The sequence below is a fragment of the Vibrio sp. 10N.261.46.A3 genome (genome assembly GCF_041472995.1).
GTDB classification, from domain to species: Bacteria; Pseudomonadota; Gammaproteobacteria; order Enterobacterales; family Vibrionaceae; genus Vibrio; species Vibrio coralliirubri.
The window spans coordinates 180,490-238,160 of the sequence record NZ_JBFRRH010000003.1; the positions used below are offsets into that span (position 1 = coordinate 180,490).

Annotated in this window: 48 protein-coding genes (1 of these 48 running past the window's edge); 11 read left to right on the forward strand and 37 right to left on the reverse strand. The window is 44.7% G+C overall.

What is annotated here, in order from left to right; genetic code table 11:
* Positions 1-82: 82 nt before the first annotated feature.
* The 6 genes from folA to rplU all read right to left on the reverse strand — a co-directional run bounded on the left by folA (position 83) and on the right by rplU (position 4,089).
* On the reverse strand, positions 83-562 hold the full coding sequence (gene folA / locus AB4484_RS01080; RefSeq protein WP_372076035.1) for a type 3 dihydrofolate reductase: 480 nt from the start codon (positions 560-562) through the stop codon (positions 83-85).
* A gap of 36 nt (positions 563-598) precedes the next feature.
* On the reverse strand, positions 599-1,072 hold the full coding sequence (locus AB4484_RS01085) for a threonine/serine exporter family protein (protein WP_017068807.1): 474 nt from the start codon (positions 1,070-1,072) through the stop codon (positions 599-601).
* Complete coding sequence (locus AB4484_RS01090; RefSeq protein WP_017061378.1) at positions 1,072-1,839, reverse strand: threonine/serine exporter ThrE family protein; 768 nt, start codon at positions 1,837-1,839, stop codon at positions 1,072-1,074. The genes AB4484_RS01085 and AB4484_RS01090 overlap by 1 nt, the downstream gene beginning before the upstream one ends.
* A gap of 165 nt (positions 1,840-2,004) precedes the next feature.
* Positions 2,005-3,177, reverse strand: a complete 1,173-nt coding sequence (gene cgtA, locus AB4484_RS01095) for an Obg family GTPase CgtA (RefSeq protein ID WP_017061377.1) — start codon at positions 3,175-3,177, stop codon at positions 2,005-2,007.
* Positions 3,178-3,500: 323 nt separating this feature from the next.
* Complete coding sequence (rpmA, locus tag AB4484_RS01100; protein ID WP_004735905.1) at positions 3,501-3,758, reverse strand: 50S ribosomal protein L27; 258 nt, start codon at positions 3,756-3,758, stop codon at positions 3,501-3,503.
* A 19-nt stretch (positions 3,759-3,777) separates the two neighbouring features.
* On the reverse strand, positions 3,778-4,089 hold the full coding sequence (rplU, locus tag AB4484_RS01105) for a 50S ribosomal protein L21 (protein ID WP_004740823.1): 312 nt from the start codon (positions 4,087-4,089) through the stop codon (positions 3,778-3,780).
* A 268-nt stretch (positions 4,090-4,357) separates the two neighbouring features.
* On the opposite strand from rplU, the gene ispB reads away from it, so the two are divergent.
* A complete protein-coding gene (ispB, locus tag AB4484_RS01110; RefSeq protein ID WP_017061376.1) occupies positions 4,358-5,329 on the forward strand; it encodes an octaprenyl diphosphate synthase in 972 nt (323 codons plus the stop codon).
* Positions 5,330-5,452: 123 nt separating this feature from the next.
* Here ispB and AB4484_RS01115 read toward each other — a convergent pair whose 3' ends face one another.
* Both AB4484_RS01115 and mdh read right to left on the reverse strand, forming a co-directional pair.
* Positions 5,453-5,644 carry a hypothetical protein gene (locus AB4484_RS01115; protein ID WP_017061375.1) on the reverse strand — a complete coding sequence of 64 codons (192 nt, stop codon included), beginning with the start codon at positions 5,642-5,644 and terminating at the stop codon, positions 5,453-5,455.
* Positions 5,645-5,768: 124 nt separating this feature from the next.
* Entirely contained in the window at positions 5,769-6,704 is a 936-nt protein-coding gene (gene mdh, locus AB4484_RS01120) for a malate dehydrogenase (RefSeq protein ID WP_372076037.1), read from the reverse strand.
* A 332-nt stretch (positions 6,705-7,036) separates the two neighbouring features.
* On the opposite strand from mdh, the gene argR reads away from it, so the two are divergent.
* From argR to AB4484_RS01140, 4 genes are all read left to right on the forward strand, one after another.
* Positions 7,037-7,507 (forward strand): transcriptional regulator ArgR, encoded by a 471-nt coding sequence (gene argR, locus AB4484_RS01125; RefSeq protein ID WP_004740827.1) that lies wholly within the window; start codon positions 7,037-7,039, stop codon positions 7,505-7,507.
* Between the two features lie 342 nt (positions 7,508-7,849).
* Positions 7,850-8,818, forward strand: coding sequence for a TAXI family TRAP transporter solute-binding subunit (locus AB4484_RS01130; RefSeq protein ID WP_017061374.1), 969 nt, complete (start codon positions 7,850-7,852; stop codon positions 8,816-8,818).
* A gap of 255 nt (positions 8,819-9,073) precedes the next feature.
* Complete coding sequence (locus AB4484_RS01135) at positions 9,074-11,653, forward strand: TRAP transporter permease (RefSeq protein WP_048609642.1); 2,580 nt, start codon at positions 9,074-9,076, stop codon at positions 11,651-11,653.
* 107 nt (positions 11,654-11,760) lie between these two features.
* Positions 11,761-12,198, forward strand: a complete 438-nt coding sequence (locus AB4484_RS01140; protein ID WP_048609641.1) for a universal stress protein — start codon at positions 11,761-11,763, stop codon at positions 12,196-12,198.
* A gap of 85 nt (positions 12,199-12,283) precedes the next feature.
* Here the strand turns inward: AB4484_RS01140 and AB4484_RS01145 are convergent, their stop codons facing one another.
* The gene (locus AB4484_RS01145) at positions 12,284-13,246 is read right to left on the reverse strand and encodes a D-2-hydroxyacid dehydrogenase (RefSeq protein ID WP_372076039.1); all 963 of its coding nucleotides are present in this window, start codon (positions 13,244-13,246) and stop codon (positions 12,284-12,286) included.
* 34 nt (positions 13,247-13,280) lie between these two features.
* Complete coding sequence (gene rluA, locus AB4484_RS01150; protein WP_052880145.1) at positions 13,281-14,015, reverse strand: bifunctional tRNA pseudouridine(32) synthase/23S rRNA pseudouridine(746) synthase RluA; 735 nt, start codon at positions 14,013-14,015, stop codon at positions 13,281-13,283.
* Between the two features lie 158 nt (positions 14,016-14,173).
* Here rluA and AB4484_RS01155 point away from each other — a divergent pair, with 158 nt between their 5' ends.
* A complete protein-coding gene (locus AB4484_RS01155; protein ID WP_372076041.1) occupies positions 14,174-15,451 on the forward strand; it encodes an NRAMP family divalent metal transporter in 1,278 nt (425 codons plus the stop codon).
* Between the two features lie 111 nt (positions 15,452-15,562).
* Here the strand turns inward: AB4484_RS01155 and rapA are convergent, their stop codons facing one another.
* On the reverse strand, positions 15,563-18,472 hold the full coding sequence (rapA, locus tag AB4484_RS01160; RefSeq protein ID WP_372076043.1) for an RNA polymerase-associated protein RapA: 2,910 nt from the start codon (positions 18,470-18,472) through the stop codon (positions 15,563-15,565).
* A 459-nt stretch (positions 18,473-18,931) separates the two neighbouring features.
* On the opposite strand from rapA, the gene AB4484_RS01165 reads away from it, so the two are divergent.
* Positions 18,932-20,311 carry a PhoH family protein gene (locus AB4484_RS01165; protein WP_372076045.1) on the forward strand — a complete coding sequence of 460 codons (1,380 nt, stop codon included), beginning with the start codon at positions 18,932-18,934 and terminating at the stop codon, positions 20,309-20,311.
* A gap of 108 nt (positions 20,312-20,419) precedes the next feature.
* Here AB4484_RS01165 and tldD read toward each other — a convergent pair whose 3' ends face one another.
* The 26 genes from tldD to AB4484_RS01295 all read right to left on the reverse strand — a co-directional run bounded on the left by tldD (position 20,420) and on the right by AB4484_RS01295 (position 51,485).
* Entirely contained in the window at positions 20,420-21,865 is a 1,446-nt protein-coding gene (gene tldD / locus AB4484_RS01170) for a metalloprotease TldD (protein WP_372076047.1), read from the reverse strand.
* 19 nt (positions 21,866-21,884) lie between these two features.
* Positions 21,885-22,697, reverse strand: coding sequence for a carbon-nitrogen hydrolase family protein (locus AB4484_RS01175; protein ID WP_372076049.1), 813 nt, complete (start codon positions 22,695-22,697; stop codon positions 21,885-21,887).
* Positions 22,698-22,792: 95 nt separating this feature from the next.
* The gene (locus AB4484_RS01180) at positions 22,793-26,668 is read right to left on the reverse strand and encodes a YhdP family protein (protein ID WP_372076051.1); all 3,876 of its coding nucleotides are present in this window, start codon (positions 26,666-26,668) and stop codon (positions 22,793-22,795) included.
* A 10-nt stretch (positions 26,669-26,678) separates the two neighbouring features.
* The gene (rng, locus tag AB4484_RS01185; protein ID WP_017061363.1) at positions 26,679-28,148 is read right to left on the reverse strand and encodes a ribonuclease G; all 1,470 of its coding nucleotides are present in this window, start codon (positions 28,146-28,148) and stop codon (positions 26,679-26,681) included.
* 20 nt (positions 28,149-28,168) lie between these two features.
* Positions 28,169-28,792, reverse strand: a complete 624-nt coding sequence (locus AB4484_RS01190; RefSeq protein ID WP_372076053.1) for a nucleoside triphosphate pyrophosphatase — start codon at positions 28,790-28,792, stop codon at positions 28,169-28,171.
* A 7-nt stretch (positions 28,793-28,799) separates the two neighbouring features.
* A complete protein-coding gene (gene mreD / locus AB4484_RS01195; protein ID WP_017061361.1) occupies positions 28,800-29,288 on the reverse strand; it encodes a rod shape-determining protein MreD in 489 nt (162 codons plus the stop codon).
* On the reverse strand, positions 29,278-30,165 hold the full coding sequence (gene mreC, locus AB4484_RS01200) for a rod shape-determining protein MreC (RefSeq protein ID WP_004735927.1): 888 nt from the start codon (positions 30,163-30,165) through the stop codon (positions 29,278-29,280). The genes mreD and mreC overlap by 11 nt, the downstream gene beginning before the upstream one ends.
* A gap of 94 nt (positions 30,166-30,259) precedes the next feature.
* Positions 30,260-31,303, reverse strand: a complete 1,044-nt coding sequence (locus tag AB4484_RS01205) for a rod shape-determining protein (protein WP_017062957.1) — start codon at positions 31,301-31,303, stop codon at positions 30,260-30,262.
* A gap of 150 nt (positions 31,304-31,453) precedes the next feature.
* Positions 31,454-35,617, reverse strand: coding sequence for a DUF6701 domain-containing protein (locus AB4484_RS01210; RefSeq protein ID WP_372076055.1), 4,164 nt, complete (start codon positions 35,615-35,617; stop codon positions 31,454-31,456).
* On the reverse strand, positions 35,614-36,048 hold the full coding sequence (locus AB4484_RS01215) for an MSHA biogenesis protein MshP (protein ID WP_372076057.1): 435 nt from the start codon (positions 36,046-36,048) through the stop codon (positions 35,614-35,616). Before AB4484_RS01215 ends, AB4484_RS01210 begins: the two co-directional genes overlap by 4 nt.
* Entirely contained in the window at positions 36,038-36,778 is a 741-nt protein-coding gene (locus tag AB4484_RS01220) for a prepilin-type N-terminal cleavage/methylation domain-containing protein (RefSeq protein ID WP_372076058.1), read from the reverse strand. The genes AB4484_RS01215 and AB4484_RS01220 overlap by 11 nt, the downstream gene beginning before the upstream one ends.
* Positions 36,778-37,347, reverse strand: coding sequence for a prepilin-type N-terminal cleavage/methylation domain-containing protein (locus AB4484_RS01225; RefSeq protein WP_372076060.1), 570 nt, complete (start codon positions 37,345-37,347; stop codon positions 36,778-36,780). The genes AB4484_RS01220 and AB4484_RS01225 overlap by 1 nt, the downstream gene beginning before the upstream one ends.
* On the reverse strand, positions 37,344-37,835 hold the full coding sequence (locus tag AB4484_RS01230) for a prepilin-type N-terminal cleavage/methylation domain-containing protein (RefSeq protein WP_372076062.1): 492 nt from the start codon (positions 37,833-37,835) through the stop codon (positions 37,344-37,346). The genes AB4484_RS01225 and AB4484_RS01230 overlap by 4 nt, the downstream gene beginning before the upstream one ends.
* A gap of 150 nt (positions 37,836-37,985) precedes the next feature.
* Positions 37,986-38,504 carry a type II secretion system protein gene (locus AB4484_RS01235; protein ID WP_050643113.1) on the reverse strand — a complete coding sequence of 173 codons (519 nt, stop codon included), beginning with the start codon at positions 38,502-38,504 and terminating at the stop codon, positions 37,986-37,988.
* A 35-nt stretch (positions 38,505-38,539) separates the two neighbouring features.
* Positions 38,540-39,115: a prepilin-type N-terminal cleavage/methylation domain-containing protein gene (locus AB4484_RS01240; RefSeq protein ID WP_372076064.1), complete on the reverse strand. Its 576-nt coding sequence runs from the start codon at positions 39,113-39,115 to the stop codon at positions 38,540-38,542.
* Between the two features lie 79 nt (positions 39,116-39,194).
* On the reverse strand, positions 39,195-39,650 hold the full coding sequence (locus AB4484_RS01245; protein ID WP_372076066.1) for an MSHA biogenesis protein MshF: 456 nt from the start codon (positions 39,648-39,650) through the stop codon (positions 39,195-39,197).
* Positions 39,651-39,653: 3 nt separating this feature from the next.
* Positions 39,654-40,877, reverse strand: coding sequence for a type II secretion system F family protein (locus tag AB4484_RS01250; RefSeq protein WP_048609623.1), 1,224 nt, complete (start codon positions 40,875-40,877; stop codon positions 39,654-39,656).
* 12 nt (positions 40,878-40,889) lie between these two features.
* Positions 40,890-42,614 (reverse strand): GspE/PulE family protein, encoded by a 1,725-nt coding sequence (locus AB4484_RS01255; protein WP_048614829.1) that lies wholly within the window; start codon positions 42,612-42,614, stop codon positions 40,890-40,892.
* Complete coding sequence (locus tag AB4484_RS01260) at positions 42,604-43,779, reverse strand: tetratricopeptide repeat protein (RefSeq protein WP_372076068.1); 1,176 nt, start codon at positions 43,777-43,779, stop codon at positions 42,604-42,606. Before AB4484_RS01260 ends, AB4484_RS01255 begins: the two co-directional genes overlap by 11 nt.
* A gap of 2 nt (positions 43,780-43,781) precedes the next feature.
* A complete protein-coding gene (locus AB4484_RS01265) occupies positions 43,782-44,621 on the reverse strand; it encodes an ExeA family protein (protein ID WP_193840802.1) in 840 nt (279 codons plus the stop codon).
* Between the two features lie 53 nt (positions 44,622-44,674).
* Positions 44,675-46,318, reverse strand: coding sequence for a pilus (MSHA type) biogenesis protein MshL (gene mshL / locus AB4484_RS01270; protein WP_372076069.1), 1,644 nt, complete (start codon positions 46,316-46,318; stop codon positions 44,675-44,677).
* 15 nt (positions 46,319-46,333) lie between these two features.
* Entirely contained in the window at positions 46,334-46,666 is a 333-nt protein-coding gene (locus tag AB4484_RS01275; protein ID WP_065676171.1) for an MSHA biogenesis protein MshK, read from the reverse strand.
* Positions 46,659-47,306 (reverse strand): type 4a pilus biogenesis protein PilO, encoded by a 648-nt coding sequence (gene pilO, locus AB4484_RS01280; RefSeq protein ID WP_372076072.1) that lies wholly within the window; start codon positions 47,304-47,306, stop codon positions 46,659-46,661. Before pilO ends, AB4484_RS01275 begins: the two co-directional genes overlap by 8 nt.
* Positions 47,306-48,748 (reverse strand): MSHA biogenesis protein MshI, encoded by a 1,443-nt coding sequence (locus AB4484_RS01285; RefSeq protein ID WP_372076074.1) that lies wholly within the window; start codon positions 48,746-48,748, stop codon positions 47,306-47,308. Before AB4484_RS01285 ends, pilO begins: the two co-directional genes overlap by 1 nt.
* Positions 48,749-48,750: 2 nt before the next feature.
* The gene (gene csrD, locus AB4484_RS01290; RefSeq protein WP_372076076.1) at positions 48,751-50,766 is read right to left on the reverse strand and encodes an RNase E specificity factor CsrD; all 2,016 of its coding nucleotides are present in this window, start codon (positions 50,764-50,766) and stop codon (positions 48,751-48,753) included.
* A gap of 161 nt (positions 50,767-50,927) precedes the next feature.
* The gene (locus AB4484_RS01295; protein ID WP_017061342.1) at positions 50,928-51,485 is read right to left on the reverse strand and encodes a single-stranded DNA-binding protein; all 558 of its coding nucleotides are present in this window, start codon (positions 51,483-51,485) and stop codon (positions 50,928-50,930) included.
* Positions 51,486-51,763: 278 nt separating this feature from the next.
* Between AB4484_RS01295 and AB4484_RS01300 the strand changes: the two genes are divergently transcribed.
* From AB4484_RS01300 to AB4484_RS01315, 4 genes are all read left to right on the forward strand, one after another.
* Positions 51,764-52,411, forward strand: coding sequence for a LuxR C-terminal-related transcriptional regulator (locus AB4484_RS01300; RefSeq protein ID WP_029405754.1), 648 nt, complete (start codon positions 51,764-51,766; stop codon positions 52,409-52,411).
* A gap of 157 nt (positions 52,412-52,568) precedes the next feature.
* A complete protein-coding gene (gene galU, locus AB4484_RS01305) occupies positions 52,569-53,441 on the forward strand; it encodes a UTP--glucose-1-phosphate uridylyltransferase GalU (RefSeq protein WP_017061340.1) in 873 nt (290 codons plus the stop codon).
* Between the two features lie 149 nt (positions 53,442-53,590).
* Complete coding sequence (gene uvrA / locus AB4484_RS01310; RefSeq protein ID WP_048609612.1) at positions 53,591-56,422, forward strand: excinuclease ABC subunit UvrA; 2,832 nt, start codon at positions 53,591-53,593, stop codon at positions 56,420-56,422.
* Positions 56,423-56,518: 96 nt separating this feature from the next.
* Positions 56,519-57,671: the 5' portion of a PglL family O-oligosaccharyltransferase gene (locus AB4484_RS01315; protein ID WP_372076078.1), read on the forward strand. Its footprint extends 611 nt past the window's final position; the window shows 1,153 of its 1,764 coding nt (coding positions 1-1,153); it begins with the start codon at positions 56,519-56,521; its stop codon lies off the right edge, out of view.

Genomic DNA, 57,671 nt, shown 5'->3' on the forward strand with positions numbered 1-57,671 from the left:
ACGAGATACGAGATACGAGAAGCTTGCGCTACTGGTGCAGTAACGCAAGCATTTTTCAGAGACTAGCTATTGATAGCCACAGTTAACGCTCGAGAATCACAAACTCCATGTTGTGTTTGTTTTTCTCGTCAGCTTGATAACTCTCGTTAAAGCTCTGCTTCCAACCTTCACCCCAGTCAGGAAATTGTGTATCTCCATCGACGGTGAAATCGATATAAGTCAGATACAACTTGTCTGCTTTAGGTAAACAGCTCTCATAAATAGAGCCGCCACCAATGATCATCACCTCTTCAACATCACTGAGCAGCTCTAGCGCCTGCTCAATAGAGGTTACCGTCGTTACACCTTCGATCTTTAAACTCTCATCACGGCTGATAACAATATTCGGCCGACCCGGTAAAGGGCGTCCAATAGAGTCGTAGGTCTTACGCCCCATCACGACCGGTTTCCCCATAGTCGAGCGTTTAAACCATGCAAAATCCGCAGGTAAATGCCAAGGCATCTGATTGTCTTTACCAATTACACGGTTGTTTGCCATTGCCGCTATCATGCTGATGATCATAAATCGAAAGTCCTGTCCCTAAAAAGAAAATTAACGCTAGACGATAGGTCTACGGCGATAGAATAACAGCCCTGGCACAGCTAAGCCAACCGCCAACCCTGCGATAATGAACATCGATTTTAAAAAGTTCTCCATCAACATTGCCAACAACTCTGGTGTGTAGCCTGCCCTGTTAATCTCGACCATTGCAATCATCGCCTTGAAGGCAAACACACCTGGAACCATAGGAATTAGCGCTGCAACCGTAAACACCTTCGGATGTGCTAACAGTTTATGCGACCAATGAACCCCTATCATGCCAACCACAGTCGCGGCGAAGAACGTCGCCCATTCGATTGGAATGCCAAAGTGCATCATCAGATAACGGCTACCATGACCGATAGAACCACCGAGTGCACAATAAACTAAAGCACGTTGCGGAACGTTAAATACCAATGCAAACCCAACCGCAGGAATAGCGGCGAAAAACATATCGTTGAGCAAACCTAAAAACAGTTCGAAAATACTCATTAGCTCGCCCACCCCCAAACATCCGATAGACTCATCGCCGCAACAATGCCCAAGCTCGTCGCCAAAGTTAATAAGCTGGCCATGGTAAAGCGCGCTAACCCCATATTGATATGGCCTTTAAGCATATCAGCGACGGAGTTAATCAGAGGGAAACCGGGTACTAACATCAATACAGATGAAGCCATCACGATCGTGGGTTGGCCGCCAATATTGTAAAGTACGGCTTGAGCTGAAATGGTAGTGGTAACGAATGCTGTGATAGCAAAGTTTAATAGCGGATTGAAATGGCGATGCCCAATTTCTTGTCTGACGATCATACCGCAAGCTGAAGCAATAAAAGTCATCATGAAGACTTGCCAGTCTCCGCCCGCAAGGTGACTAAAAGAGGCGCACGACAACCCTATCATCACAACCACTAACCAACGGTTGTAGCGCTCGGGGCTGATGTTTTGAATCTTTTTATACGCCAAATCATAATCAAGAATTCCCTTCTCCATCATGATGCAAATGCGTTGAATGTCGGTGATAACCTGCATGTTAATGCCACGATCAGCACAACTTCGAGTAGTGGTAATACAGTGATCATCCATTACGGTAGTTACAACAAGCGCATTGGCTGACAGTGCGACTTCAACCTCATTAACCCCACAAGCAATGCCGATACGGCGCATGATATCGCCGACCAAAGTGCTCTCGGCCCCGTGCGCCAATAACATTTGTCCTGATTGAGCGACGAGTCTTGAGATCGCTCTTTGCTTTGATGCCATGATTTCCTTCCCATAGGCGTTAAATTTCTAGAAATAAATTCTGCATTAAAATCCGACGGTACATAATGATTTAGATACAAAAAAACCGCAATTTTCATTGCGGTTTAATAAAACTATCAGTGTACTTGGAAGAAGCGACCGATGCGTTATGAGAAACTAAGAGGATTAGTCACGAACATAGATAACATGGCCGTCATCTTCTTCGTCATCCCAATCGTCCCAATCGTCGTCATCTTCAGTAACAACATTCTTACCGCTCATCGCATCTTTATGGTAGTCATCCCACATAAAGTCTACTTTTTCTTCTTCTTCAACTTCTACAACTTCACGAGGTAGGTTTTCCATAAACTCACCAAGTTTGAAGCAAAGATCTTTGGTGCCTATTTTATTCACAGCAGAGATCTTGAAGTACTCGCCTTCCCAGCCCAAAGCATCGATGATTTCTTGAATCTTTTCGTCTGCTTCATCTTCTGGCATTAGGTCAACTTTGTTGAACACTAACCAACGAGGTTTCTGTGAAACTTTTTCACTGTATTGCTCAAGCTCATCGATGATCGTTAGTGCATTCTGAATAGGATCAGATTGATCGATCGGCATAATGTCGATCATATGCAGCAGAACACGACAACGCTCAAGGTGCTTAAGGAAGCGGATACCAAGGCCTGCGCCATCAGCTGCGCCTTCGATTAGACCTGGGATATCGGCAACAACAAAGCTCTTTTCAGGAACAACACTTACCACACCCAAACTTGGGATCAAGGTAGTGAACGGGTAGTCAGCCACTTTTGGTTTCGCAGCAGATACTGAACGAATAAAAGTAGATTTACCTGCGTTTGGTAGGCCAAGCATACCAACGTCAGCTAATAGAAGAAGCTCTAAACGCAGTTCACGAACTTCGCCTTTAGTACCCATTGTCTTTTGACGAGGAGCGCGGTTAACAGACGATTTAAAACGCGTGTTACCAAGACCGTGCCAACCACCTTTACCAACCATTACTTTCTTGCCGTGTTCAGCAACTTCAGCAACGATTTCGTTGGTGTGGATATCAACTGCACGAGTACCTACAGGCACTTTCAGTGTAATGTCTTTACCACGTTTACCAGTACAGTTACCACCGCGACCGTTCTCACCACGCTCTGCGTTGTAAAAACGTTGGAAACGATAATCGATCAGCGTGTTTAAGTTCTCATCCGCTTGGATGTAAACATCACCGCCATCACCGCCGTCACCGCCGTCAGGACCGCCTTTAGCGACGAATTTTTCGCGCCAAAAGCTCACTGTACCATTACCGCCATCACCGGCTTCTATTTTTACTACCGCTTCATCAACGAATTTCATTTTTTAACTCCGCACTTACGTTGCGTTACCACTCATCAAGGAGTGATATAAATTCTAGCAGATCCGTGTTTAGATCGATCACCTAAGATCTAGGTCGACCTGCAACCAAGGAACAAATAAGGAGAGGTTCTTTGCTTCTTATTTTTTACAAAACAAACGGCTTCTTAAAAACCAAACTGTTTATCAAAAATAAAACGGCTTCTCAAAACCAAAACAAGAGCGTCTGCTTTTTTATTCTTGCTATAAATAAAAAACCCTGCCGAATCGGCAGGGCTTTTGAATTCAGCTTGAAAGCTAATAAAATAATCTAATTAAAGATTAAATTACTCAGCTTCGATGCTTACAAACTTACGGTTTTTAGGACCTTTAACAGCAAATTTCACTTTACCTTCAGTAAGAGCGAAAAGAGTGTGGTCTTTACCGATGCCAACGTTTGTGCCAGCGTGGAACTTAGTACCACGTTGACGAACGATGATGTTACCTGCAAGAACAGATTCACCACCAAAACGCTTAACACCAAGACGTTTGCTTTCTGAATCGCGGCCGTTATTAGTAGAACCGCCAGCTTTTTTATGTGCCATTGTTAAACTCTCCTAATACTTAAGCGTTAATGCCAGTGATTTTCACTTCAGTGAACCACTGACGGTGACCAGCTTGCTTACGCGAGTGCTTACGACGACGGAACTTAACGATTTTTACTTTATCGCCACGACCGTGTTGTACTACTTCTGCAGTAACCTTGCCACCTTCAACAAGAGGTGCACCAACAGCGATTTCTTCGCCGTTAGCAACAAGAAGAACTTTATCAAATTCAACAGTTGCACCAGTTTCAACGTCTAATTTCTCTAAACGAAGTGTTTGACCTTCGCTTACTCGGTGTTGTTTGCCACCAGATTGGAAAACAGCGTACATATTTTACTCCGCTTTTTCCGCACAGCCTATGGTTGTTAATTGTACAACTCGGGTGTGCGCTAAACTAATCAATAGGGCGCAGATTCTACGGGAATCATGGCGCTATGACAAGCCATATTTTTAAAAAATTGGCGAAAACCTGTTCGCCAAAGAAAAGTGCGGCAATCATGCCCTTTAGCGATGTATTAATCAACGTTTTTTAGTGTATTATTCAACAATTAAATACAACGTATAAGCCTTACAGGGTCTAACTTCAGCCGGATGAACAATGGATTTTAAAGCTATCCAAACGCTTACTGCCAATGATATGGCAAAAGTGAATGAAACAATTCAAGCCCAACTTAATTCTGACGTAAGTTTAATCAACCAGCTTGGTTTTTATATCGTTAGCGGTGGTGGCAAACGCCTACGCCCTTTGCTTGCTCTTTTATCTGCTCGCGCACTCGGTTACCAAGGTGAAGCTCATATCACCTCTGCAGCCTTTATCGAGTTTATTCACACCGCAACCCTGCTTCATGATGACGTTGTCGACGAATCGGACATGAGACGTGGTAAGGCGACAGCCAATGCCGCTTTTGGTAATGCCGCTAGCGTTTTGGTGGGTGACTTTATCTACACACGCTCATTCCAAATGATGACAACGCTAGGATCTTTAAAGATCCTTGAGTTAATGAGTGAAGCAGTAAACGTGATTGCCGAGGGTGAAGTTCAACAATTAATGAACTGCAATAACCCAGACACCACAGAAGAAAGCTACATGCAGGTGATCTACTCTAAGACCGCTCGCTTGTTCGAAGCTGCGACCCAAATCGGCGCAATTCTTACTGAGTCATCACCAGAGATCGAAACAGCAATGCAGAACTATGGTAAATACCTAGGCACCGCATTCCAGCTGATAGACGATGTGATGGATTACACTGCAGATGGTAAAGAGATGGGTAAAAACGTTGGTGACGATCTTGCCGAAGGCAAACCAACACTGCCTCTGCTTTACGCAATGCATAATGGCTCTCCTGAACAAGCAAGCATGATTCGTGAAGCTATTGAAAAAGCGAACGGCATGGAACGTCTTGACGACATTATGGCTGTAATGAAAGAGACAGGCTCTTTAGAGTACACAACAAATAAAGCCTACGAAGAGGCCGATAAAGCCATCGCTGAGCTTTCTGTACTTCCTGACTCTGAATATAAGCAAGCGCTAACCACGCTCGCACACTTAGCTGTTAAACGCAGCAAGTAAGCAGGTTAATAGACAACTCGCCTCTAGCTTCTAGTTTCTAGTTTCTAGTTTCTATATAAATAACAAAAAGAGCCTCAGGGCTCTTTTTTCGGTTTTGAACAAATATTTGTAAGAGCGCCAAATTCAATATCGGCTCGCTTCTAATGATAACGGCAGTTGAGCTTCAATTTCTTCAAGCTCTTCCATTGGCACTGCGTATTGCTCATGTCCGTTGTAAGTCTCTACTAACGCGTACTGCTCTTGCTCATCAATTACCAATACTTTTCCTAAGTGCCCCAAATATTCGACATTCATACCCTTCTGAACAGTAGCCATAACATTTACCTTTACATTAGTTGTAAAGCTAAATACGAGTAGCTTGAACTTCAGGATCAAAAAAGCCGATCATAATGACCGGCCTTTATTAATTAGCTTAAGGCTGAGTTAAATAGCGTCTCGCTTATTTAGCGAATTCAACACCAATCTCGATGTCGCCATTTAGCGTTTCAAGCATGCTATCTAAAGCGTTACGTTCGAAGTCGCTCAGCTCACCGTAGCTAAGGATCGCTTCAGCGCCCTCTTTGCCTAGTTTAACTGGCTGTGCGAAGAATGGAGCGTGCTCGCCTTCACCTTCAACGTATGCACATTCAATCACGTCCTCTTCACCTTGAAGCGCTTTCACTAGAGCAAGACCGAAACGACAAGCCGCTTGACCCATAGACAGTGTCGCACTGCCGCCGCCAGCTTTAGCTTCTACTACTTCTGTACCTGCATTTTGGATACGAGTCGTTAGTGCTGCGATTTCTTCGTCAGTGAACTCTACGCCTTCAACTTGAGAAAGTAGTGGAAGAATCGTTACGCCTGAGTGGCCACCGATAACAGGAACACGGATGTCGCCTGGATCTTTGTCTTTTAGTTCAGCAACGAACGTTTCAGAACGAATCACATCAAGAGTCGTAATACCGAATAGACGACGCTTGTCGTAAACGCCCGCTTTCTTCAGTACTTCAGCCGCGATTGGCACAGTTGTGTTTACTGGGTTAGTAATGATACCAACACAAGCAGTCGGACAAGTAACTGCGATTTTCTCTGCAAGAGACTTAACAATGCCAGCGTTCACATTGAAAAGATCCGCACGATCCATACCAGGCTTACGAGCAACACCCGCTGAAATAAGTACAACATCCGCACCTTCTAGTGCTGGGGTTGGATCTTCACCCGCGTAACCTTTGATCGAAACAGGCGTTGGGATATGGCTAAGATCGGCAGCAACACCCGGTGTTACCGGAGCGATGTCGTAAAGTGCAAGATCTGAACCAGCAGGTAGGCGGTTCTTAAGTAGTAGGGCTAGGGCTTGACCGATGCCACCAGCGGCACCAATAACAGCTACTTTCATTGTTATTCTCCTTGAGAGCTTTCTCTTATAGATTCTTTGTAGGGTAATTCTTGAGCTAAATCTAAGTTAAAAAACTATATTAATCACAAAGTGATTACAATCAATTAACGCTAGCTTTGCGACTTCGCGCAAGTCAATAAAACCGTGCTACACAGCAAGTTAGCATTATGGCGATAATCGACTGAAATAACAAAATAAGTCGTCGCAAATAACACATTATTCTATTAAATATTTACAGTGATATGACTAACAAATTACAGGGATGTTTTGGCTAAAATTGAATATGTATGCGAGAATATGCAAACATCTTTGTTAATGAATAAGAATGACATATGCGCAATACAGAAAAGCAAGACAACTTAGTTCGTGCATTTAAAGCCTTACTAAAAGAAGAACGTTTTGGCTCACAAGGCGAAATTGTGGATGCCCTAAAACACGAAGGTTTTGAAAGCATCAACCAATCTAAAGTCTCGCGTATGTTAACCAAGTTTGGTGCCGTTCGAACTCGTAACGCAAAAATGGAGATGGTTTACTGTCTTCCTGCTGAGCTAGGTGTTCCGACCGTTTCTAGCTCTCTAAGAGAATTAGTACTAGATATTGACCACAACAATGCATTGGTCGTGATACACACAGGCCCTGGTGCGGCGCAGCTGATTGCTCGTTTATTAGACTCACTAGGTAAGTCGGAAGGTATACTGGGCGTAGTCGCAGGTGATGACACTATCTTCATTACTCCAACGTTATCGGTTACCACTAAGCAACTGTTTGATTCAGTGTGCGAACTGTTTGAATACGCTGGATAATTGATCTCTGTTTCATAACTATCAGCCTTATTAATGGATCACGAGCATCTATTCGCTTCGTGATCCAAATCACATCCTAGAATATCCATACCTCCCTTCCAAAATCACACTAAACTATTGATTTTAAAAAACTCAGTAGCAAATCAAACACGAGATCAAGACATCATTTGTTAGATTTTTTAGCTATATCTTTTAACATTCGAGTAATTTTCTGCCAATTTTTGATATTATTCAGCCACTTTTTCATCACATGGATTGAAAAAGGTGCCGTTTCCAAATAGGAAACTCCAGAAGCAACTACACTTGTTTCAGGGTTAATAATGAATAAAGGAAGGGAAATTCATGGCATTTACCAAACTTATTAAAGTTGGTGCTATTGCAGCTGCTGTAATGGGCGCTGGCGCTGTTAACGCTCAAGAGTTCATCACGATTGGTACTGGTTCAGTTACGGGTGTTTACTACCCAACTGGTGGTGCGATTTGTAAGCTAGTGAACAAGGGCCGCAAAGACCACAACATTCGTTGTTCTGTAGAGTCTACTGGTGGTTCAATCTACAACGTTAACACCATCCGTGCTGGTGAACTAGATTTCGGTGTTGTTCAATCGGACTGGCAATACCACGGCTACAACGGTACAAGTAAGTTCAAAGATCAGGGCGAATACAAGAAACTTCGCGCTATGTTCTCTCTACATACAGAACCGTTCAACATCATCGCTCGTACTGATGCTGGCATCAACAATGTGTCTGACCTAGCAGGTAAGCGTGTAAACATTGGTAACCCAGGTTCTGGTGACCGTGCAACGATGGGTGTTGTAATGGACGCTATGGGCTGGACTAACGACAGCTTCAAGCTTGCTTCTGAACTTAAAGGTTCTGAGCGTTCACAAGCACTTTGTGATAACAAGATTGATGCATTCATCTACATGGTTGGTCACCCGAACGGATCAATCAAAGAAGCGACAACGTCTTGTGATGCAAAACTGGTTTCAGCAACAGGTCCACAGATCGACAAAATCGTAGCTGAAAACCCATATTACGCTTACAGCACAGTTCCTGCTGGTATGTACCGTGGTACTGACGCTGACGTAAACAGCTTCGGTGTTGCAGCAACTATGGTAACAACTTCAGACGTTTCTGAAGAAGTTGCATACAACGTTGCTAAGGCAGTATTTGAAAACTTTGACACTTTCAAACGCCTACACCCAGCATTTGCTAACCTGAAAAAAGAAGACATGGTTAAAGCGGGTATCTCTATCCCTCTTCACCCAGGCGCAGCAAAATACTACAAAGAAGTGGGCCTTCTAAAGTAACTCTACTTTAAGCCTACTACACCAATAAGGAGGCTAGCCCTCCTTATTGGCTTTTCACGTTTTATAAAAATAATTTAAGTGAAAAGAACAGCCCTTTAAGTTTCTCCAATTTGGAGGACTTACCTTCGTATCAAGCCTAAGACAAAGACGAACAAAAAACGCATTTCCCTATCCATTCACTACACTAGATAGGAAATAAATAACGTTTGGTTGTTCGTAAGAAAAGGCAGACCATCAATAATAAGGATAAAGTACATGACGCAGACAACATCACCGTCTCCAGATGTGCAAGAAATGGTGGCACAATCAGATACTGGTGCGCGTAGCCCTCGTGGTATCCAAGGCCGTATTTTATGGTTTGTGCCTCTATGTTGGTCACTGTTCCAACTTTGGTATGCATCTCCGCTGCCGTTCATTTTTAACTTCGCAATTTTAAACGACACTGAAGCTCGAGCAATTCACCTTACGTTTGCTATTTTCCTAGCCTTTACCGCTTATCCAGCCATGAAGAATTCGCCTAGGGATCGTATCCCCGCTGTCGATTGGATATTAGCGCTTGTAGGTAGCTTTTCAGCTTCTTATATCTATATTTTCTATACTGAACTCGCTGAGCGCTCGGGCGCACCAACAACATTCGATATTGTTGCGGCTGTATTCGGTATGGTTTTACTGCTTGAAGCAACACGACGCGCTTTGGGTCCACCTCTTATGGTTGTGGCAGCAGTATTCCTACTTTATACCTTTGGCGGCCCTCACATGCCGGACGTTATTGCCCACAAAGGTGCGAGCCTGAACAAGGCAATGTCGCATCTGTGGCTAACAACGGAAGGTGTATTCGGTGTGGCACTTGGCGTATCGACGTCATTCGTATTCTTGTTTGTACTGTTTGGTGCAATGCTAGAACGTGCCGGTGCTGGTGCTTACTTTATTAAAGTTGCATTCTCACTGCTTGGTCATATGAAAGGTGGCCCAGCGAAAGCAGCCGTTGTAGCCTCTGGTTTATCTGGTTTGGTATCAGGTTCATCTATTGCAAACGTGGTAACCACGGGTACTTTTACTATCCCACTAATGAAGCGCGTTGGTTTCCCGGGTACAAAAGCCGGTGCGGTAGAAGTCGCGGCTTCAACCAATGGTCAATTAACACCACCTATCATGGGTGCAGCAGCCTTCTTGATGGTTGAGTATGTGGGTATTTCGTATGTAGAAGTTATCAAAGCCGCGCTACTGCCCGCTCTGATCTCTTACATCGCTCTGATTTACATTGTTCACCTAGAAGCATGTAAAGCAGGTATGACCGGCCTACCTCGTCGTCACACACCAACTATTGTACAAAGCCTACTGTCTTTCACAGGTACCATTTTAGGTCTGTGTGTTATCAGCGCCGCGGTTTACTACGGTGTCGGTTGGACGAAAGATGTCTTTGGCGATGCTGCAACACCAATCGTAACGGTGGCTCTATTAGTCGCTTATGTCGCTCTGGTTCGTGTATCAGCAAAATACGCATCTGAAGGTGGTATGGAAATCGATGCGGATCTCAAAGAAGTTCCGGATCCAGGTCCAACGATTAAGTCTGGCCTTCACTTCCTACTACCTATCGTGGTGCTTGTTTGGTGTCTGACTGTCGAGCGTTTCTCTCCAGGTCTGTCAGCATTCTGGGCGACCGTGTTCATGATCTTCATTTTGATCACGCAGCGTCCTTTAATGACTCTAATGAACAAATCTGACGATCTTGCAGAGCAAACTAAAGCTGGCTTCGTTGACCTCGCAGAAAGCTTGGTTTCAGGCGCACGTAACATGATTGGTATCGGTGTCGCGACAGCGGCTGCAGGTACGGTTGTAGGCGTGGTGACTCTAACGGGTATCGGCCTTGTAATGACTGATTTCGTTGAGTTCATCTCAGGCGGTAGCATCATTCTTATGTTGCTATTCACTGCGGTAATCAGCTTGATCTTAGGTATGGGCTTGCCAACAACGGCGAACTACATCGTTGTTTCAACACTGATGGCACCGGTAATTGTGACCTTAGGTGCTGCGCACGGCTTGATCATTCCACTGATTGCGGTTCACTTATTTGTGTTCTACTTCGGTATTCTTGCGGATGACACACCTCCGGTAGGTCTGGCAGCGTTTGCGGCCGCCGCGATTGCGAAATCCGACCCAATTCGTACAGGTATTCAAGGTTTTACCTACGATATCCGGACCGCTATCTTGCCGTTCATGTTCATCTTCAATACCCAACTACTGTTGATGGGCATTGATTCTTGGTGGCACTTAGCACTAACGATTTTCTCTTCTGTTACTGCAGTACTTATCTTTGCCGCAGCAACTCAAGGTTGGTGGTTCACCAAGAACAAGTGGTGGGAAACTATACTGCTTATCGTTCTGACCTTCTCTTTCTTCCGCCCAGGTTTCTGGTGGGACATGATTTATCCAGAGAAAGTTCTTTCACCTGGAGTTGAGATCGCTCAAATCACAGAAAATCTATCTGTGGGACAATCACTTGAATTGAGAGTAGGTGGCGAAAACTTAGAAGGTAACTATTCTGAGAAAACAGTTCGCCTTCCGTTTGAAGATTCTGCGACAACAAGTGAAGACCGCATTGCTTCAATGGGCCTAATGCTGACACAAGCTGACGACAAGATGATTGTTGATATGGTTGAGTTTGGTAGCCCTGCAGAAGCCGCTGGCATTGACTTTGATTGGGAAATTAAATCAGTTATCCAAGACGCAGAACGACCAATGAAAGAGTGGGTATTCTTACCTGCCCTACTGATTTTGATTGGTTTAGCGATGAACCAAAGAAGGCGTGCTCGTAAGGATGAGATTAGCGCGTAATGGATAGAGCCAAGTAGCGCTCTACTCTATTTGGCTTTTTTACTACATGGAAAAGATAATTACAGCGTTTGGTATGTACTAAGCGCTGCTCAAAAAGAGACGAATACATGTATAGACAAATCCTTGTTCCCGTTGATCTTAACGACAAAGGCTTTTCTGATAAAGCAGTCGAGCTAGCGGTATGGCACGCGAAACACAGCAATGCTGAAGTCCACATTCTGAACGTACTACCAGGCATTCACATGTCGATGGTTGCGTCTTACTTCCCGAAAGATGCAGCGAACCAAATGAAGCTTGATGTGAAAAATCAGCTCAAAGAGTTTGCTGACAAGCACATTGACGATGAAGTGGTGTATAAAGTTCACGTTGCCGAAGGCAAGACTTACACAACGATTCTAGATTACGCAGAAAAACTGGGCGCTGACCTTATCGTGATGCCTAGCCATAAGCGTTCGAAAATCGACAAAGTTGTGCTTGGTTCTGTTGCAAGCAAAGTGGTACAGAACTCACCAATCAATGTATTGGTAGTTAAGCCGCAAGGCTAAATCATTTAATCGACACAACGATCTAAAAAGGTTGGCCTAAAAGCCAACCTTTTTTGTTTTGTGTTCGCACCGTTTAATTCTTCAATCAACTCACTAAGTTCTGCGTATTACCCGCGACAAACCCATCAATATTATCGATTAAGATATCAGACAGCTTTTGAATTGAACTGTCACTGCCCCACGCCACATGGGGTGTCAGCAATAAGTTAGGTAGGTGACTGTTAGCCAATAGTGGGTTCGAGTTGTCTGCAGGCTCTTGTGTAAACACGTCCATACCTGCACCTGCAATCTCATGTTTTTTCAAAGCTTCAACTAAGGCTTGTTCATCGACAAGTCCACCACGCCCCGCATTGATCAACACCGCGCTTGGCTTCATCATTACTAGCTCACGCTCTGAAATCAGGTTTCGGGTCGCTTCGGTCAGCGGACAATGCAGGCTGAGCGCATCCGCTTGCTTTAAAACAGCATCAAAAGGCAGATACCCTTCTCGACAAGAGTCAGCCCCTTTGCGCTCTGCAAAAATGACGTTCATGCCTATCGCTTTAGCCAGTATCGCAGTCGCTTGGCCTAAACTTCCACTGCCGATTAAACCTAATGTACTGCCTGCCATATCTTGAATCGGATGTGTAAAGAAACAGAACTGTTTATCCTTTTGCCACTCGCCAGCTTCAATATCTTGATGGTAGCCAACAAGGTTTCGTTTAAGTGTAAACAACATAGCAATCACATGTTCAGGTACCGACTGAGTCGCATAGCCTTGCACATTAGCCACTGCGATATTGTTACTCTTGCAGTAGTCGACATCGACATTATTGACGCCAGTCGCTGACACCGCGATCAACTTGAGTTGTTGTGCTTGAGCTAAATTATCAGCATTGAGCACAACCTTATTGGTGATAACAACATCCGCTCCGGCAACGCGCTCAGCAACGAGTTCTGGAGCAGTAAAGTCATACTCTACCCACTCATGTTCAAAGCTAAGAGGTTTTAAATGGATTTGAGATGGGATGGTGGTTCTGTCGAGAAAGACCACTTTCAACTTCGGCATTGTACGTCCTTGAATTGGTATTGATGAGACCATTCTAAGCTTTTAGCTTACTGTAGTCTGGAAGCTCTGGCGCAATTTCAAAGTGCTGCTCGATTTGTGGCGATGCTTGAGGATAAAACTCACACGGAACAAAGGCTTTGAACAACTGATCATTGGCCGGGTGATAAAAACTGAGTTCACACGCGTGCAGAGCCAACCTATCGCTATAGTTAAAAGCATCTGGCGTTGCATAAAACTCATCACCCACAATCGGATTGCCCATCTCCATACAGTGCACTCGCAACTGATGGGAACGCCCGGTAATTGGCAGTAATTTCAATAAGGTCGTTTGAGCCTCTTCTTGTTCCACCACATAACGAGTCTGAGATGATTTACCATCTTCGAAACACACTTTCTGCTTCGGGCGGTTTGGCCAGTCACAAATAAGAGGAAGGTCAATCACGCCTTCTTTCTTTTCAACGGAGCCCCATACTCGCGCATAATAGAGTTTGTGTGTCAGTCGATATTGAAATTGCTTCTTCAAATGACGCTCAGCTTGTTTGTGTTTAGCGAGCATCATCAAGCCCGATGTCGACATGTCCAATCGATGCACGACTTGAATCTCTGGAAATTCGACAACCAAGCGACTCCACATACTATCGTAATGTTCTGGCAACCGACCCGGAACAGAAAGCAAACCCGCAGGCTTGTTGACCACAAGAATATCATCATCTTGATAAACAATATCAATCCACGGTTCACGCGGTGGTGTGTACTGTTCTAACGCCATTGAAGCCTCTTAATTGCTAGTGAACAAATAATTTACGGTTGATTTGTTTATAAATAAATACAATTTTCAACATTTTTGTACATAAAAGTTGACGACCTTACAAAACATGGTATTGATAGGGTAACGGATAATAAGAAGTCAGCATCAAAGGAAAAACGATGGAAAGTACGGTTAAAACCACCAACACAAAAACACCAACCTCAGCTCCCCTATCAAGTTTAATTAAGTCTCTTGGCCCAGGCATTATGATGGCTGCAGCGGCTGTAGGTGGTTCTCACTTAGTCGCCTCAACCAAGGCGGGTGCGATTTATGGTTGGCAGCTCGCCGCGCTTATTATCCTCGTTAACGTATTTAAATACCCATTCTTCAGAGCCGGCATCCAATACACGCTAGGAACGGGTCAAAGCTTGGTGGAAGGTTACTCTAACCTAGGCCGTCCATACCTTGTGATCTTTTCGATCTTGAGTGCCATATCTGCGGTCGTGAATACCGCTGCCCTGCTATTATTCAGTGCAAGCCTACTCAGTTACTTTGTTCCTTTCGATTTAGCCACTAGCACCTTGTGCATGATCGTTTTAGCGACCTGTTTGATCATTCTGTTTGCTGGCCATTATCGTGCTCTAGATACACTATCTAAAGCGATCATGGTGATCTTAACCATCACAACCTTAGCTGCAGTCGCCATTGCTATCGGCTCTCCAGTCGAACCTGATGCTGCTTTTGTTCCACCGTCGCCTTGGTCATTGGCTGCGATTGGTTTTATCGTGGTGACCATGGGTTGGATGCCTGCACCGATCGAGATTTCAAGCATCACCTCTATGTGGTTAAAAAGCCAAAAAGAGAAGCAAGAAGTGACCGCTCAATCAGCTCTGTTCGATTTCAATGTCGGTTACATTGGTACAGCATTGCTTGCTTTAGTATTCGTTGCGTTAGGCGCGCTAGTGCTTCACGGTTCGGGAGTTGAACTGTCTCGCTCCGGTGTTGGCTTCACTCATCAATTGGTCGGCATCTACGCTTCGACAATTGGTGAATGGTCTCGCCCATTAATCGCTCTTATCGCTTTCTTCTGTATCTTTGGTAGCACCATTACCGTTATTGATGGCTACTCACGCGTGCTTGCTGAATCACAGCGCCTATTATTCAAAAAAGACTCAAGCCCAAGAATGCTGCAAGGCTGGATCATCATTGTCTCTCTCGCGGCATTGGCGATTGTGATGTTCTTTAGCGCTGCACTGATGCCAATGCTTGATTTTGCGATGGTACTTGCCTTTGCGACCACGCCATTCTTCGCGCTGCTTAACTTCATCTTGGTGAACAAAGCTAAGCTTCCAGAAGCCCTAGCCATTGGCAGCAAGCTAAAATGGCTGTCTATCGCGGGTCTTGTTTACCTGTTTGGTTTCTTAGCCGTATTTGTTTGGTGGAAGTGGTTGATGTAATTCTTCAGCCAATACATCTTTCAACAACCAATACAGCTTTCAAACGCTAGATAAAAATAAGGCCTTCATGATGAAGGCCTTATTTCGTTGAAGCATCTCGCTAATTCAAAACTAGTTGTGAGAAACCACAATCAAGCGTAATGAATCTAGCTGAACCTGAGCTTTGCTGATGTAACCGGTCAATTCATTGATTTGAGCTTCGATTACCTCTAGCTCTTCATCACGAATGTTAGGGTTCACCGCTTTAAGCGCTTGTAGACGCTCTAATTCACCGTTCAGGTTAGTCTGCATGTCTCGTTGAGCTTGTTCACGCACTTCTTCTACTTTAGGAAGTACGTGCGTCTCACCCGCTTCAATTAGCTTGTGAATTTCACCTTGTACCGAATTAACTAGCTTGCTCGCTAGGTGACGGTTTACAGGGCTTAATTGACGGTTAAAGCTGTCGAACTCAACCTGAGCTGATAAGTCATTACCACGGCCATCCATCATCAAACGAATTGGCGTCTTAGGTAAGAACTGGCTGATACCGCTGCGTTTCGGCGCTTGCGCATCCACAAGGTAAACCAACTCAAGCAGGATAGTACCCACTGGCAGCGCTTTGTTTTTCAGTAGCGATACCGCTGATGCACCAACACCTTCACTCAGTAGCAGATCGATACCGCCCTGAATCATTGGGTGTTCCCAGCTAATGAAGTTCATGTCTTCACGAGAAAGCGCAGTATCACGATCGAACGTGATGGTTGCGCCTTCGTATGGTAAGCCTGGGTAGCTTGGTACCATCATGTGCTCAGATGGCGTCACAACCAGCGCATTCTCACCCTTGTCGTCTTGGTTTAAGCCAATCGTGTCGAACAGGCTCAATGCAAACGTCACTAGGTTAGTATCGCCGTCAGTCGACGCGATCTTTTCTGCAATTTCATGCGCTTTGTCGCCGCCGTTTGAATGCATTTCTAATAGGCGATCACGGCCTTTTTCTAAATCTGATTTCAGGCTTTGGTTTAGCTTGGCAGACTCTTCAATCACTTCATCAAGTTGATCTGTGTTACCAGAAGCCAGCATCTCGATAAGAACATCTGAGTACTTGTCGTAAACCGTGCGACCGGTTGGGCACGTCTCTGCAAATGCGTTCAGACCTTCATCGAACCAACGCGCAAGAATCGCCTGTGATGTGCCTTTTAGGTAAGGAACATGAATGTCGATATCACGCAGCTGACCAATACGGTCCAAACGACCAATACGTTGCTCAAGCAAGTCTGGGTTGAACGGCAGATCAAACATCACAAGTTGGTTAGCGAACTGGAAGTTACGACCTTCAGAGCCGATTTCACTACAGATAAGAACCTGAGCGCCGCCCTCCTCTTGAGCAAAGTAAGCCGCAGCTTTATCACGCTCTAGAATCGACATGCCTTCGTGGAATACGGTTGCACGTACACCTTCACGCTCACGCAGTGCTTGCTCTAATTGAAGAGCCGTACTTGCACGAGAGGCGATCACTAGGATCTTCTCGCTGCGCTTGTCTTGGATCTTTTCAATCAACCAGTTAACGCGTGAATCGAACTGCCACCAGCTTGAATCTTCACCTTCAAACTCTTGGAAGATCTCTTCTGGATACAGCATCTTCATAGCACGAGCTTCGGGAGCCATCTTGCCACCGATCATGCCAGATACACGCATTGAGGTTGTGTACTGCGTTGGAATCTCCATCGGCAGTAGGTTCACATTACGCTTAGGGAAGCCTTTGATTGCAGCACGTGTGTTTCTGAAAAGAACACGGCCGGTACCATGGCGATCCATAAGGTTATCAATCAATTCTTGGCGAGCTAGCGCTTGCTCTTCTTCGCTGCTATCACCTTCGATAACGCGGAATAGAGGCTCTACATCTTGCTCAGAAAGCAGTTCAGTAATCTGGTTCTTCGCGCTGTTTTCAAGCTTCACGCCGGAGAACAATGCCGTTACTGCATCAGCAACCGGTGCGTATTGGTCTTCTTCTTCAACGAATGCTTCGTAATCATAGAAGCGATCAGGATCAAGCAGACGCAGACGTGCAAAGTGACTCTCACGACCTAGTTGTTCAGGCGTTGCTGTTAGTAGTAGCACACCAGACGTATTTTCCGCTAAGCCTTCAACCACTTGGTATTCACGGCTTGGTTTGTCTTGGCTCCACTCAAGGTGATGCGCTTCATCGACAACCAACAAGTCCCACTCGCCTTCAAGTGCTTGCTCGTAGCGCTTACGGCTCTTACGTAGGAAATCCAAAGAACACAGAACGTATTGCTGGGTATCAAATGGGTTGTCTGATTCAGCAAACGCTTCAATACAACGCTCTTCGTCAAAGATAGAGAAATGCAAATTAAAACGGCGCATCATCTCTACTAACCATTGGTGCTGTAGAGTTTCAGGAACCACAATCAGAATACGTTCAGCACGACCAGACAACACCTGTTGGTGGATGATCATGCCCGCTTCGATGGTTTTACCTAGGCCAACTTCATCGGCAAGTAAAACACGCGGAGCGTGACGACGACCCACTTCATGAGCGATGTATAACTGGTGAGGGATCAAGCCAGCACGCATACCACACAAGCCACGCATAGGGCTCTTGTGTTGTTGGTACTGGTTGCTCAGCGCGCGGTAACGCAACACAAAGTTATCCATACGGTCGATTTGACCCGCGTACAGCTTGTCTTGTGGTTTGTTAAAGCGGATCTGGTTGCTTAAGAAGATTTCACGCAGGGTGACTTCTGTTTCTTGGGTATCTTCGCGAGTACCTAAGTAGGTTAGTAGACCTTTGTCTTCGATAACTTCCTCGACAGACAGAGACCAACCTTCTTGGCATTCGATGACATCGCCTACATTAAACGTTACTCGGGTTACGGGAGCATCAGTACGTGCATAAACACGGTTTTCTTCTGACGCTGCAAACATTAGTGTCACTGTGCGAGCATCCATTGCTACAACGGTACCTAAACCTAAATCGCTCTCCGTATCGCTTATCCAGCGTTGCCCCAAAGCAAATGTCATGAATCGACTACCTCAATCTTATAGTTGGAATTTGGTCTTCTTAACTGCAGTTTCAAACAAGAACGTTATCGCTCCTGAACTAAAAATATAGCCAAAAATGTCTAGTTTGCAGCCACTTTTTAAGTGCGCTCTCAATAATAAATATCTCGAGAAAATGGTGCAGAAAAAGGTCGCTAATCTTACTCGATGCTGTGATTTAGGTCACGCCTAAAGGAGATGATTTCATGCTTTTTTTCTGTTTTCGCCAGTGCAATCAAACTGTCAAAAATTCATGGTTAATCTATAGGTAGCAGATTGCTGCTCTCAAACGAATACGCCATGTTCACTCGTAACGATATGGTGCTATTCCTCTAGATGAAGTTTAGGTGAGTAGTTGACTATCACCAGAATCAGATACTAATCTTTATATGAGCTTTATCTACGTTCAATGAATGCAAGGCACGTCGGCAAGGAGATGCTATGGGCGAGACCAACCGGAAGCTATTTGTTTTAGACACCAATATTCTACTTCACGAACCCTTCGCTATATTTTCTTTCCAAGAGCACGATGTCGTTATCCCAATGACAGTGCTAGAAGAACTCGACAGAATCAAAGACAGTAAAAGAGACGTTGCTCGAGACGCAAGAATTGCGATTCGAACGCTCGAAGACCTGTTCAGGGAAGCCACACCAGACCAAATATCGGAAGGCATCCCTTTTTCTAAAGACATAAACGCATCTGGCAGTATTTCAATACTCGCTGACTACGAACTTCAAGAAAGCATCAAAGCCTTCGCCGAAGACAAGGCAGGCGATAACCGAATCCTCAACGCAGTCCTCTATCTTCAAAATAAACGCGCGCCACGCGAAGTGGTTCTTATCACTAAAGACATCAACATGCGTTTGCGAGCAAAAGGCGCCGGTGTCCGTTTTGTTGAAGACTATCAAACTGACCAACTAATCGATGATATCCAATACCTCACTAAAGGCTTCCAACAACTGGAAGGCTCATTTTGGGATGGTATCGACAATGTCGAGAGCAGAAGTTTAGGCGGCAAGACGCTGCACACCTTAGCAAGAGCGCCGTTCGAGCCAACCTTCCTCAACCAATATGTGATTGACGAAGAAAGTGACTTTGCCGCTCGAGTCGAGGAGATTGAGCCTGAAAGCATTACCCTGAGAGATCTCAGCCGCGAAAGGCTGATGAATCGCAGGGCATGGGACATCACACCAAAGAACGTTTATCAAGGCATGGCGATAGATGCGCTGCTCGACCCTGATATTGATCTTGTGATTCTCACTGGCGCAGCGGGTAGTGGTAAGACGCTGTTAGCCATGGCTGCTGCACTTGAACAAACCATTGAACGTAAACAGTTCGATAAGATCATCGTAACCCGAAACACCCCTGATATTGGTGAATCGATCGGTTTCCTTCCGGGTACAGAGGAAGAGAAGATGCTGCCTTGGTTAGCCGCAGTGACCGATACACTGGAAGCGCTCCACAAGAATGACCACTGCACAGAAGGCTCGATGAAGTACATCTGTGACAAAGCCAATATCCAGTTCAAATCAATCAACTTCATGCGTGGCCGCTCGATTCAGAATGCATTTGTGCTTTTGGATGAGTGTCAGAACCTCACCGCTTCACAAATCAAAACCATCATCACCCGTTGTGGTGAAGGTACTAAGATCGTCTGCTCAGGTAACCTAGCGCAGATAGATTCTTCCTACCTAACCCCTGTGACTTCAGGCTTAACCTACATGGTTGAGCGTTTTAAAAACTTCGAAGGCAGTGCCAACATCCACCTCAATGGTGTGGTGCGTAGCCGACTGGCTGAGTTTGCGGAAGAGAACATGTAGTGACTCTATACGCTCACTGAATCAGTAATCTAAAAACAAAAAGCGCCTCACATTGGAGGCGCTTTTCAATTTAATATTTTGAAGTAAGTCGGCAGAGGTTAGTCTGAATTACTCAGTACCACCAACGGTTAGCGAGTCTAGTTTCAATGTTGGTTGACCAACACCCACTGGTACACTTTGGCCAGCCTTACCACACACACCAACACCACGGTCGATGCTTAGGTCGTTACCCACCATGGACACCTGCTGCATAGCTTCGATACCAGAACCGATTAGTGTCGCGCCTTTCACTGGGTGAGAGATCTTGCCATTTTCAATCATATACGCTTCAGAAGCTGAGAATACAAACTTACCTGATGTGATATCGACCTGACCGCCACCGAAGTTCGGTGCGTAGATACCTTTCTCAACCGTTGCGATGATCTCTTCCGGCGTGTGTTCGCCCGGTAGCATGTATGTATTCGTCATACGTGGCATTGGAAGATGCGCGTATGACTCACGACGACCATTACCTGTCGGTGCAACACCCATTAGACGAGCGTTCAGCTTATCTTGCATGTAACCTTTTAGGATGCCGTTTTCGATTAGCGTATTGTACTGACCGTTAACACCTTCATCATCGACGTTCAATGAACCACGTAGATCCGTTAATGTGCCGTCATCGACAATCGTACATAGGTTTGAGGTTACTTGCTCGCCAACTTTGCCAGAGAATACTGACGACTCTTTGCGGTTAAAGTCGCCTTCTAAACCGTGGCCTACCGCTTCATGCAGCAGAACGCCCGGCCAACCAGAACCAAGAACCACAGGCATTGCACCAGCAGGCGCGGCAACCGCTTCAAGGTTTACTAATGCTTGGCGAATCGCTTCATCCGCAAATTGGTAAGCAACTTGAGTGCCTTTGTCATCACTTAAGAAGAAGTCGTAACCAAAACGGCCACCACCACCAGCGCTACCACGCTCACGACGATCACCCTTCTGTGCAAGTACGCTAATAGACAAGCGAACCAGCGGACGAATATCACCAGCGTAAGTGCCATCAGTCGCAGCAACCAGCATCTGCTCATGCACACCACTTAGGCTTACCGATACTTCAGTCACCATCGGCTCTTTAGTGCGAATGTAAGCATCTAATGATTTTAGTAATTCTGTTTTTTGCTGTTTTTCCCAGCTCGCTAGCGGATTAACTGCATCATAATAAGCTTGGTTAGAGTTGCGTTTGAACGCTTGAACCTTGCCGTTTTGACCTTGTTTAGCAATACCACGAGCCGCAATTGCGCTCTGCTTAAGACCATCCAGTTGGATTTGGTCAGAGTAAGCAAAACCGGTCTTTTCACCAGAAACTGCACGAACACCAACACCACAATCGATATTGAAAGAGCCGTCTTTAATAATGCTGTCTTCTAGCACTAAAGATTCGTGCCAGCTTGACTGAAAGTAGATATCAGCATAATCAATTTGGCGGGTAGCAATGCTCGCCAATGTATCTGCGATATTTTGCTCCGTAAGCCCTGTCGGGTTCAGTAGCGCTTCTTCAATTTGATTAATGCTCATAGATGGCTCTTGTTTGTAATTAAAATTGATTGGTAAATCGAGAGTGTTGCGTGATTGGCATATTTTGCCTAATTGACTCACAACTGGATGTGTCTATCTCAACCACCATACTTTTAGGATCTTGGTCTAACTGTGCGACCACTCGTCCCCATGGATCAACCACCATTGAGTGTCCCCATGTTTCTCTTTGGCAAGGGTGTTTTCCGCCTTGCCCTACCGCGACAATCCACGACTGTGTTTCAATCGCGCGGCATCTTAATAATGCTTCCCAGTGCGCTTGACCCGTTACCGCTGTAAAAGCCGCAGGCACCACAATGATTTGTGCCCCTTGCTTACGTAACTCTGAATACAAGTGTGGAAAGCGCACATCATAACAAATACTCAAACCTAAGCGACCAAAAGGCGTTTCCGCTGTCACAACTTGGTTGCCCGGAGTGAAAATATCCGACTCTCGATAGCACTTATGTGCATCAGCGACATCCACATCAAACATGTGTAGCTTGTCGTAATGAGCAACGAGGCCACCAAAATCATCAATCACCAAGGTTGTGGTAGTCACACCTTTAGCTGTGCTTATCGGCATACTACCAATAACGATCCAAATTCGGTGAAGCTTTGCTAGCTCAGAGATTTTCTTTTGCAGTGGGCCATCATTTAAAGGCTCAGCATACTGGTGATAGTCGGCTTTACTGCCAAAAACTAACGCGTTTTCAGGGCACAAAACCCACTTAGCCCCTAACTCTTTGCACTTTGCTACTTCTTGAGCAAGGTACTCAAAGTTCACTTCAGGGCCTGGGCCAGATGTCATTTGAATCAACCCAACACAATCCATGTGTATCGCTCCTCCATTCATTATGATTCAGAAATCAGCATTTCACCGTATATTCGCTGATTAGGATACTAAGGTCTTTTCGGCTAATTTAAGGCCTATTCGGCTAATTTTCTCAGCTTCTCTGGCAGCTGGAACTCACCAGAGCTACGAGAAAGCTCGCTCACCGTTGGTGAATCCAATGGCCCTTTCACCGAGTAATTAACTTGGGTAAAGACTTCAACCACTGGCGAAATAACCGTGGTCACCGCCAATACGTACAGCGCCGTTTGAGGGGTTACCGCAAAGGCCGTTAATACGGGAATACCCGAGGTAATATCAGGGGTAAAGTTCACCTCAGCATCAACCTGACGCGTGTTGAGGTTAGCGATGCCTTTGATTTTCATCTCACCGGCGACCGCATCCATATTCAGATCATTGGTCAGGAAGATGCCATTTTGAATCTCGCCCGTTCCGGTGATGCTGTTGAATGCCATACCTTTATCAAACACGTCTGAGAAATCGAGCTGCATCTTACGGATGATCGAATCTAGGCTAAACAGACCAAGCAATCGAGCAGCGCCGCTCACATCCGAGATAATGCCTTTACCAAACTTGGTTTTAACGTTGCCATCAAGGGTATCCATTTTGATCCCCCAAGGCGAGCCGTCCCAATTTAGTTGGCCTTCCAACGCAAATGGCGCTTTTTGAATCCCGGAAGTAATACCAAAGCGCTCCATGAGTTCGCTGTTGTTTTCACCTTCAACATCCACGGTTAACGATGAATGGCTCTTGTCACCTTGCAGTTCCCACCAGCCACTCACATCCGCTTTGTTGCCACCACTTCGAACCTGGATTTTGTTCCACTCGATACGGTCTTCGTTCCTCGTCATTTCAACGTCGACCCTACCAACCTTGTAGCCTTGCAGCCAAAAGTCGTTCAGCGTCAGGGTCAGGTTTGGCATCGCATCGTGGATCTTTCTATCCAATTTGGAGATCAATGGCGCAGCTTGTTCTTTGCGTTGCAGCAGTTGCTGATCTTGGTTGTTCTTATCACTCCACTCAGGCACAAACAAATGCAGACGATCCAGTGAAACCGTCAAATCGTAAGGTGGCAGGTAGTTAATATCCCCTTCTAGCTCTTGGCTAGACACTTCCATTTGCCACGCTTGTTTGTTCTTGCGAGCACTAAAATCGACATCATTCCAAGAGATACCACCCAAGATCAGCTCTTTACTCTCAAAGGTAATACGGCTTGGCGCTGGGATGGTTGGCGTGTTCATTTGGCTAAGCACAGCCGTTGAAGGCTTTACTGGTTCCATCACAACCGATAACCAATCATCGGCATTGAATTTGTCAGTACGAATCAGTGCGTGATGGCCCACCACCGGGCTAATTTTATAGCCACCACGACCGAGCACTAAGTTAGTCGCCGTTAACTCAGGCACGTCGCCTGTGATATCAATCTCAGCTTGGTACTTGGTGTTTGGCAATTGCAGGCGCGCGGTAATCGTCTCTTGGTTACCCGATGCCTGTAGCCTTGCAGAGCCACTTTCTAGTGATTTTTTCTCCACTGGATACGGGTAATCACTCGCCAAGTATTTTAGGTCTGACTGTAAGTCTAGTTGGTAGGTAAAGCCGATATCATTAAGCTGGATATCAATCTGACTTTGCCATTGCGCATGACCTGACAAACGACTCAACCATTGCTCACCAATGTAAGGTTCTAGAGGTTTAACATCCCAATCACCTAACACATCAATATCAACTGCATAGCCAGGACCATCATTCAGGCCTTTAAAATCAAGCGAGATACCTTGGTTAAGCAGATCAGCAGCGAGGCCATTTGCCGTCACCACATCATTATCAAATTCAATGCGACCCGTGGTGTTCTCAAGCACCATTGGTGGCGCTTCAATCTCAACATGGTTGCCACTTAAGTCGGCGTAACCCCACGCTCTTGCTTCTTTTTCAGAATCAAACGGAATATTAAGCTGAAATTCAGAAGATACATCACCACTCACTTGAAGTGCGGTTAAGGCTGCGCCTACCGAACCCACCAGTGGCGAAGACGTCATGTAATCGCGTACTGCGTTGCCAGACGCCGTCGCTTTAGCTTCAATCTCAATATGGCCGCCTTCCCCTAAATAAGGAATACGTCCAGTGATTCGGTCGGCCGTCACATCCATCAATTGAGCGGAACGAGAGTCCAGATGCATCGCATCATTTTCAAACAACAGATCAAGCTGAAGGTCAGTAATCAATGGCCATGCGGTATCAAAGCTGAATTTCGCATCGTCTAAACCCACCCAAACTTGGAAAATACCATCGTGGTTAGTGTATGGGTATTGAGACAAATCACCATGCCACAACAGTTTTACGGTATCCGCTTTACCTGCTTGAATCGCAGTTGAAAGGTAGTCTGTTAGGTCTTGCCCAAGAGCCAGCGTAGGTAAGTAGCGCCATGTTTCACCGACATTGTAAGCGTCCGCTTCGCCGTAGAAGGATAAAAACGGGCTCGCATCCTTTGGGAAATCTAAGCGGAATGCGCCTAGTACTTGTAAATCTGGCGTTGCCGCTGTGATTTTGTCCGACCACAGTTTCCAGCCGTTTTCATCTTGCTGCCAAACAATATCAACCTGACCTTGTTTGATATTCAAAGGCGCTTGGAAGACATCACCATAAGGGAACACATCGTCAATAACGTGCAGGCTAGCTTTCGCTTCTGATGCCGAACCAAACACATTGCCGGACACTTGGCTAAAGCCTGGGACTAGTTCCCACTGCTCGATAGCAAGATCAGAAAAGCTGGCTGAATAACGTAAACTGTCGATTCCTGAATCCATAGAGACACGGATATCAGAAACAGTGCCGCCCGGCGCCAATACGTTAATCATTTTGGTTGATTGTTCAGAGTCAGGCAGCAGCTTAATCAGCGGAGTAATGGTCGCAATATCCAGCTCGGAAACGTTGAGTTGCCATGGACCTTGGTTCCACTTGAACGCTACGTCAAGTTCCGGCCAAGGTGTGTCATCCGTTCTAAGGTTTAGTGAGTGACCATTTACTTGCCAGCCATCATCTGTCGGGGACAACTTAAAGACACCGGACTCAAGCATGAGGTCATGCTCGCCATCTTCGTTCCATGTCAATTCTGAGGGTAAAACCTCAACATAAGCGCTTACCGGTTTGCTATTTCGCAGCGTAAGCCAGCTATTCAAGCTCACTGTACCCGTTTCAATGCCGGATTCCGCCTGCATATAGCGAGTTAACCAAGGCTTAACCGAGATACTGTCGGCACTGACATAAAACTCACCGGTCATATCCGTTAACGAGCCGCCATCAATAAAGTTAGCGCTCACTGACAAAGAGTTTAGATTAGCGTCTTTAATACTCACCACACCTTCCGCAAGGTGATGTTTACCTGAGTTTTGCCATTTCAGAGTTTCGATATCAAGCTGACGTTCTTCATCAGAGATAGTGCGATATAAAAGAGTGGAATCTTTGGCGGTCACATCCACCAAAGTTTTCAGAAGTAAATTATCGAGCTCTTGTATCACTCGCTTGGAGGAACCGGGATCTTTAGGTTCGTCTTTGCCGTTTTGTCCGGCAAACAGATCAATAGAGCGGATATCAAGATACATTTGATTCATGACCAAGTCGGCCACAACTGGGCGCATCTGTACGACCGATTGAATCAAGTCAAACTCGACTTCAACACGCTCGACAGAAAAGCTCACATCTTCCGCATTGGGAAGACTGGCTTTAACGCCTTGCAGAGCAATAGAGGGGTGAGTGTTACGCCAAAAACCGCCCACGTCTTGAATCGAAAAATCAAAACCGGAATGTTGGTTTACCCAAAGCTCAATTTCAGATTGATACTTGTTTAAATTGGGCAAGGCTACACGCAGTGTAGTAACGGCAATGGCTAGCGTTACTAAGAGAGTAACCACTAACCATAAACATGCACGTAGAATCAGAGTAACGCTTGAGCTCACAAAATTTCCATTACATCATAACAACATCAAACTGCTCTTGTATGTACAGAGGCTCAGCCTGGATTTTAACTTGCTTACCAATAAAGACTTCAAGCTCCGCAAGCGCATGAGATTCATCGCCCTCTAACGCCTCAGCTACGGCAGCTGCCGCATAGACCACAAATTTATCGGCGTCGTACGCACGGTTCACTCGCGTGATCTCTCGAAGAATTTCATAACAAACGGTTTCAACTGTCTTCACACTGCCGCGGCCTTCACAAGCAGGACAGCTCGAACACAGGATATGCTCAATACTTTCACGAGTACGTTTACGAGTCATCTCAACCAGACCAAGCTGCGTGAAGCCATTAATATTGGTTTTCACACGATCTTTGTCGAGCGCAGCCTCTAATGAAGTTAGTACTCGCTTACGATGTTCCTCAGACAACATATCAATAAAGTCGATAATGATAATGCCACCTAAGTTACGTAGACGCAGCTGACGAGCAATCGCTTGAGTCGCTTCTACATTGGTGTTGAAAATCGTCTCTTCTAGATTACGACGACCAACAAACGCGCCAGTGTTGATATCAACCGTGGTCATCGCTTCAGTTTGGTCGATAATCAGATATCCACCAGACTTTAATTCAACTTTACGATCCAATGAACGCTGAATTTCGTTCTCGGTATCGTACATATCAAAGATAGGCTTATCACCTTCATACAGCTCAAGCTTGTCTGTCAGCTCAGGCACGTATTCAGAGGTAAACTCTTTTAGGTTTTCATATTCTAGACGAGAATCGACCTGAATCTTGCTCAGCTCAGTACCGACAAAGTCACGCAAGATACGCTGGCTTAAGCAAAGCTCACCATACAAACGAGTACGCGCCTTGTGCTTACCACGACGCTCTAATACTTTAAGCCATAATCGCTTCAAGAATGCGGCATCTTGTGCCAACTCATTTGAATCTGCACCTTCTGCGGCAGTGCGGATGATGAAGCCACCATGTTCGTCACAGTAACGAGACACGACTTTTTTAAGGCGGTTACGTTCAGACTCGCTATCGATACGTTGAGATACACCAACATGACTTGCACCCGGCATAAATACCAAATAGCGAGACGGCAGAGTGATATCAGTGGTTAAGCGGGCACCTTTAGTACCAAGAGGGTCTTTGACCACTTGCACCACAATGTCTTGCCCTTGACGAACAAGCTCTGAAATATCACGAACCTGAAATTGCTTCTTTTCGTTTTCAGCGACACATTCAGTGTGTGGGACAATATCAGAGGCGTGTAAAAAAGCTGCTTTCTCAAGGCCTATATCCACAAAAGCCGCCTGCATTCCCGGAAGAACACGGCTTACACGTCCTTTATAGATATTTCCTACGATACCGCGTCGAGCATCTCGTTCGACATGGATCTCTTGAAGAGCCCCCCCTTCAATCATGGCCACACGAGTTTCACTCGGGGTCACGTTCAGCAACAATTCAGCACTCATGGTGCACCTCAGATTAGTAATTATAAGAATTCTTGCAGTAGCTGGTCCGTTTCAAATAAAGGTAAGCCGACAACGGCGTAATAACTACCTTCGATTCGGGTGACAAAACGTCCGCCCAAACCTTGGATCCCATAGCTACCGGCTTTATCGCATGGCTCCCCTGTTTGCCAGTATTGTTCTATTTCTTTTTCACTGAGGGGTTTAAACCATACGTCGGTAATAATGATTTCTGTTCTTTGTTTTTCTTCTGAAACCACAGAAACCGCCGTCATCACTTGGTGACGTTCATTCGCTAACTGAGTAAGCATGCGCTTAGAGTCAGCAAAATCGGTGGGCTTCTCGAGCACTTGTCCTTGGCTTACGACGACCGTGTCAGAACCAAGAACGACTATATCAGTGCCATGATCTACAGTATCAGAACTAGGAACGACATGCTGCCTTTCAGAAGGGTTATCTTTCAATAAAGACAACGCAGCTAAAGCTTTATCTAAAGATAGTCGCTTAACATACTCTTCGGCGGTTTCTTGAGCGTGTTTACACTCTTCAACATCGGTTACAAGGACAGAAAACTCATACCCGAGTTGAGATAGCAATTCTTTGCGGCGTGGAGAACCGGATGCCAAAACTAAATGTTTCTTTTCCATCGTCACGCTACCTCACATGCCAATGGCGACGCACGCGTCTCATTAATAAAAACATCCAAGGCCAAAGTATACAGTTTATCAATGCGCTCCATAACGATAACGGATTGAAAACAACATCTTGGATCAAATATTCACCAAAGAAGATCAACACCTCAAACAAGACCGTTAACGCGGCAATGATCATCGCTTGCTGCCATAACGCCATGTTACGAATGACGAGGAAGTTCATCGCAATAATGTACATCACTATTGCCATCATCATGCCTCGAATACCCAGAGTAGAGCCGATCAAAAGGTCCCACAGTAAGCCTAGAATCAAAGCACTACCCACGTTAACACGATGCGGTAGAGCCAGAACCCAGTAACACGTAACCAGCAGTAACCAAGAGGGTCTAAATAAATCTAAGCTACCAGGCCAAGGGATCGTCTGCAGAATCAGTGCTATTAAAAATGAGCAGAAAATTACTACCTTGCTTCTCAAAACGCTATTGGCCATCTTCGCCCTCTAACAATGCTTGTTCTATGCTCGATTGATCCGCTTGCATCTGTTTGTTTTCATCAGGCCATACAAGCAGCAGGTATCTGAGCTTATCGAACTCAACCACAGGCTCTGCTTTAATCACAGCGAACTCACGTTTCGGGTCGTAATCAACGGCAGTAACATAGGCGACTGGATAACCTTCTGGGTATACACCACCAAGACCCGATGTCACCAACAGATCTTCTTCTTGTATATCGGTACTGGTTGGAATGTGCTCTAGCTGGATCTCATCAATCATGCCATTGCCCGAAGCAATCACACGGATGTCATTACGAATAACCTGAACAGGAATCGCATTGTTTGCATCAGTGAGTAGTAATACACGACTATTATGAGCAGCAACGAAAGTGACTTGGCCGACAATGCCTTTTTCGTTGATCACCGGCTGACCTTCATACACCCCATCAATCTGACCTTTGTCGATCACGACTTGATGGCGATATGGTGAAGTGTCTACCGCCATAACTTCTGTAACGACTTTCTTCTCATCACGGATAAACGGCGAGCCTAACAGCTTACGAAGGCGCTTGTTTTCTTCTTGATATTGCTCAAGCAGAATCAGCTCACTCTTCAGACGCAAGACTTCTCGTTTAATATTATGGTTGGATTCAATTAACCCTTTGCGAGTGCTAAAACGGTCGTAAACACCATCGAACATAGTGCGAGGCAAGTTGGCTGCATATTGAATAGGCGCAACCATGCTGTTTAATAGATAGCGAACATTTGAGAAAGCATCTAAACGACTATCAGCCAGCATAAGGCTGGCTGATAAAATTACAGCAAAAAACAGGCGCAATTGTAGAGAGGGACCTCTACCAAAAATTGGCTTCATTCTATATTTGGTCCTAGAGCTACATTTGATCCTATAGACAAGGTCCTAGACTCTTTACATAAAACTAGATAAGAAAAGAGCCTAACACTAGATATTATTCTTCGCTGAACAGATCGCCGCCGTGCATGTCGATCATCTCTAGCGCTTTACCGCCACCTAGAGCAACACACGTTAATGGCTCTTCTGCAACAACAACAGGGATACCTGTTTCTTCTGTTAACAGACGATCAAGGTCTTTAAGCAGTGCACCACCACCTGTTAGTACCATACCGTTTTCTGAGATATCAGAAGCCAGCTCTGGTGGACACTGTTCAAGTGCAACCATCACTGCAGATACGATGCCAGATAGAGGTTCTTGAAGTGCTTCAAGGATTTCGTTTGAGTTTAGGCTAAAGCTACGAGGCACACCTTCAGCAAGGTTACGACCACGTACTTCGATCTCTTCTACTTCATCGCCAGGGTAAGCTGAACCGATTTCGTGTTTGATCTTCTCTGCTGTCGCTTCACCGATCAAGCTGCCGTAGTTACGACGAACGTAGTTGATGATCGCTTCATCAAAACGGTCACCACCGATACGTACAGAAGACGAGTAAACCACACCGTTTAGTGAGATAACTGCAACTTCAGTAGTACCACCACCGATATCAACAACCATTGAACCCGTTGGCTCAGAGACACGTAGGCCAGCACCAATCGCAGCAGCCATAGGCTCATCGATTAGGTAAACCTCACGAGCACCAGCACCTAACGCTGATTCACGGATAGCACGACGCTCAACCTGCGTTGAACCACAAGGTACACAAACCAAAACACGAGGACTTGGTTTAAGCACACTGTTGTCATGCACTTGTTTGATGAAGTGCTGAAGCATTTTTTCCGTTACGTAAAAGTCGGCAATTACACCGTCTTTCATTGGACGGATCGCTGAAATGTTACCAGGCGTACGACCAAGCATTTGCTTAGCAGCGTGACCAACAGCAGCGACACTCTTTGCAGAACCCGCACGATCTTGGCGAATAGCTACAACTGAAGGCTCATCAAGAACAATGCCTTGGCCTTTTACATAAATAAGGGTATTGGCTGTACCTAAATCAATCGATAGGTCGTTTGAAAACATGCCACGAAGTTTTTTAAACATATTCTTCGCTCATCCTGCAAGAATTAGAAGACAAAAATTGCACTAAATGTACCAATGCCTTGCTGTTACGGCAAGGCATTGAAGTACAAACATGGACTGAAACCCGCAATTTCTTACAGATTCCTAACTTAAGGGGCAAAAATTATATTATTACTGACCTGTTAAGCCACTTTCACCTCGGTAGATCACACGATCGTTACCGCGGTAGATGCCAAATGTGACGACGGTGGAGGGATCTTCATCACCTAGTTGGCGCCAGTTGTAACGTAGCCATGGTTGATCTTGATCACCACCACTACATGAGATGTTATTTCCGCCATCGCTATCAGGCTCAGAGTCATCCATTCTTAACCACAGACGAACTTGCTCACGTGGCGCATCTGTTCCTACTGGCGTATTTTGGTTTGCTGTGACGTCTTCCTCGCCATCATCAACACTTCCACTACCGCTCAGTGAAGCTAAAGTGGTTGTCGCCCCTTCACTATGCCAAATAACTTGTTTACAAGTATTTGAGCCATTGAAGGTACTGCGATTATCATCATCGTTAACAACAAACTCGCTGCCATCCCAGAACTCAGCACGCAGTGGAACAGTTAGAGTAGTACCGGAACTACCACCAATATCATCTAGCGCCATTCGGCCATAACGAGCAGGAGGCTGAACTGGGAATGCTGCCGAATCGGTCACAGGGTCAGAATCCGTAAATGACACAGGATCAACTCCTGTCACTGTTAAACCAAAGTTAGTGGCTATTGAACTAGCATCACTAGTATTAAAAGGAGCATCTCTGCGGCTAACGTCATCTGAATCCGTAACTCGTTGAAGAACAGCGGCGCTGTCATTCAATAACCAATGTTTACGATCCGCAGACCAAGACCCAACATCCGTATCTAGCAAGAAGCCGTTATCTATATTGCTATCATCTAGAACACCAAAACTAGCTTGTAGGTCTGAACTGAAGAATCGGTAGTTATTGAGCGCATCATCCGTATCACTCTCACCTGATGCCATTGGATATACTTGGTGAACTGTAGAGTCATAAGGTTGACTTAGGTACGCAATATTATTTTGGTCCGCAACAATCCATTCCGGAGTACCTTGAACAAAGAATTTAGGATAAAAGCGACCTATCGATTTGCTGCCAGATAAGCCACCTAAAATTGAACCGTAGAAACTCCCAGTTTCTGTCGCAATAAAGTTAAAGCTACCCGCTTCTGAGTACTTCAAACTATCGAACTTATAACCTTTATTCGCCTGGTCATTCGACGAAATTTGTTTAGTTAACTGAGCTACAGGGGTTAAATCACCTAACTTAGCGTCAGGATAAACCGTAATTAGAGGTGTATCTAAAGTCGTTGTAACTTCGACGCTTGCTGTCGACTTAAAGTAATTGTTCGTCAACAAGTTATCATTAGTGCAAACTGCAGATGAATCAGTATGCTTTATTGGACGAGCATAAACATCAAATGACTCTCTAGCACCAATGAAACTGTCTGAGTCTTTCTCGTTGCTGTTTCCATCCGAACTCTTATTAGTACAAATTGCAAATTTCCAAGGTCGGACATAGACCTCAACGACACCTTCTAACGAATCCCAACTGTCACCATCATTATCTTCACAATCATACCCCGTTGGACATTCAAAAGTAGGGTCTGAAAGTTTGAAGCTAACTTTACCCGCTTCACTGTAAATAACGGAACCTGTAGTTTGAGCGGAACTATCAAATTCAAAAATTACCGAAGTATCGCTCCAATCGCTCTTACTTTTTACCAATAAGTTTCCATCAACGGCTCCCTGGGCAGAAGTGGGGTTCACCAATGAAAAGTCCGAGACATTGAGAGTTTTATCCCCTTGATAGCCAGAAACAGGTGTTGCCGTATCATCTTTACAAGCCAAAGCTTTCAGGTTAAAGCTCGCACCCAGACCGGCTACAGCATATATATCGCTCGCTTCAAATTTGTATAGCGATACTAAAAAGTCGCCAGAGTCACTTTGATTGGAGTCTGACGCCAATTCAGCCTCAATTTTATAAGTACCAATTGAGTCAGCATCTAAACCTAGCGTTAATATCCCTGATGAATTTGTCGAATAAGAGTTACCACCGTTATGACGCCCCTCAATAACACTATCAACATTTATGCCGGTAGGTGTCGTAATGTAAACTTCAATTGACTCCGTCGCTGGTTTTCCTTGGGTATCAGTCACTTTTACTGTCACTTGTGGGGTTTCACACAATAAAGAGAAATCTTTGTTAGGTGTCAGATCTAATTGATAATCTGATGGTTGCACAGGACAAAACTGACCATCATCAATAATTTTTCCATCAGGTCGTAATTCTATATTTTTCGCTGTTACTCGACCATTTATAAGACCGTTGCCACCAGTAACAAGGACTTTATCGCGACTAAAAATAAGCGCATTCAGATTCCTTTCTACTTGGACTGAGGCATTATGACCTTTATAATTTTCAGCCCATATAGATAGTTTAAAATCGTTATTAATGACCTGCCCAGCCCCGGACAATTCAAAACTATTCACATAGATCTTAGTATCTTGAGATAAAATTATTTTACCACTAGCACCGACAATCAAGTGCTCAATATAATAAGTATCTCCAGTCAAGTTAATCGTACCTGAACCTCCAGCGGATACTGTATTGTACTTACCGCTAACCAAGTTAATTTCTTGCCAACCAGCATCCACATTTTGACCTGTTGGTAAATCTAAATCGACAATATTAGGCTCAGCTATATATAGCGATGAGTTCTCTACACACTCCTTGCCATCACATTGTGTCTTTGGGTTTACCGTTGGATTTGCAGGATCAACCCATATACCTACTTGCCCACTAGACTGGTAGGTACCTTCAATCTGAATAGAGGGCGTATTTGAGGTCCATAATAAGCGACTATTATCCCCCCAAGACTGAACCACATGCGGAGCAACATCACATATATCTAGCGGTATGTCTTCAAGCTCAAAAGCAAAGTAACCAACCTCTTCCGGTATATGAGTACGGTCCCTAAAATCTTCATCGACAACAAAACTCACCTGGCCGTTATTGATATTACATCGACGTAACCAGCCTCCGTGTCCACCAGCCCTCTCTTGTTTATTGGCGATGATCCCATCAATATTCGTTAGAGAGGTGGTAGCATACTTATCCTCACAGCCATCCAACATTGGGTCATTACCGTTTTGACTGGGTGTATCATACCCTCTTGCAAATTGAACCTCATACCCATCGACTTCAAGATTGGAGTTGGTTGGTAATGTTGCTAAAAACGCTATTTTTTCATCTTCATAATCGAGATTACTGTTGTGAGAAGCACTAAGTTCTAAAAATAGATCGACATAAGATCGCTCATTAGTTCTCTTTACCTTTCCTGATGTCATCCACTTCGTACTATTATTCCGAGTTTGGATTTGATGTAACACCATAGGGTTTGAAGAGAACGTCCCTCCTCCAAAATCACTGTAGAAAACTCTATCATTGTCGTTTGAACCAGACTTTGCACTTGCTTCATCTGTCTCTAAGTAACCCGCAATTACTTGATGTCCATTAAAATCAGCAACCCCAGGTTCAATCGCAAGATAGCTAACCTCTGTCATTGGTTGACTAGTTAAATCAGAACCACCTCCATTCTTTGGGGCTTTAATTTGTTCAATCGTTGCTTCCGTTTTCGTAACATTAGTCACAACTAACGTTGCGGGAGCATCTGAATCCGGATTACTTGGATCAATAGTTGGCATGACAAACACAAGTGGCGTATTCGTAAAAGGTTTATTCAGTGGAATCTTACATTCTGAGCCTGTGCATTGCGCAACTCCGAACTGGTATAGCGCCTGCGGTGCATAACTTGGAGGTGGTTGAGTTATATCATCATCACACTTAAGTTCGCTTGCCCCATCACCAGAAACCGCAATTGCTGCAGAAAGTCCTGATAGGTCAGCATATTGACGAGTTCCCACTTGTCGCCAAGAGCTTCCTTCCCATAAATTATAAGTTAGCCATCCTGACTTATTCGTAACACTCTCATATTCAAGCCAAACCTCATAAAACTCACCATTCGATGTTTCATTATCATCAATGACAGGGTTTCGAACGCCACTATCATTGCTCCAAATTGGTGTCGGGCTACCGCCATTTCTTTTCGTCGCATATATAGTATCTTCCCCAGACGATGGAGCTAATTTAAACCATACGGAAAAATCATCTCCAGCATGAAGTGAGCTACATTGAGACGATGAAAAATCAGCAAAAGAAGGAAAAGAAACAAACAACAGTGTCAATATTATACTTAGATGCTTCATTCAGCCTCCTTTACCCAAACTTCTTGAATACGCTGTACTTGGTTAATACCTGAACCGCAAACAGCAGTAGATTCAATTTTGAAAAAGCCAACGCCATCTAAAACGCCGATTTGTCGACAAGTTAATTGGTTTACAGTACAGATAGTCGACATACCACTACTCACTTGGTTTGAGTTTAAGTTGCTACACACAGTACTCACAGTCGTTGAAACTGCAGGCGAAACAGTCAAAGGGTAAACTTGGGTGAGTGCCCACTCATTAGCGGAGTGTGCTAATAGCCAAGCCTGTGTTCCGAGTTGTTTGCGGGTCAATGTATCGTGATTTGACCACTGGACTTGCACTAGAGAAGTCGCGAGGAAGCCCATCACCACAATAACAAATACTGCGACGACCAAAACACTGCCTTGTTGGGATGATTTACTATGGCGCATTAAGTACCTGCACATCTTGTTGGTAAACACTTACTTCATTGTTTTGCTCAAGTACAAGATCGATGTGAATCACGCCACCTCTTTGTAAACTTGGCTCTTCGTAACGAAAATTACTGTCGGCATAATTGATGCTATCCGCAACGGTCACTCCATTACGCTGGATTAGACCTTGATTCTGAATAGTATCGTTTACTAAACAGTAACTCACAGAGGCACTTTCATCGTAGATATAGTGGCGCTGAGCGATTGAGTGGCTACTAATACTGATAGAAGGAGCCGTAAATACATTACCGGTTGAAACCAAGCCCGAAACTGGAATTCGCTTAGTTGAACCAGCCACCAACTCAGAGTACGCGGTTGGATTAATAATAAGGAAATCATCTGCATCGAGTATTGGGGAGTCTTGGCCGATAATAAAATTCAGTTCATCTGTCGCTTCATCAAGGTGATAAAAGCCTGAGTATTTAATAGCGTAAAAGGTAAGACATTTTTGAGCAAAAACCGAAGCCGGAGTAATACTCGAATCAAAACTGTTAGGGACCGCGTGACTGATTTCTCGCGACATTTTCTCAACAACAAACTGCCCTTTTACTTGCACCTTTTGTCTATCGATAGTGTCGACATAACCTTTCATGCCGTATTCAACAAAGCCTGCGATCGCTAAGCCAATCACACCTACGACAACAATCGTTACAATCATCTCAATTAAGGTGAAACCACGTTGCTTCATTAGTAGTTCCCCTTGTAAGCGATCACGCTATAACGGTTATTACCACCAAAGATCTGTAACTCAATACGCTTCATCGTGCCAATAGCGTTATCGTTAATACCATCCATGTTTTGATCGTAAAATACGGAGACTTCAACTCTAAAATTGGCATAACTGCCTTCAATATTTTCATCTAGGATATTAGCAAGTGGGTACTTAATAGGTGATACACATGCTGATTCAGTGGTATCGGTGTACCAACAGCCAATATAATCATCGACATCATTAAAAGCAGCGGGCGTTGCCTCTGAGCCATCAACACCAAGTTCATTAGGCGCAGAACAAGCAGTCACACCTGCATCCCCACAACGCACCAGACCACCATAAAAATCACTGTGTTCATCAAAACCACGTGCCAATATTTGGTTCATCAAACTCTGACCTAAGGCCACGGAACGGTTTTGATACTGTGGGTCTGCTGAACTTGCCACTTGTGGTGCTAAAAAACTGGTAATCGTGACCATCGCAATACCCAAAACGATAATCACAACAATACTTTCAATCAGAGTAAAACCACGTGAGCGAATCATAGACATGCTCCCTCACGCACATAACCTTGAGAATTAATACAGACTTGGGCGCTATTTCTCGAAGTGGTTGAGTTAATCGTAATGTCCACTCCAGCACTTACTGAAGGGTTCCCCAATAAATCAAAGTCGATAACAGTATTCGCTGGAGAAAACGTTATATCTGATATACGTACATAATCGCTACGCGCATCGGCTTGTGACTTTTGAGCGCTGTTCGATAGATTTAAACTGCAAGCGGTGACAGAACCTAGACAGTTACTATTTATAGCAAGGCGAAAACTGTCATTAGCCGCTGAAACATTCGATTGCATTCGATTGACTTGGATTTGGCGAATTACGGAAATGGTTTGCTCTTGCGCAGTAAAAGTAGAATAGCTAGAGGTACCAGCGAAGCGACTTGCAGCAAAGGTGGAAACAATACCGAGGATAATGATAACGATGATCAGCTCTACCAGAGTAAAGCCTTTGGATGTGGGGCTGTTATCCATAATGAGCCTCTAACTGCCTAGCGAATACTGATTATACAAGATAACGAAACTGATGATCTTATGTATATAAATTGTTTTGATATTTAAGAGCGATAGAAAGACAAAGGCCGACAAAAGTCGGCCTAAAATCTAGAGAATATTCACTGGTAATTATAAGCCACAGTTTCCATCGGCACCATCAACAACCAATACAGTCGCAGGAGTATCCGCATCAATAGCTGCTGTATACTGAACACATTGAGTTGTGTAACCATCAATACCAATGTCAATAGTAGTATTCGTAGGATCAGATGCATCATCTTCAGAGCTAGCTAAAACTACAAACTCATTTGATACATCTAAGGTTTGCATGATACCGCCTTGGTTAGCAGTTTCATCGTTAACCGCGACTGGGTAACCAAAACTATGGGCTATACCTTCAACTACAGTACCCGGATTCTCATCATCAGTAAAAGCGGTATATGTTGTAGCTTCAATGCCGTTGATTGCCGCCTTACCATAAGAGATCCCCATAGCTCCTGCTACAGCCCCACGTAAGCCTTCCAATGTTGCAGTGCGCGCATCATCTTGCAGGTTTAGGAAACGTGGTGCCGCAGTTACAGCAAGAATACCTAGAATAACAATTACAACCACTAGTTCGATTAGGGTGAAACCGCCTTGTCTTTTCATAGTTAAGCTCTCTCTATGTTTAATTTTACGCAGACTTACTGCAAAGTTACGGTCACACGACCAGTTTTAATTTCGTAAACAAATTCATGCTCGGTACTACCTTCTAATTGAACGTAAGTACAGGTTGCATCACCTGAATTCGCTTGCGCTGAATATTTGTAATTTGAGTCATTAGCGACATCTGAAACCGCACCTACTTTAGGTGGATTTTGCAGCAAGTTTTCCATCAACTTAGAACATGTTTCATCTGAAATATCTTGTGGAGCAGTGCTCGAGTTATTGTTCAGAGTCCACGGATAGCCATCACGAAAGTCGGTCTCGACGTTGTTACTGTTCTTTGATCTTGTTAACCAAAAATCAACACCATCATAGTTTACAGTATTGTATGTTTCAACACCTATCTTCTCTGATGGCCTAGCTTCTGCTTCCCACTGTGCTCTTGCCGACAGTACTGCTGTCGCAAAACCACCAGCAACGCCTTCAATGCTTGATTTCTTGGCTTCATCTGTCACATCTAAGAAGCGAGGTAGGGCGGCAACCGCCAATAAACCTACGACTACGATCACTATGACTAATTCGACAAGGGAGAAACCCTTTTGATTCTTAAGCATTTTCTACCTACTCATCTAATTATTAACGCGCATTATACATTCGCGCTCGTATAAAACCATAAAAAAACTGTCAATATTTTCACAAAGCCAAAATATTGGCTTTCACACTAAATCTTTCTCTTTCGAGCAATATATCTATCTGATATTTATCAGTATAATGATAACTGCAGTGAAAGTGTATGTTATCACTTTTATCTTCAACACTTGGAGAGCTTAGCCCTAAAATGCTCCCTTGAGGATATAATTGATTCAGCCAATAGTTACAGTCTCGCTCCGTACCTTGGATAGGCATTACCCACCCAGTTCTGCTGTAGATCTTTGGGGGTTGCGAGCCTTCGTCTTGCCCAGCACCCGATAACAAATACTGCTGTTTGAACAAATTGGCTTGCTCTAAAATCCGCTTGCTCGCGACGATAAATGCCGTGTTAGTCGCTTCCTCTTCTACCGTTTTGAATGCCGAAAGCACACCGACAATAAGAAAAAGAATAACCACAGTCCAAATAACAAAACGTGAGCGTTGTAGGTTATTTAGCATTCCCTAGCCTTTGATTGCATCCAACATTCCCCACATCGGCAAGAATATACCTAGCGCCAAAATCAGCACCATGCCCGCAACGATGGTTAACAAAATGGGTTCAATTCTGGCGGTTAAGGTTTTCAGATCGTAATCGACTTCGCGGTCATAAAAATCAGCTACTTCAAGTAAGAGCTCATCAATACGGCCCGTCTCTTCACCGACGGAGATCATTTGTATCACGAGGGGTGTGAAAATTTCGCTGTTAATCGCGGTCGATGAAACTGTACTACCGGCTTCAATGGCCGACTTCATCGCTTGAACTCGCAACTCTAGAAAACGGTTATCTAAGGCTTCCGCCGATAACGCTAGCGACTGATTCAGTGGAACACCGGCTTTTAGCATCAAAGCAAAAGTACGCGAGAAGCGTGACAACAGTGCTCGATTCACCACTCCGCCAATGACCGGCATTTTTAAGCGTAATCGATCCCACTTCTCGAGCCCTTTGTCTGTCTTAACCCAGGCTTTAAAAGCAAAGATAAGACCAAAGATCACGCCAAGCATTAAGCCCCAGTAATTCACAAAGAACTCAGACATACCAATCAAGATACGAGTTGGCAGCGGCAAGTCGACACCAAAGCGCGCAAACATGCTTGAGAACTGTGGAATCACCTTGATGTTAAGAATGAACATTGCGATCAAGATAAAACTGATCACGAATGTTGGGTAACGCATCGCAGTCTTAATTCGTTTGCGAGTCTCAACTTCCTGTTCGTAGTATCCAGCTAATTGCAGTAAAGCCTGATCTAGACGACCTGTGTTTTCACCAACACCAATCATCGAGACAAACAACGGACTGAATACCTTTGGGTGCATTTGCATTGATGCCGCTAGCCCGCGACCATTAGTTAGCTCAGCAACCACCTCTTCCAAAGCGGCTTTCAACTGCTTATTTTCACAGTTTTGAGTTAGGCCTTTCATCGATCTTAATAGTGGTACACCTGCTTTGGTTAGGCTGTATAACTGTCGACAAAACAGAACCAAGACTTCAAGCGGAACATTCGGCGAAAATAGGCTCGATACATCCATATCTAAGACTGAACCACCACTTTTACCCAATTTGATAGAGGTTGGAATGATCCCTTTACTCATCAAGCTTTCAGCAGCAAGATCTTCGTTATTCGCGTCTAATTGCCCACTTACTTGGCTACCATCAGAGCTGCGACCTACATAACGATACGTTGGCATATCATTCCACCCCTACAGATAAATTGGGTCAGTGGCACCGGACGCATCGCCTTCGCCAAGATGCATTATCTCATCAAGACTCACGACACCTTGCAGAGCCAGCTCCATCGCAGAAGCTAACAACGGTTTGTAGTTTTCAGACTGTCTCGCCGTTTGAGCAAAACCAACCGCATCGTTCGCTCTCAGTGCATCCATCATGTTTTGCTCTAGCTCCAACATTTCAAATACACCAATTCGCCCGCGGTAACCGGTTAAGTTACAGTTCTGGCAACCACGGCCTTTCATAAACGGCACACCCACTTGGTTAGGGAAACGGACGCTCAGCCACTGCTTGCGAGGTTCATCTAACTCATCCTCAACCTTACAATCGGTACACACTTTACGAACTAATCGCTGTGCGACTACTGCTCGAACGGCGCTCGCAACCAAGTAACCTGGAGCACCCATATCCATCATACGCAACGCACTGTCTACCGCATCATTGGTATGCAGCGTACTTAATACTAAGTGACCGGTCAGTGCAGCTCTCAAGCCAATCTCAACGGTTTCGTGGTCACGCATCTCACCGATAAGAATGATATCGGGATCTTGACGTAGAAAGGTTCTCAATATAGTAGAGAAATCGAGGTTGATCTTAGGGTTTACCTGAACTTGGTTCACACGAGGAAGGCGGTATTCCACCGGGTCTTCCGCAGTAATGATCTTTTTACCCGGTTCGTTTAGTTCGCTTAACGCGCCGTATAAGGTTGTTGTTTTACCTGAACCAGTTGGGCCGGTAACCAAAATCATGCCATGTGGACGGCGCAGTTGTTGACGCAGACGAACCAAAAGGTCACTCGGTATGCCCGACTCTTCTAGTTTACGTAGGCCTGCTGATTGGTTAAGAAGACGCATAACTACTGATTCACCGTGCTGTACCGGCATGGTCGACATACGAATATCGACCGACTGACCTTTAGCGCGGATATTAAAGCGACCATCTTGGGGAAGACGTTTCTCTGAAATATCGAGGTTTGCCATCAGCTTCAAGCGCAGTACAAGTGCAGAAGCAATATTCACTTCATTCAGCAATGTTTCATGCAGCACACCATCAATACGCTGACGAAGACGCAATACGTTTGAATCTGGCTCGATATGAATATCCGAAGCGCCAACCTGAATAGCATCTTCAAATAGTGAGTTGATCAGCTTAACAACGGTAACTTCATCACTGTCTTCTTCAGCGATATCGAAATCAAAGGCATCATTAACTTGGTGTTCAGCATGAAGCTGTTCTGCAAACGAGGCGATCTCTTTGGTTCTTCGATAATAGCGATCGAAGCCATCAACCAATTGCCTTTCTTGAGCAACAACGAATTCCAACGCGTAATCGCCGAGCTGACCAAGCAAAGACTCTTGGGCAAACAGATCGGCTGGGTCACTCATTGCAACACGCAAAGTGTCACCTTGGCGTCCAATAACCAATGCACGAAGGCGACGAGCATGTACTTCTGGTAAAAGCTGTACCGCTTCAACATCGACAACGGCTCGGCTTAAATCAATCAGAGGAATCGCTAACTGCTGCGACAAAAAGCTCAGCATTTGTTGTTCTGACAAGAAGCCAAGCTCAATTAACGCATCACCGAGCTTACGCCCAGTACTTTTCTGAGCGGCCAGTGCTTGTTCAACTTGAGCCTCAGTGATAATGCCTTCTTCGACAAGCAAATCACCAAGTCTTTTTCTTAATCTAATTTGCATCGCCGCTCTCCTCTAAAGCATTGAGTATTTTTAACCGGTCACGCACAAAGCTTTGTGATTGAGATGAGATACCGACTCGGGTTAAGGCACCTTGGTATGACGCTTTAGCTGATTTAAAATCGAGCTGGCGTTCTTGCTGAATCGCTAAGCCTAACCACCAGCGAGCATTATCTGAATCGACCTCAACCAACTTTTGGTAACTTTCCAATGCCACTTCTTCTTGCTGAGATTTTTGACTCAACGCCGCACGCATCGCCAAGTAATTTTGGGTAGGGTTCGGGGGCAAATGTATTAACGGACTTAAAGCCGCTTCTGATTGATTCGCTTTAACCAGCAGTTTTGATAACCCTAATCGCAGTTTTTCACTGTTGATGTTGAGCTTGATACCAGACTGATAAAGCTCATAGGCTTTGCGAGTATCGCCTTTACCAAAATAGAGAATCGCAAGTTTCTGGCGAACATCTTCATTTCGTGGCGTGTAGCGTAGAGCTTCAGTGTAGCCCTTCAACGCACCAGTAAGATCGTTTGCATCAAGCGCTTTCTGAGCTCGACCTTGTGCATTCACAGATAGCTGTTCCGGAGTTAACTCAACCTGCTCGATCAACATCCCGCTATTTTCTGAACCACCAGAGGCTATAGGCTCATTAGAGGTAGACGCAGGATCTTTTTTGGCCACACTAGCAACGTAAACCGGTTGGGGGATGTCAGTATTAGTCGCTTTAGGCGCGCTTAGAGGTTTAGCTGGTGTTTGTTGTTCTGTCGCTTTTGGGGCAGACGCAACAACCGAGTCAGATACAACTGGCTTAGCTTTAGCGCTTTTTACCATCGTAGTGTTTTCTGTTGAAAGGCTTGCTGAGTCTAGCGTCACCAATTTCTTAGTTGGCGATGAGATAGGTTGAGCAACTTCCTGAATACCATTTGAATCATCAACGACAGAGACTTGAACCTGTAGGTCTCGAGTTGAGATTGACTGATCAACAATAGACTGCTCAATCACAGGGCCTTGCGATATCGCCCAGCCGCCCATCGCTAAGCTCAAAGTAAAACCCGCAACAACCCAAACTAGGGGGGAACGCGTTTTTACTTTAGGTACGACTGCCGCTTCAATCGAAGTCGCTGATTTTTTCTTTGCCAATTCAGACAAGGCGTTGTTAATGACGCTCATAATTAATTCCAACCCCACAGTATTGGCGTTTTAAATTTAGGCTTACACACATCGTACGTTTCATGCATAGCTGAAAACAGATGTTGGTTGTCGATACTTTTCTTATCTTCACTGAACGAAAGCAATAGAGCCTTATGGCAAAGTTGGTTTATCAATCTAGGGATACCTAACGACGAACGACAGATCGCCTTTTTTTGATTCAAGCTGAATAACTCAGGACTGCCACCCGATTTAGCGATTCGATTATCAATATACGCCACCGTTTCATCGAGAGTCAGCGGTCTCAGTGTCGAACTAAATGTGATTCTTTGGCGAAACTGCCTTAGGTGGTAAGCCTCTAATCGAGCATCCAATTCTGGCTGACCTAATAAGACAATCTGCAGCAGTTTTTTATCTTCCGTTTCAAGGTTACCAAACAACCTTAATGTTTCGAGCGCTTCGTCCGATAGAGCCTGAGCTTCATCAAGAATAGCCACCACTCTTAAACCTGAATTGTGCAATTCAATAAGCTTGTGCTGAATGTTATCAACCAAGGTTGCTTCATTATCGACAGCTAAACCAAGCTCTTTAGCAACAGCCTGGCGCAAGTCTGCCCCTGATAACACAGGGTTTGGTAAGTAGATCAGAGCTGTACAGTCATGTAGGTGATTGACCAACATCCGGCAAACCATGGTTTTTCCAGTGCCGACCTCTCCGGTCACCTTAATCACGCCCTCGCCCATTTCCAACGCCGAGATTACCGTCTGAATCGCTTCGAAATGAGGCGCTAAACCATAAAAGAAATCGGTATTCGGCGTTAAGGTAAATGGCAGTTGTTCAAAACCAAAGTGAGCTTGATACATACGACGACCTAGCTTAGTGAGACACTGCCACTCTATATTGAGAAAGTAAGCAATTACTCTTCATCAGGGAACCACTGTTGAAGAAGATCACGTGAACGCTCCAACTCAGACTGCCAAGTATTGACGCCTACAATGGTCGGTTTCAATAAAATCACAAGCTCAGTTTTTTGAGTTAATTGACTGGTATTACGGAACAAATGACCAAGTGCTGGGATATCACCGAGGAATGGAACTTTAGAGGTCACATCACTGGTATTGGATTTCATCAAACCACCAATAACAACCACATCGCCGTCTCGAGCTCGAATCACTGAGTCAGATTCACGAATAGAACTTTTCGCCAAAGGAAGTTGCACCAAGCCCGTCGTAGAACCTAAATTGAGCTCCTTCACTTCTTCCTCTACTTCGATAACCGCTGGATGAACATGTAAGAACACGCTACCTTTATCATCTATCTGAGGAGTCACATCTAAAGAGATCCCAGAGAAGAATGGAGTTAACTCAACCTCAGGTGCGACATTCGCGTCATCACCACTACCGACCGAACTTGATAAATCTGTTACGTAGTACTCATCGGTACCCACTTTGATAACCGCTTTCTGGTTGTTTGCCGCCGTGACTCGTGGGCTTGATAGAACGTTCAGATCACCTTGAGTATCCATAAAGCTCAAAACTGCTTCAAAGCTACCATCTGAAATCGTTACGTTAGTTTGTCCGCCTAACAAAGAGCTAATTGCATCTAACGGCGGTAAAGTACTTGTCGGACGGTCAATAACCACACCACCACTACCAATAGATTTAGATAAATTAGACCAGCTAATACCTTGTTGGTAACCATCACTCAAGGTTACTTCCATGATTTTTGCTTCTAGGATCACTTGACGCTGCAGGCGTTTTTGAGAAATACCTAAGAACTCTCGAACCTCACGAATTTCGTCAGGGTAAGCACGCACTGTGATCACACTCGCTTGCGGGGTCACGACAACGCTTTGCCCATCACCCGAACCAATTAAGTGAGCAACTGCCGCTTCAAGCTGTGGCCAAAAATCACTTTCAGAGGTCGTTTCAATCTCTGTACCACCATTCGATGTCGAGTTTGATGAATTAGAAGAGTTAGATGAATTTGACGAGTTTGAGTTCGAATTCGAGTTTGAAGAGCTCGATGAATTCGAATCTGAGTTAGAGATCGTGCCGGTGGTGATCGTCGTTAGTGAGCGACCAGAACGCTTAACTTGTAAGTAATCGACAGGGATCGTTACGGTGCGAAGACCAGCAGGATACACTTGAATCACTTTGCCACGCTTTTCAACATCGTAGCCATACATATCTTGAGCAACAGCCAGTACCTCATCTAACGTCACGTCAGTTAGATTAAGCGTAAGGTTTCCAGACACACTTGGGTGAATAGCCGCACTATACTCCGTACCTTTCACTAAGCTGGCAAAAAAGGTTCTCGCCTCAACGCCTTTTGCCTGAATACGAAAACGCTTAACCGTTTCCATCCCCGGAGACATAGAGTCAGAATTAAGCTGTGGCATAAGGTCATCTTGAACCGACGAAGGCAGCTCATGAAGCGCTCTGCTATTGGCTTCATTAATTGATTCGTTTAAAGACTCTTTAATCTCAACAGGATCTCTATGCCCCATCGAACAGCCGACTAAAGATGACACTAGGATTGCTACTACAAGTTTACGCATGTCTTCACTCTAACCTTAATTATTCTTAACATCTAAAGAGAACATCTCTAATTTCCACTGCTTAGAGCTTCTCTGCAGAGTGACGTATTCTGGATCTATGTTCTTAACTCGGTACCCTCTGATCGTTTCCCCTTGTCCGAGAATCTGACCATTCATAATCGCATAGCAAGGCGTATCTCCCTTGCACACGATGCTTTCTAAAGAAGGCAAGCGATAACGAGTTGGTGCTTTCTTAGCAGGCGCCGTTTTCTGTTGAGGTGAAAGCCAGCCTAATGGCGCCGTGGGATCTTGCTCAGCCCACACAAAAGAGCTACTAAATAGCAAGGCCAACAATAGAGTTCTAACCACCGATAAACTCCTGTCTGGTACCAAGTGTATAAACCTCGAACACAAGTCGAGCTTTAGGATATTCTTCTACTGAGTATTCAAATGTGCGCCAGTAGTAACTCACAGGTAGAGACTCAAGTGCTTGAAGATAAGCGGAAATATCAAAGTAACTGCCGGTTAACTCCATTCTTACCGGGTGAAGAAAGTAGCCTGAATATTCGCTGGTCTCTTTATTGTTCGAAATCGCTTCTGGTTTTAATGACTCTAGCGATTCAAGCTTTAGCCCATTACCGGCGTTAAGAACGCTCTCCAGTAACTGCGACATTTGAGAAGGTGTGATTAATCCATCGACAATCTGCGAAAGCTGAAGAGAGAGGTCTTGGCTCTCCAGTAGCAGCTTTTTGTACTCTCGATTAATGTCTTTGTCTGGGTCTTTGTTTAACTTAGCTTGCAGAACAAGTAACTCACCTTGCTGCCTTTGATTCGATTGAGTCAGGCTGGTCGCCTTGGCATTTTTAGCTTGCAGGTCGAGATACGATGGCTCAACCAATAAGGTGAACAACAACATCGATAGGCCAACAAATCCACACAAAAAAAGCAGCCATTTTTCTCTTTGACTTAATGCAAGAAACTTATCGCTCAGCTGGTTCCACTGCTGCATTATTTACTCTCCCGACGAGTACTTAGCTCGAACGTCACCACATCCTGGTCATTACGACCAATTTTTAGTTTTTCAAAAGTGCGTCCAACTAAATTAAGCTCACTTTTGAACTGACCAATCCAGTTCGGAACGACATTTGCGTTACGAGCCAAGCCACTAAGATCTAAAGTATCGTGGGTCATGTAGATGTGCGAAAGAGAGATGTCATTTCGGCCTAATTTAGCTAAGGAATTCATGACGCCAGAATACCCGACTTGTTGGGATTCGTCGTATTGCCCAACAGCCTTCAAAGCCTCTTTTTTAGCCTCAGTCTCACGTTTGAGACGCGCAACCGCCGCGACTTTCTCTGGAGATGGTTTATGCTGAGTTAACTTACTATTCAATTGGTTAACTTGCTTGTTAAGTTGATTCGATTCTTGTTGCAGGGCTGTTAGTTCTTTATCTAGATGAGATACTTGGTACTGCATCGCGAAGTAACCACCAAGCATCAAAACACAAACTACTCCCCAGCTCGCAACAACATTGGTCAGCGTAAAATATTCTTTTTTAGGCTTAAGGTGTTCAGGGTAAAGATTGACCTTAAACGTCTCTTTTTCAGCTGCGAGTTTAACCAGTAAACTCTCTGAATTATCACGCTCACCTTCAACCAACAGTGAAACTGTCGAGCTCAATGTACTGTTTAAGGCACTTTGTAACTCTGCTTCATCTTCTTCGTCACAACAGATTTTCAGCTGGTGAAGCTGGGTGCCTTTAATTTGCGAAGAAAGGTAATCAATCGAGCGTTGAAGCTCTAAAGCGAGACCATCCAACTGTAGAGCACTTGACGCTACACCCGTTAACGGTGGGACAACACTGCGGATTGTTCTTTGAAAACAAACGGTATTTTCAACAAACGCACCCAACTTAAAGTGTGAATTAGTGCTGCGCTGTAAAAGAATGAAATTAGACAGTTCGCCAGCGCTGTAACCCCAGATTTCATCTTCGGGAGCAACACCTATTAATTCAACCTGAGCCGAATTAGTGATATTCAGAAGCTTGTCCAACAGCTTTTTAGGCAGGACATATACTTGCAGCTTATTCGACGTCGGTAACGCGACCGCACTCGCGGTGATTTCCGTGACTCTTTCTGAAACAAGGTCTTTGAGTAAAAAAGGCAGTGCTACCGACCATTCACTCTCTGGAATGTCCGGTTTATCAATTTGGTAGGTTTGGTAGTAGTTCGCACAGACAATCAGCTGGAGGCTATTGCTGGTAAACGCCTCACTGCTAAGCGATTTTTTTAGCGCACTCTCCCAGTCCCCATTAACCACGGGAATGTTGGTTACTTGAGGCTCTTGCTCTGTCGATGAAATATAAATGGCATCGTTGCCTAACATGACAACTTGCGAGCTACCTTTATTATTCGTTGGCTTTATCTTGTCTAAAATCGCTTTAAAATTCATTGTTAACTACTACTCTTACGCCATCGATTTCTTCTTCCAACTTTGACAACAGATTCCGCTTTCGCGGCCTTTTCTGCTTGATTAGGCAAAGGGATAATTTGTTGTTCTTCGTCGAAATATCTTCCTTGATAGCCGTTAATGCCTAACTCTATCAAGGTATTCTTTTCTTGTTTTGACTCGACTCCAACGGCAATAACTTGAGTTGGAGAATCACCGCACGCCCCAATTAAGCTTCGAACAAACAGTTGGTTCTCATGCCTTTGATCAATTTTCTTAATTAGGCTTCGATGAAGCTTAATATAATTAACCTTCAAATCCTTGATGTAGTGAGTGCTAACAATGGTTCGTCCAGCTTGGCCGACCACAACTTTACACCCTAAACCCCGCAGCATCTTTGCCACCGGTCTCATATAATCAAGATGAGCAATCAAGTGCCCTTCTGGAAACTCAAACGCAAGCTGAGAGCGGTGTTGAGCAGAAAGCTGTAACAACTCACTCCTAAACCACTTAAAGTGCTGTTTATTAGCAAACGGGGTAACATTCAGATTCACCGAATAGTTGATAAGTTGAGTTGATTCTTTCAGCGATTTCAACACAACCTTTAGAACCGATTGGTCCATTTGAGCTTGATAGCCCACTTGCTCTACCGCAGGCATAAATCGAGACGATTTCAATAAACCTTTATCAGGATCCTGAATTCTAGCGAATATTTCTCTATGTAATTCATTGGCTTGACCAGATTCCGGCATAAGATAACACCGCTGAGCAAAGATTACTAAATTTTCAGGAAGCAGCGCTTTATCAAGTAATGTTCTCCAACGAACACTGCCTCTATCAAGCTCATTCTTATTCTCTTTCGGGTAGCGGCTCCAGTTATTAATACGCTCTAACTGAGCACTCTTTAATGCCGTTTCCGTTTCATCCATGATCTGGCTGTGACGCTCACCTTCGGTATACATGGTCACACCGATATGACACCAGTTATCCGATTCTAAAGGCTCTGGCGGGGTTAGCTTATCTAACTGCCTTAAACACTGAGCAGCCAAGGTCGCAATATCTTTTGCTCCCTGATGAGGGATAAATACAGCAAAGTCCGCTTCGTAATAACGAGAAAAGATGACATCGGGATAACGCTGAACGATATTCGACAGTACTTCACCGACTTCAATAATAAAGCCGTCAGTGGTTTGCTTGTCGTTAGCATCACTAACTTGCTCCCATTCGTCGATACGTATCAGTAACACACCGCCTCGTGCGCCACTTTCATGCAGTGCCGATTCCAGCTTATTATCGAATAAAACTCGGTTTGCCGTTCCTGTGAGTTTATCTAGGAAGGTGTGAGTACGAATAAAGGTATCAAAGCGGCTTCGTTCTTGACGAGCATCTTGCAGCTCTTCGATCAAGACATCTAAGGCTTCACTTGCGGTATAAGGCCACTCTCGCTCATCTCCCTTTGCATGAGCTTCAACCTGACCGGCCAAGATCATTCTTCCTCGCTCTTCCAAAATCTCAGAACCCATGAGCTGCTCTTTCAACCAACGAACACCGCGAGCAAGACAGAACAGAACCAATGCGACAGCCAAAGTAATTGACCACATCGCTTCCATTGAGTAGTTGTAGCCAATATAAGGAGGAAGCGCTTTAAATTCGATTCGGTAGCCTTCATTACGCTCTAAAATGAAGCTTTTCTCATAAAGACGATTGGGGTCAATTTGTGGGGAAGTATCTTTGAAACGATAAACAATGCCTGTCTTGTTCGAGAGTTTCATCTCTACAATATTGCTCGCCTGCAACATTTTAGGCATCCAGCGCTGCATTGAATACGCGGCGTCGGGGTCTTCCATCTCTTTATCTACAACGTCGACAATGCCAACCAAATAATGGTCTAAATATTCCTGTCCAATACGCTTAAAGGAAAGTGTGCCACCAATAAAAAGAATGAACATCGCGCTGATCACTATCACGGTGACAAATGCGACCAATCGAGTGCTCAATTTTAGTGTCGGGGTATATCTCATGAATAACGAAATCCTTTTCAACTCACATTATACCGTATTGCTACTTATACTATAAATTGACGTTGTAAATAAAGCGTTAAGAATTGTAGGTAACAAAAAGCCGCGATGAACGCGGCTTTTTCCAATTTAATACTGTCTTTATAATATATTAAAAACAGGGATTAAAATGGGATGTCATCATCAAAATCCATTGGCGGCTCATTATATTGAGGTTGAGCCTGCTGAGGAGCTTGTTGAGGTGCTTTCGGCTGCTGTTGAGCTGGAGCACTGTATTGTTGCTGCTGTTGTTGTGGCTGCTGTGGCTGACCCCAACCACCTTGCTGTTGGTTGTTACCCATACCACCTTGAGCAGGAGCACCACCTTGAGCACGGCCGCCAAGCATTTGCATTACACCATTGAAGCCTTGAACAACCACTTCTGTTGTGTAGCGATCTTGACCGCTTTGATCTTGCCATTTACGAGTTTGAAGTTGACCTTCAATGTAAACTTGAGAACCTTTACGTAGGTACTCACCAGCAACTTCCGCTAGCTTGCCAAACAGAGCAACACGGTGCCATTCTGTTTTTTCACGCTGCTCGCCAGTTGCTTTATCACGCCATGACTCTGACGTTGCAATGGTAATGTTCGCTACTGCGCCGCCATTTGGCATGTAACGAATTTCAGGGTCATTACCTAGGTTACCCACTAATATAACTTTGTTAACTCCACGGCTAGCCATGATTTGCTCCGTCTAAATTCATAGTCTCAGAAAATTTTAGCGCACAAGAATAGCATGCTTTTCTGCAGTGATAAATCGCATTCCTATTCTCTACTCACTACAAAGAATAAAAACGTAACAAATCATGATATTCAGAGCGATGTTGCTTTTTTCTCCACTTACAAACCACTCATTTACTTTGATAATTGATATTCAACGCAAGTCACTATTAATGCGCTAGAGAAGCGAAAGCCTGCATGACAACGTGGAATCTAATCCCCCTTAAACAGGACGTTTCAATGAGAAAATCACGATACGCTCGCACTTTGCATTTTCTGTGCATCGACCCAAACGACACCTATCTACATGTAAAAGAGATAGAAAAGCACTTATCTATTATTCTCTACAAAATGACGCCCGACGAATTAATGTTAGTTGATAGAAAGCAAAGTAACCGGATCTTGCTCGTTGATTATAGAGAGGTGCCACAACTACTGATTATTTGTCCTAACCTGACTGTTATGTGGAAAAACCATGAGATCATCTTATTCAATGTCCCTCAACAACTTCCGACATCTGAGCTTCTTACCTATGGGGTACTAAAAGGGCTCTTTTACAACACCGAGCAAAAAGACAAGATTGCCCGTGGTCTTCAAGAAGTCATCGATGGTGAGAACTGGCTGCCAAGGAAGGTAACCAATCAACTGCTGTTTTATTATCGTAATATGGTCAATACCAACACGACACCAACCAATGTCGATTTAACCATTCGCGAGATTCAGGTGATTCGCTGTCTTCAGTCAGGGTCATCAAACACACAAATCGCCGATGACTTGTTTATTAGTGAGTTCACGGTTAAATCTCACCTTTATCAGATATTCCGTAAGTTGGCGGTCAAAAATAGGGTTCAAGCCATTGCTTGGGCAAACCAGAACCTACTTGCATAATCGATCGGCCTCTTAATCTGATGATAATTTTGAGGGAAGCTCAAGTAAACCATAGGTATTGTTGCTGAATTTTCGACATAACTTGTGCTAGAGTTGCCCTCAGAAATATCAACCACTCAGGTTGAGTCAATAATTATTATAGATAAAGGGTCTTATCATGATCAAAAAGTGCCTTTTCCCAGCAGCTGGCTACGGTACACGTTTTTTACCTGCAACCAAGTCAATGCCTAAAGAAATGATGCCTGTGGTAAACAAACCTCTGATTGAATACGGTGTAGAGGAAGCTATCGAAGCTGGTATGGATGGAATGTGTATCGTTACTGGACGTGGTAAGCACTCGATCATGGATCACTTTGATAAAAACTACGAGCTGGAACACCAGATTAGCGGCACCAATAAAGAAGACCTATTGGTTAATATCCGTGAAACGATTGAAGCGGCAAACTTCACCTACATTCGCCAGCGTGAGATGAAAGGCCTTGGGCATGCTATCTTGACTGGTCGCGAGCTTGTGGGTGATGAACCTTTTGCAGTCGTGCTTGCTGATGACCTTTGTGTGAACGAACAACAAGGTGTACTGGCTCAGATGGTTGCGCTATACAAACAGTTCCGCTGTTCTATTGTTGCTGTACAAGAAGTACCTGAAGAAGAAACTCATAAGTACGGTGTTATCTCTGGCGAAATGATCAAAGATGACCTTTTCCGAGTTGATGACATGGTAGAGAAGCCAGAGCAAGGTACTGCACCAAGCAACCTAGCGATCATCGGTCGTTATATTCTGACTCCAGATATCTTTGAACTTATCGAGCAGACTGAACCAGGTAAAGGCGGCGAGATCCAGATTACTGATGCTCTATTAAAGCAGGCAAAAGCAGGCTGTGTGTTGGCTTATAAATTTAAAGGCCAGCGTTTTGACTGTGGTAGTGTTGAAGGCTATATCGAAGCAACAAACTACTGCTTCGAAAACCTATACAAGAAAGACCAGCAACAAATCGAGCTAGGTAAACACTCGACCAAGAAAGAAGCATAACGACTGGTTTATCACTAACGTTACTGATTTTAGGAAGGGCGACTCTTTGAGTTGCCCTTTTTGTTTACTGTTTTTTTATCCAGTAAAACTTTGCACAAATCTCACTCTATGTAATACTTTAGCCACTTAAAATTACATGGTCTATTGAGATGGATAAAATAGAAATTAGAGGCGCTCGTACGCATAACCTCAAAGACGTCAACCTAACCATTCCACGTGACAAACTGACTGTCATCACCGGATTATCAGGTTCAGGTAAGTCGTCACTTGCGTTTGACACACTCTACGCAGAAGGTCAGCGTCGTTATGTTGAGTCTCTGTCTGCTTACGCTCGTCAATTTCTATCTCTTATGGAAAAGCCTGATGTCGACCATATTGAAGGCCTGTCTCCAGCAATCTCAATAGAACAAAAGTCGACTTCACATAACCCTCGCTCAACCGTCGGTACCATTACCGAAGTCTATGATTACCTGAGACTACTTTACGCTCGAGTAGGCGAACCTCGCTGTCCAGATCACAACATCCCTCTAGCTGCGCAAACCATCAGTCAAATGGTCGATAAGGTCTTAGAACTGCCTGAAGGTTCAAAGATGATGTTGATGGCACCGATTGTCAAAGAGCGCAAAGGTGAGCATGTTAAAACACTGGAAAACTTAGCTGCGCAAGGCTTTATTCGAGCGCGTATTGATGGTGAAACCTGTGATCTGTCCGATCCACCAGCACTTGAACTTCATAAGAAGCACACCATTGAAGTTGTGGTAGACAGATTCAAGGTTCGTCCTGATCTTCAACAGCGTTTAGCCGAGTCATTCGAGACCACATTAGAGCTATCTGGCGGCATCGCTGTCGTCGGTTGGATGGACCAAACAGATCAAGAAGAAATCGTATTCTCTGCTAACTTCGCTTGTCCAAAATGTGGTTACAGCATGCAGGAACTTGAGCCTCGCCTGTTCTCATTTAATAACCCGGCAGGAGCCTGTGGTACGTGTGATGGCCTTGGTGTTCAACAATATTTTGATCCAAGTCGAGTGATTTTAGATGAGAATCTAAGCATTGCAGAAGGTGCGATCAAAGGCTGGGATCAAAAGAACTACTACTATTTCCAGATGCTAACGTCGTTGTCAGAGCATTATGGTTTTGATCTGTATGCGCCCTTCAATTCTCTACCGAAAAAGACTCAAGAGATTATTCTAAAAGGATCAGGGCGTACTGAAGTGGAATTCAAGTACATCAATGACCGAGGTGATATTCGAGTTAAGCGTCATCCATTCGAGGGCATTTTAAATACCTTAGAGCGCCGTTACCGTGATACTGAATCTAGCGCGGTGCGTGAAGATCTTGCCAAATATATCTCAACCAAATCGTGTTCTAGCTGTGATGGCACTCGCCTGAGATTAGAAGCTCGCAATGTTTTCATTGGTGATACAACACTGCCAGAAATCGTTGAACTTAGCATTGCTGACGCACTACAATTTTTCCAAGAATTGAAGCTAGACGGTCAGCGTGGGCAGATCGCAGATAAAGTGATGAAAGAGATCAATGACCGTCTGCATTTCTTAGTCAACGTTGGTTTGAACTACCTTAACCTATCACGCAGTGCTGAAACGCTGTCTGGTGGTGAGGCGCAACGTATTCGTTTGGCGAGCCAAATCGGTGCCGGTTTAGTTGGCGTTATGTATGTACTGGATGAGCCATCAATTGGTCTCCACCAGCGCGATAATGAACGTCTATTGCAAACCTTAATTCACCTGAGAGACTTAGGTAATACGGTACTTGTTGTGGAACATGACGAAGATGCAATTCGTTGTGCTGACCATGTTATCGATATCGGTCCAGGCGCAGGGGTGCACGGTGGTCACGTGGTGGCAGAAGGTACCATGCAAGACATCATCGAAAACCCGAACTCTTTGACAGGCCAATACCTGAGCGGTGCTAAAGAAATTGCAGTACCTGAAAAGAGAACGCCTATCGACAAGAAAAAGGTCGTCGAGATCGTTGGCGCAACGGGGAACAACCTAAAAAATGTGACTGCGACAATTCCTGTTGGCTTGTTCAGCTGTATTACGGGTGTATCAGGTTCGGGTAAATCAACACTTATCAACGATACCTTCTTTAAAGTCGCCCACACTCAATTAAACGGTGCCACGACTGCAGTTCCAGCACAGCACAAAAAGATTAAAGGGTTAGAGCATTTTGATAAGGTGATCGACATAGACCAAAGCCCTATCGGTCGCACCCCTAGATCAAATCCTGCGACCTACACCGGTATTTTTACCCCTATCCGAGAGTTATTCGCAGGCACTCAGGAATCACGTTCTCGTGGTTACAAGCCAGGTCGATTCAGCTTTAACGTTCGTGGTGGTCGTTGCGAGGCTTGTCAGGGCGATGGTGTCATAAAGGTAGAGATGCACTTCTTACCCGATGTATATGTGCCTTGTGATGTGTGTAAAGGTAAGCGTTATAACCGTGAAACTTTAGAAGTGCGCTACAAAGGCAAAACCATTGACGAAGTTCTAGAGATGACCGTGGAAGATGCTCGAGAATATTTCAACCCTGTGCCTGTTATCGCTCGTAAGCTGCAAACCTTAATGGATGTTGGCCTTTCCTACATTCGCCTCGGACAAGCAGCGACGACCTTATCTGGTGGTGAAGCGCAACGCGTTAAGTTAGCAAGAGAGTTGTCTAAACGAGACACGGGGAAAACCTTATACATTCTCGATGAGCCAACAACAGGTCTTCATTTCCACGATATCCAGCAGCTGTTAACGGTGCTACATAGACTGCGTGATCACGGTAATACGGTTGTCGTGATTGAACACAACCTAGATGTCGTTAAAACAGCAGACTGGATCCTCGATCTTGGCCCAGAAGGTGGGCAAGGTGGTGGTGAGATTGTTGCAGAAGGTACACCTGAAGATGTGGCGTTAGTCGAAGGCTCACACACTGCTCGCTTCCTTAAGCCTATGTTAAATTTGAAGTAGGTGTAAAATAGCGCCCTGCGAGCAGACAGAAAAATGTTAAAGTAACAGAGCTTGTTTCAAAAGGAACAAGCTCTGTTTTTATAAGGTTAGGGATTTATGGCAACAATACACACTAGCGGTACCCAGCTAGAAAATCAGGTCACTCAGCTACCGCTCAACAAAGCATTTCTGGCTTCTTTAGCTGTTGTATTCTTGTTAGCCATGCATTTTTTCATGCCCAATCCTGGAGGCTCGGGGCTTGCTCTATCCTTTAACCCTACCACTTGGCTAGCGCTAAGCTTCACGCTAGCAATTGGCTTTTACCAACTCGCAACCAATCGAGTACTCAAGTATTCCAAATTAACGATTGGTTTGTTGATTAGCTGTATCATACTCACGCTACCTATTTTATACAGTAATGCTGCACCTCAAGGAGCGTCAGGACGCTTGCTTGGGTTATGGGCAGGCTTTGCATTATTTGTAGTGTTACAGCAATTTAAGTTCAGCAATAAACACAAGCAGCGCATGTTGTGGTTCATTGTGCTTGCTGTGGTTATACAAGCACTGTTTGGCTATGTGCAATATTTCTTATTAGAACCTGGCAACCTATTTGGCTACAACACTGCTGCAAACCGACCATATGGGATATTCCAACAACCGAATGTAATGGCGAGCTTTCTTGCTACGGGTTTTGTTCTGTCCGCTTATCTTCTAGCAAGGCAGCCTGCTAAATATAACCATAAGATCAGCGAATCATTCCTACTGTATTTAACTCCAACCTTAACCGTGCCCTTGCTGATCATCATCGCATCTCGTACCGGATGGTTGGCCGCTGTCATTGGGTTTATCTGCATTCTGCCCTATCTATACAAGTTCTCGACCAAGAAACGCTTCTACGGGTGGTGCGCATCAGTGCTCGTCGGTGTCGTCGTCGCTTTTTCGGTGATCAGCCTCAGTGCTACAGATAGTGTCGCTAGCAAGAAAGCGAACCTAGAAAGCCCGCGCGCTTATACGTTCCCACAAGCTCTAGATATGATGATCGAAAAGCCATTCACAGGTTATGGTTACGGGAAATTTGAGTCTGAATACACGCTATATACGGCTCGCCAACATCAACTCAACTCGAACTATCACCCAGGTCTTCCTTCAATGGATCACCCGCACAATGAGTTCCTGTTTTGGGGAGTTGAAGGGGGAATTGTACCAATCATCGGAATCTTGATTGCTGCGATATTGGTGATGTCACGCATAGCAAGTTCTGCAAAGGGAA

What these genes read in the sequence shown, in the direction of transcription:
- mshL (WP_372076069.1), bottom strand. Translation starts at nt 46,318, where the DNA reads ATGCGTAAACTTGTAGTAGCAATCCTAGTGTCATCTTTAGTCGGCTGT.
- rluA (WP_052880145.1), bottom strand. Translation starts at nt 14,015, where the DNA reads ATGGCGTTAGAACAGTACACACCACCGCGTGAACCGTGGATTGATATT.
- AB4484_RS01165 (WP_372076045.1), top strand. Translation starts at nt 18,932, where the DNA reads ATGGGCGAGACCAACCGGAAGCTATTTGTTTTAGACACCAATATTCTA.
- AB4484_RS01225 (WP_372076060.1), bottom strand. Translation starts at nt 37,347, where the DNA reads ATGATTCGCTCACGTGGTTTTACTCTGATTGAAAGTATTGTTGTGATT.
- AB4484_RS01135 (WP_048609642.1), top strand. Translation starts at nt 9,074, where the DNA reads ATGACGCAGACAACATCACCGTCTCCAGATGTGCAAGAAATGGTGGCA.
- AB4484_RS01235 (WP_050643113.1), bottom strand. Translation starts at nt 38,504, where the DNA reads ATGAAAAGACAAGGCGGTTTCACCCTAATCGAACTAGTGGTTGTAATT.
- AB4484_RS01265 (WP_193840802.1), bottom strand. Translation starts at nt 44,621, where the DNA reads ATGTATCAAGCTCACTTTGGTTTTGAACAACTGCCATTTACCTTAACG.
- AB4484_RS01255 (WP_048614829.1), bottom strand. Translation starts at nt 42,614, where the DNA reads ATGCAAATTAGATTAAGAAAAAGACTTGGTGATTTGCTTGTCGAAGAA.
- AB4484_RS01205 (WP_017062957.1), bottom strand. Translation starts at nt 31,303, where the DNA reads ATGTTTAAAAAACTTCGTGGCATGTTTTCAAACGACCTATCGATTGAT.
- AB4484_RS01245 (WP_372076066.1), bottom strand. Translation starts at nt 39,650, where the DNA reads ATGCTAAATAACCTACAACGCTCACGTTTTGTTATTTGGACTGTGGTT.
- mreD (WP_017061361.1), bottom strand. Translation starts at nt 29,288, where the DNA reads ATGGCCAATAGCGTTTTGAGAAGCAAGGTAGTAATTTTCTGCTCATTT.
- AB4484_RS01250 (WP_048609623.1), bottom strand. Translation starts at nt 40,877, where the DNA reads ATGCCAACGTATCGTTATGTAGGTCGCAGCTCTGATGGTAGCCAAGTA.
- AB4484_RS01220 (WP_372076058.1), bottom strand. Translation starts at nt 36,778, where the DNA reads ATGAAGCAACGTGGTTTCACCTTAATTGAGATGATTGTAACGATTGTT.
- AB4484_RS01085 (WP_017068807.1), bottom strand. Translation starts at nt 1,072, where the DNA reads ATGAGTATTTTCGAACTGTTTTTAGGTTTGCTCAACGATATGTTTTTC.
- rng (WP_017061363.1), bottom strand. Translation starts at nt 28,148, where the DNA reads ATGAGTGCTGAATTGTTGCTGAACGTGACCCCGAGTGAAACTCGTGTG.
- uvrA (WP_048609612.1), top strand. Translation starts at nt 53,591, where the DNA reads ATGGATAAAATAGAAATTAGAGGCGCTCGTACGCATAACCTCAAAGAC.
- AB4484_RS01285 (WP_372076074.1), bottom strand. Translation starts at nt 48,748, where the DNA reads ATGAATTTTAAAGCGATTTTAGACAAGATAAAGCCAACGAATAATAAA.
- AB4484_RS01090 (WP_017061378.1), bottom strand. Translation starts at nt 1,839, where the DNA reads ATGGCATCAAAGCAAAGAGCGATCTCAAGACTCGTCGCTCAATCAGGA.
- AB4484_RS01140 (WP_048609641.1), top strand. Translation starts at nt 11,761, where the DNA reads ATGTATAGACAAATCCTTGTTCCCGTTGATCTTAACGACAAAGGCTTT.
- mreC (WP_004735927.1), bottom strand. Translation starts at nt 30,165, where the DNA reads ATGAAGCCAATTTTTGGTAGAGGTCCCTCTCTACAATTGCGCCTGTTT.
- argR (WP_004740827.1), top strand. Translation starts at nt 7,037, where the DNA reads ATGCGCAATACAGAAAAGCAAGACAACTTAGTTCGTGCATTTAAAGCC.
- rpmA (WP_004735905.1), bottom strand. Translation starts at nt 3,758, where the DNA reads ATGGCACATAAAAAAGCTGGCGGTTCTACTAATAACGGCCGCGATTCA.
- AB4484_RS01260 (WP_372076068.1), bottom strand. Translation starts at nt 43,779, where the DNA reads ATGAGCGTCATTAACAACGCCTTGTCTGAATTGGCAAAGAAAAAATCA.
- tldD (WP_372076047.1), bottom strand. Translation starts at nt 21,865, where the DNA reads ATGAGCATTAATCAAATTGAAGAAGCGCTACTGAACCCGACAGGGCTT.
- AB4484_RS01240 (WP_372076064.1), bottom strand. Translation starts at nt 39,115, where the DNA reads ATGCTTAAGAATCAAAAGGGTTTCTCCCTTGTCGAATTAGTCATAGTG.
- AB4484_RS01300 (WP_029405754.1), top strand. Translation starts at nt 51,764, where the DNA reads ATGAGAAAATCACGATACGCTCGCACTTTGCATTTTCTGTGCATCGAC.
- AB4484_RS01130 (WP_017061374.1), top strand. Translation starts at nt 7,850, where the DNA reads ATGGCATTTACCAAACTTATTAAAGTTGGTGCTATTGCAGCTGCTGTA.
- AB4484_RS01295 (WP_017061342.1), bottom strand. Translation starts at nt 51,485, where the DNA reads ATGGCTAGCCGTGGAGTTAACAAAGTTATATTAGTGGGTAACCTAGGT.
- csrD (WP_372076076.1), bottom strand. Translation starts at nt 50,766, where the DNA reads ATGAGATATACCCCGACACTAAAATTGAGCACTCGATTGGTCGCATTT.
- mdh (WP_372076037.1), bottom strand. Translation starts at nt 6,704, where the DNA reads ATGAAAGTAGCTGTTATTGGTGCCGCTGGTGGCATCGGTCAAGCCCTA.
- rplU (WP_004740823.1), bottom strand. Translation starts at nt 4,089, where the DNA reads ATGTACGCTGTTTTCCAATCTGGTGGCAAACAACACCGAGTAAGCGAA.
- pilO (WP_372076072.1), bottom strand. Translation starts at nt 47,306, where the DNA reads ATGCAGCAGTGGAACCAGCTGAGCGATAAGTTTCTTGCATTAAGTCAA.
- AB4484_RS01155 (WP_372076041.1), top strand. Translation starts at nt 14,174, where the DNA reads ATGGAAAGTACGGTTAAAACCACCAACACAAAAACACCAACCTCAGCT.
- ispB (WP_017061376.1), top strand. Translation starts at nt 4,358, where the DNA reads ATGGATTTTAAAGCTATCCAAACGCTTACTGCCAATGATATGGCAAAA.
- AB4484_RS01230 (WP_372076062.1), bottom strand. Translation starts at nt 37,835, where the DNA reads ATGGATAACAGCCCCACATCCAAAGGCTTTACTCTGGTAGAGCTGATC.
- AB4484_RS01115 (WP_017061375.1), bottom strand. Translation starts at nt 5,644, where the DNA reads ATGGCTACTGTTCAGAAGGGTATGAATGTCGAATATTTGGGGCACTTA.
- rapA (WP_372076043.1), bottom strand. Translation starts at nt 18,472, where the DNA reads ATGACATTTGCTTTGGGGCAACGCTGGATAAGCGATACGGAGAGCGAT.
- AB4484_RS01215 (WP_372076057.1), bottom strand. Translation starts at nt 36,048, where the DNA reads ATGCGCCATAGTAAATCATCCCAACAAGGCAGTGTTTTGGTCGTCGCA.
- AB4484_RS01190 (WP_372076053.1), bottom strand. Translation starts at nt 28,792, where the DNA reads ATGGAAAAGAAACATTTAGTTTTGGCATCCGGTTCTCCACGCCGCAAA.
- AB4484_RS01210 (WP_372076055.1), bottom strand. Translation starts at nt 35,617, where the DNA reads ATGAAGCATCTAAGTATAATATTGACACTGTTGTTTGTTTCTTTTCCT.
- folA (WP_372076035.1), bottom strand. Translation starts at nt 562, where the DNA reads ATGATCATCAGCATGATAGCGGCAATGGCAAACAACCGTGTAATTGGT.
- galU (WP_017061340.1), top strand. Translation starts at nt 52,569, where the DNA reads ATGATCAAAAAGTGCCTTTTCCCAGCAGCTGGCTACGGTACACGTTTT.
- cgtA (WP_017061377.1), bottom strand. Translation starts at nt 3,177, where the DNA reads ATGAAATTCGTTGATGAAGCGGTAGTAAAAATAGAAGCCGGTGATGGC.
- AB4484_RS01175 (WP_372076049.1), bottom strand. Translation starts at nt 22,697, where the DNA reads ATGGATTGTGTTGGGTTGATTCAAATGACATCTGGCCCAGGCCCTGAA.
- AB4484_RS01145 (WP_372076039.1), bottom strand. Translation starts at nt 13,246, where the DNA reads ATGCCGAAGTTGAAAGTGGTCTTTCTCGACAGAACCACCATCCCATCT.